The sequence below is a fragment of the Leptotrichia sp. oral taxon 221 genome, from assembly GCF_018128245.1.
Lineage (GTDB): Bacteria > Fusobacteriota > Fusobacteriia > Fusobacteriales > Leptotrichiaceae > JABCPH02.
The window spans coordinates 1-57,671 of record NZ_CP072378.1 but is presented as its reverse complement, the minus strand read 5'-3'; the positions used below and the strand labels follow the sequence as shown (position 1 = coordinate 57,671).

The window sequence follows — 57,671 nt, the reverse complement described above, 5'->3', positions numbered from 1 at the left end:
CCATTCCTGAAGTCACTTTTTCTACATCTTTAACTTCTTTAAAATCTGTTGCTATTAACGAAACTTTTATTGTTCCTTCTAATTCAGGATCTAGGATAACTCCCCAAATTAATGTTGCTCCTGCGCTTCCAGTTTTTTTCGACACTGTTTCAGAAACTTCTCTTATTTCGTGTAATCCTATATCTTGTCCTGCTGTTATATTTAACAATACTTTTTGAGCACCTTCAATTGATTTTTCTAATAACGGACTGTTTAATGCTTGTTCTGTTGCAGTCTTAGCTTTTCCATCTCCGCTACCTTCTCCAAATCCAAGCATTGCTATTCCTGAATCTTGCATAATTGCTTTAACATCTGCAAAATCCAAATTTACAAATCCTTGTTTTGTAATTAAGTCAGAAATCCCTTTAATTCCAACTCTCAATACACTATTTGCTTCTTTGAAAGCTGTCATTAAAGTGATGCTAACATTTGGCAATTCAAATAATTTATCATTTGGTATTGCTATTAATGTATCCACTTGTTCTTTTAAATTTTCTATTCCTGCATCTGCGTTATTCTTTTTTAATGCTCCTTCAAACTCAAATGGTTTTGTTACCACAGCTACTGTTAAAATTCCCATAGATTTAGCTATTTCAGCAACAATTGGAGAGGCTCCAGTTCCTGTTCCTCCACCCATTCCGGCAGTTATAAATAGCATGTCTGTTCCTTCTAATACTTCTTTTATTTTTTCTTCAGACTCTTTTGCTGCAATTCTCCCTTTTTCAGGATCAGCACCAGCTCCCATTCCTTTTCCCAAAAGAACTTTTTTCCCTGCTACCGATCTGTCTAAATCTTGCTGATCAGTGTTTATAGCTATAAATTCTACATCATTTATTTCACTTTGAATCATATCGTTTATCGCATTTCCTCCAGCTCCACCTACTCCTACGACTTTTAGTTTTGCTGCATTGCTAGAATTCTCCATCTTAATCATTTAGCCACTTAAAATATATTTACCTAATTCTATATGTCTTACTGAGATTCAGTTTACTTTTATTTGATTATTTGTAGACATTTATAGTCACAAAATATAATCATTGATATATTTTTTTAAAGTAGCTTCTCCTTTCTCTTAAATTATCTATATTTTTATTGTCTTGTAGTTATGTCTTTATATCTTAGCTCCACCGTTTTAAAATCCGTATGTTGCGCTTTTAATTTTTTGTACAGTCTATACATCTGATTGTACTTTTCCTCATCTACAAACGTGTCTACATAAACTCTAGTATTATCTGTCAAAATTAATTGATAACTTTTGTCAGCTAATCTTATTTCAGATATTAAAGCATATAAGTCTTTATTTTTTATTTTTGAAATAATTGTTTTGAATCCGTTCATAGTTGCACTATCAGAATATATTATTACTGGTATATTTTTTTGAGGTGTTTCAGAAATATCTCCATATAAATTCAAATTTGCATCTGCTAAAAATATATCGGATCCCTTTTTTACGTAAACATAAGGCTGTCTTTCATCTAGCTGTATCTCAATCTTATTCGGATATATTTTTTTTATAGAAATATTACTAACCCTCGCATCACTTTTTATCAAATCTTGTATTTTATTAGTATCCAAATAGATAATATTTTTACCCTTCATATCTTCTAAATGGCTTTTTATATCCTGTCTAAGCAATTCGGTATTCCCTTTTATGTCAACTTTTTCTATCTTAAAATAATCAGTATTCAAAAAAGTAACTGTTGAAAAAATACCTATTGCTAAAACTACTAATAAAACTAATGTTTGGTATACTCTTCTCATATTCAAACTCCACTCGTTAGTATTATACACTTTTTTTTACTATTATTCAATTTTTTTTATAAAACTTTTCATTCAAAATTAATATTTTTTAATATTTCCCTTTTATTTTTCCAATATAATAATTTCTGTTTCCAATTGTATCCCAAATTTTTCTAATACAACTTCTTTTACATGTTGAATAACACCTATTACATCAGAAAATTTTGCATTTCCTAAATTTGTAACGAAATTAGGGTGTTTTGGTGACACCATTGCATCTCCAACTCTGTATCCTTTCAATCCAGCGTCAGAAATTAATTTTGCTGCAAATGTTCCTTCTGGATTTTTAAATGTACTTCCTAAATTTGGTAAATCTAAAGGATGTTTGAAGGCCCTTTGATCTCTTTTATCTTGAGATGCTGCTTTATCAAATCCTCTTCCAAATTTAAATAACGCTGAAACTACAATCCAGTGATTTATTTTAATTTCAGTAGTTCTATACTCAAATTTCAAATCTGATGTTTTCAAAGTTACTATTTCTCCATCATTTTTACAAACTTCTACTTCTTCAATACAGTCAAAGATTTCTGTCCCGTAAGCTCCACCATTCATATTAACAAGTCCACCAACAGATCCAGGAATTCCTGTAATATTTTCCAATCCAGAATAGTCATTTTCTTCCATAAATTTTATCAAATCGTCTAAATCTAGTCCCGCTTCTACTCTTACCAAATCATAATCATCATGTTTTTCCACAACTTCAATTTTTTGTAATTTTTTCAATGAAACAAAACTTATATTTAAATGACCATTATTTATCAAAGTATTTGTTCCATTTCCTAAAAGAAACACTCTTTTTCTAGTTTGTAATACTTCTTTTAACTCATTTTTATCTTCTATAAAAATCAATTCATCGGCAGTTCCTCCGACTTTCATATTTGAATATTCTTTCATCTCAACATTTTTTAATACTTCCATTTGAACACTCCTATTTATTTTTATTTTCGTTCGCATTTAATTTATCAACAATATTATGAGCAACTTTAGAAACGCTTCCAGCTCCCATAAACACAAATGTATTTCCACTATTTTTACTTTCTTCCACTATTTTTTCAATTTCTTCTTCTGTCGTAACTTTTACATGATTTCCTATTTTTTCTGCTAAATCTTCAGATGAAATTCCATAAATGTTATCTTCACTCGCTGCATAAATTGGTAACAACATCAAGTCATCCGCTTTTTTCAAGGCTTCCACAAATCCATCCAAGAAGAATTTTGTTCTTGTATATCTATGTGGTTGAAATATAACTGTAACTTTTCCTTTTTCTGTAGATTTTGCAGCTTCAATTGTTACACTGACTTCAGTCGGATGATGTGCATAGTCATCAATTATTCTCAAATTATTATCGTATATAACTTGGTATCTTCTATTTGCACCTTTAAATTCTTCAATTTTTTCTTTAACTTTATTCATATCACATTTAAATTCATGAGCCAAATAAATCACAGGCAATGAATTAAGAATATTATGTTTTCCAGGAATTGTCAATGTAAATCTTCCTAAGCTTTCTCCATTTTTTACAACTTCATATGAAGTTTTCCCATCTTTTATTTCTACATCTTTCGCATAAATTTGAGCATCTTCTGATTCCAAACTGTACCAAGCTACATTTTTATTCGTAAATTTCAAATGTTCTTTTTCTACAGTATCTTTACACAAAAGAACCAATCTTTCTGTACTATCAATAAATTGCTCAAATGATTTTTTAATATTTTCAAAAGTACCGTGATGTTCTAAGTGATCAGGCTCAACATTTGTTACTACCGCATATTTAGGTTTTATGAACAAGAATGAGTTATCACTTTCATCAGCTTCTGCTACGAAATATTCTGAATTTCCAATTTTACTATTACTGTGAATTTCAGGAATTATCCCTCCAACTACGATAAATGGCTCTTTTTCTAATAAAGCAACACTCATCATTGAACTTGTTGTTGTTTTTCCGTGAGTTCCAGCTACTGCGATTCCATCAAATCTATTCATTATTTCAGCAAGTAACTGTCCTCTTTTTATCATTGTAATATTATTTTCAACTGCATATTTGTACTCTGGATTAGTTTTTCTAATTGCTGTCGAATATACGAATACATCAATATCTTTCCCTTTCATATTTTCTTCCACTTGACCAATGTACACTTTAACACCCATTGCTTCTAATTCATCTGTTATAGGTTTTCTATCAATATCTGATCCGTAAACTTCATACCCATCTTTTGCAAGTATTTTTGCAAGTCCACTCATTCCAATCCCATTTATTCCACTAAAATAAATACTTTTTATTTCTGCTAACATCTTTCCTCCACTTCCCTTATATTTCCATCTCTTTTAATATTATATTTGCTGCATTTCCTTTTTTCAATGTTTTTGCGTTACTGCTCATAAAACCCAATATGCTATCTTGTTTTACAAGTTCCAATGCTTCTTCTAATGCTTTATCCACTTCTTCATTTGAAAATATTTTCGCCGCATCAGCATATTCTAAAACATCTGCATTTTCCTTTTGTCCAACAAAATCATATGGTATCAATATTGCTGGTTTTTCCAACTCAATCAATTCAGAAATCGTTGAAGCTCCAGCACGACAAATTACTAAATCTACAGCTGCCATAAGATCAGCCGCATTATCAAAATACGGTTTTACTACTGTACTTCCAAAATTTCTCATTCTATATGTCGCTTGTTCAAAATTATCTTTCCCAGTCGCCCAGAACAATCTAATATCTTTATCATTTACAATTTTATCCCATTTTTTTGAAATAGCCTCATTTATATTTTTGGCTCCTAAACTTCCACCAATTACCAAAATCCCTTTTTCATTATCTTTTATATCTAATTTTTTTCTCTCTTCATTTTTATTTTTCGTATAAAATTCTTCCCTCAATGGATTTCCAGTCACCACAAATTTACTTCTATATTTTTCTGGTATATTTGGCAATGTATTTTCAAAAGCAATAAAAACTTTTTTTGCCATTTTGTAAAAATATTTATTTGCTTGACCCATTGTACAGTTTTGCTCCTGCAAATAATACGGTATTTTTAGCACAATCGCTGCCAATAACACCGGTATTGTTATATAATTTCCAAATCCGATTATTTCAGTCGGTTTTTCTTTTTTTAATAATTTTATTGTTTGAAATGTTGCTTTTATCATTTTTATTAAAGAAGATGGTGATTTCAACGGAAACACATCTAATCCAATAAATCTAAAATTTTCTTTTGGAACCAAATCTTTTTCCATTCTATGTTTAGTCCCTATAAACAACACTTCTCCACCTTTTTCTCTAACTTTTTTCGCTATAGACAAAGCTGGATAAATATGACCTCCAGTCCCTCCTGTTGTAAAAACTACTTTTTTCATCTAAATATTCTCCATTCAATTTATTTTTTACATCTCATATTCAAACTCTTCAATTGTCTCTTCTTCTTGTTCATATATTGATTTTATTATATTATAAACAATTCCCAAAGAAATCATCAATGCAATCGTTGTACTTCCTCCGTAACTCATAAGAGGTAAAGGAATTCCTGTTGACGGTACCAATCCACTTACAACTCCAATATTTCCTATTATTTGTGTTGAAATCATTACTAATATCCCTGTTAAAATATATTTTGCAAAAAAATCTCTTGCTTTACCGATTGTTATAATAATAACTATAACCAAAGCTAGATACAATGCTATTAAAAGTAATACTCCAATAAATCCCATTTCTTCAGAGTACCCTGAAAAAATATAATCTGTATGAATTTCTGGTAAGAAATAATATTTCTGAATACTACCCCCATAGCCTCTTCCAAGAAATTTTCCACTTCCGATCGCTATCAATGATTGTTTTGTTTGATAAGGTGGTTCTGACTTCAATGTTATATTAGCAATGAAATCTTGAATTCTTTTAGAACGATACCCAGCCTGTATAGCTACATCAAATGCTCCAAAAAAACCTACACCAGTAATCACTGAAAACCATCCTAAATTAAATCCTGAAACAAATAATAATACAAATCCTAAAATTAGTATTTGGAACATTGAACTAAACGATTTTTCAAAAAGTATTAGTATTAAATACAGTCCGGTATATAATCCTACTCCTTTTAATAATGATATATCTCGCATTTTTTTTAATTTTATTTTATTTCTATATTTTTTTTTACTTGATTTTGAAATCCTATCAATACACCCAGCCAAAGCTAAAATCAAAAATATTTTTGCAAATTCTGACGGTTGAACACGTATTGGACCTAATTGAAACCATCTTTTCGCACCATTTACACTTTGTCCAATAACTAGTACAGCACTCAGTAATATCGCTCCAATAGAATACAATCCATTGCTAAACCATTTTTTTCTATATTTCCTATAATCTATTTTAGAAACACCAAAAAATACTATTATCCCTAATCCAAACCACATTCCTTGCAGATTTACAAAATGTAACGCATTTTTCCCATTACTATCTGAAAGTGATCTTGGAGAACTTAAACTAGCTAACGTAATAATACTTAATGCCATAAGCAATAAAATCACTATAATGAAAACTGTTCCTAAATCTTTCCTATTTTTTTTCAACTTTATTATCACACCACCTTAATTCCAAACCCCAAATTTTTTTAATAAATTTAAGTACATTCTTCTAATTTCCTAAAATTTTAACTGTTAATTCCTTAAATACTTTTCCTCTATGTTCAAAACTTCTAAATTGGCAAAAACTTGAAGTTGCTGGTGAAAACAATATTGTTTGATCTTTTTCAAAATCCTCATTTTCTTTTATATAATTCAACACATTTTCCAATGTTTCCAAATTTTTATAATTTTTATAATTTATTTTTTCCATATCATCTATCAACAACGGTGCATTATCTCCTATCAAATACACTCTTTCCACCTTTTCAGCTATTCTTTTTACCAATTCCGTATTATCAATTTTCTTGTCATCTCCGCCTAAAATCATAATAATATCATTATTAAACGAATCAATCGCTTTTAAAGTCGATTCCACATTTGTACCTTTAGAATCATTAATAAATGTCGTATTCCCTTTCACAAAAAAGTTTTCCAATCTGTGTTCTAACGCTTTCGTACTACTTAAAAATTCAACAACTTTTTCATCAGGAACTTTCACAATCGTCGCTACTCCTATTAAAAATAGCATATTTTCCAAATTGTGCACTCCTTTTAATGCTAAATCTTCAACTTTTATTAAAAATCTAGATTTTTCTAAAATTTCGCTCTCACTTAAATTTTCAGCTCTATCTGCCAAATCATTCATAATACGAATTTCATTGTTATACACAAAAATGTTACCTTTTTTCTCTTTACTCAAATACACATTTTTAGCTTTCATCAATGATTTTATTTCTTCTCTTTCCGCCAATCCCAAAAATACTGGATCATCAAGATTAATCAAAGCAAAATCATCTTCAGTCTGTTTACTAAAAATGTTAAATTTTGTAATGTAATAATCTTCAACTGTTTTATATCTAGTCAAATGATCTGGAGTCAAATTAATAATTCCAGCTATATTTGAATGAATTTGAGGATTATTTTCCAATTGATAACTACTTAATTCTAACACTACATACTCTAACGGTTCCTCATCTGCAACCAATTTCGCAAACGAAAACCCTGCATTTCCAGCTAATCTCGCCTTATACCCTGCAAAATCCAATAACTCATAAATTTTAGTAGCTGTTGTTGTTTTACCATTTGTACCTGTTATAGAAAAAACTTTAATATTTTTATCCATATATTTGTAAGCTAAATCAATTTCAGAGATCACTTGCACATTTTTTTCCTTCGCCACTTGTAACAATTCTGCTTTCCAAGGAATTCCTGGACTTTTAACAATAAACTCTATTTTTTTATTGTTTAAAATTTCAATTCCCTCTTTTGAAGTTTTTGCCACTTTGTCATCTATTAAATATACTTCGTAACCTTTCTTTTCTAGTAATTCTTTTGCTCCTAAACCACTCAATCCTGCTCCAAAAACTAAAGCTTTTTCCATTTTTCTTTCCTTTCTACAATTCTGAGTTATTCATTTTTTATTATTTTTTATACAAACTCTTTCTAATATTATACCAACAAAATCCGATTTTCCAAAATTACATTTTAGAATTATCTCAATTTCAATACTACAAATGTCAACAAACAAGTCAATATCGACACAATCCAAAATCTAATTGTAACTTTTGTTTCTGGCAACCCCAACAACTCAAAGTGATGATGAATAGGTGCCATTTTAAATACCCTTTTCCCAAAAGTTTTATAATGCCAAACTTGGATCATTACTGATAATGCCTCCATTATGAAAATAAATCCAGCCACTGGTAACAACAATTCTTGTTTTATAAAAATTACAATAATTCCCAAAATTCCACCTAACGTCAAAGAACCAGTATCTCCCATAAACACTTGTGCTGGATAGAAATTATACCATAAGAACCCTGTCAATGCTCCAATCACTGAAGCAAGATAAACACAAATTTCAGCAGAATCTTTTACATGATACAAATTCAAATATTTCGCATATTCATAATGCCCTGTCAAATATGTAATTATAAATAATGTTATACTAACAACAATTATTGGACCACTTACCAATCCATCCAATCCATCTGTTAAATTCACTGCATTTGAAGACCCAATAATTACAAGTGCCATAAATATGAAGAATAACACTGGTGTTATATAAAAATACGAATTTTTAAACACTGGATTTACTATCGAAAAATCAATTTCTTTATTTATTAATCCAAATTTATATACGAAGAAAAACGTTAATGCTGTTATTATTAATTGTCCTGCAATTTTTTTCTTTCCAGACAACCCATTTTTATTCCGTGTTAACTTCAAATAATCATCATAAAAACCAATTGTTGTAAACAAAATTGTTATAATAAATAAAAATACAATAAACTTATTTGTAAAATTCCCTGCTATCAATGTCGCAAACAATATCGCACCAATAATCAACAAACCACCCATTGTCGGTGTTCCTGATTTATCAAAATGTGATTTAGGTCCTACCTCTCTAGCAGTATCTCCATATTTTTTCACCTTCAACCATTGTATAAACGGTTTTCCTAAAATTAACATAAACAAAAACGCTACTATAAACGCTGTCGACGCTCTAAACATTATCGATTTAAAAACCCTCAACGTTCCAAAATTGTTTATAAACAAACTTTGTATCAAATATAACATTATCTTTTTCTCTCCTTCTCAACTTAATTTCAAAATACTTCGTTTATTCTATTACCTCTTCTAGTTTCATTCCACGTGAACCTTTTATAAGAACTACTTTTTTATCTTTTATCTGATTTATTCTAGCTTTTATCGCTTTTTTATCACTAAAATGTTCTACTTCTTTACCTTTTAAATTCCCATTTTCCATATTTTCTTTTACTTTATCATATAAGCTTCTCATTCTCTCACCATACAAATAAAGTTTATCAAATTTTGTTTTTTCAATTGTATAATAAATATTTTGATGTAATTCTAACTCTCTATCTCCCAATTCAAGCATATCCGCTAAAACTAGAACTTTCACATCTCCATCATTATAGATTTTTGAAAAAGTTTCTAAAGATTTTTCCATAGACATTGGACTTGCATTATATGCATCATTTATATAAGTTGTAGTTCCTTTTTCAATTATTTGGAATCTCATATTAGTTAAAGCTATATTTTTTATAGCCTCTTCAATATACTTATCTTCCATTCCGAATTGTTTAACAACCGCAATCGCCATTGTTAAATTTAATATGTTATGTTCTCCCAAGATGTTTGTTTCATAATTTCTTTCAACAGTTTTTCCACATTTTTGTCCAAAATATTTCAGACTAAATTTCGTTCCACTCTCATTAAATCTAATATCACCGTAATAAAAATCACGAGTTTTATCTTTAAATTGATTTTCTTTTAAACTCAGCGCTTTTACCAAATTTATTCCATCAACAGTTAAATCTTTCAAATAAAAATCATCGCCATTAATAATAATAGCATTTTTCACATAAGGCACCAATTCCGTTTTTGCCTTAAATACATTTTCTTTCGTCTTCAAAAATTCCAAATGCGATTCTCCAATATTTGTAATCACTCCCACATCAGGATTTGAAATTTTCCCTAACAAATCTATTTCTCCAAAACCGCTCATTCCCATTTCAAGAATCATAAACTCATCAGATTCCTCTGCACGCAACAAAGTAAAGGGTAGTCCAATATGGTTATTATAATTCCCTTCTGTCTTTTTACCTTTATATTTAGTTGACATTAATTGATAAATCATATCTTTCACGGTTGTTTTCCCGTTACTTCCCGTTATACCAATTACTTTTAAATCTTTCAAATTTTCACGCCACTTTTTAGCATATTCTTGCAAAAATTCTACACTATCTTGCACCCAAAAAGCTTTTTTCCTATATTTCCCCTCTATCTCTAAATCCTTTTTATCATAAACAACTACAGCACCCTTTTCCAGAGCCTCGTTTACAAAATTATTTCCACCTCTTATCGCAACAAATAAATCATCTTTCTCAACTTCTTGCGAATTCATACAAACTCTTTTTATCTTAATTTCATTTTCATCAAAATCAATATTTTTCTCTAAAAAAATATTGCAAAATACTTTACTTTTATTCATAAATTTTTTCTCCAAATTATACTTAATCATATTGTACGATTATATCACTAGATACATAATTTTTCAATGTTTTTTTATTCTTCGAGAATTATATTATAATACTAAGGATTTTAAAATTTATTTATACAAAGAAATAACTTTTATTATAAAAAATACATTAAATACAAATTCTAAAAAATATTATTTCTAGTCTTGTTTTTCTCCCAAAATCATAATATAATAATTAAAAAATCTTTAAGGAGGAAAAAATGCCAATAGCCCATAAATTTAGCTATTTCAGTGCAATTCACATTGAAACTTTTATTGTCTCGATAGTTCTTTGCACTATTTTATTTTTTATACCAAAAATTTTTAAAAACATCAATTTGAAATACTACAATATTTTTTTAGGAATACTTGCAATTGTTTCTAAAATAGTTGATTCTATTTTTAGAGTAGTTTCTGAACACGAACCTGTTTACAATGTATTTTTAATACATCTATGTAATTTTGCCGTTTTATTCGCAGGACTGTATTTGATTTTTAGAACTGCATATTTATTTAATACAGCATATTTTTTAAGTTTTGGAGCTGTCCTTGCTTTATTACTTCCTGGTGTTACAGTCTATTATCGTCCACTTTACGTTCATATTTTCATGTTCGTACACGCTCTAATAGTTCTCACTCCAATAATAGGCTTCGTATACAACAAAGATAAAATCACAAAAAAAGGCTACATCCAAGCAAGTATAACATTAATCGGCCTTTTTATCTATGCCGCCATTTACAACCTATTTTTCCCTGTAAATGCAATGTTTTTAAGAAGTTATATCGCACCTTTTGTCAGTTTCATTAAACCACTTTGGTTTTATAGAGTTGTATTAATTGTAACAATGTTATTTATTATGTATTTGATGTACTTGCCATTTTCAAGAAAAAAAACTCACTATCCAAACTAGAATAGTGAGAAAAAACAAAAAAATGTGGAACTTAAATTCCACATTTTTATTTATAATTTTTTCCTATTTTTCTGAAATAGCTGCTACACCTGGTAATACTTTACCTTCTAAGTATTCCATTGAAGCTCCTCCACCAGTTGAAATGTGAGAGAATTTATCAGCAAATCCTAATTGAATTGCTGCTGCTGCAGAGTCTCCTCCACCGATAATTGTTTTAGCATCTTTCAATTCAGCGATTGCTTTACAAACACCAATTGTTCCGTTAGCATAGTTAGACATTTCGAATACTCCCATAGGTCCGTTCCATACTACAGTTTTAGCACCTTCTAAAGCTTTTTTGAATAATTCTACAGATTTTTCACCTATATCTAATCCCATCCATCCATCTTCAATGTCATCCACTGAAACTGTTTTAAATGGTACATCGTTACTGAATTCTTGAGCTACAACAGCATCTACTGGTAACAATAATTCAACACCTTTTGTTTTTGCTTTTTCGATTAATGATTTAGCTAAATCTACTTTATCAGCTTCTAATAATGAAGAACCTGTATTTTTTCCTAATGCTTTTAAGAAAGTAAACATCATTCCTCCACCGATAATTACTTTATCAGCTTTTTCTAATAAGTTATCAATAACTCCAATTTTATCAGAAACTTTTGCTCCTCCTAAAATAGCTACTAATGGTCTTTCAGGATTATCAACAGCTCCTCCGATGAATTTAATTTCTTTTTCAATTAAGAATCCAACTGCTGATTCTTTGATATTTGAAGCAATTCCTACATTTGAAGCGTGTGCTCTATGAGCAGTTCCGAATGCATCATTTACGAATACATCTCCTAAAGAAGCCCAATATTTTCCTAATTCAGGATCATTTTTAGATTCTTTTTTACCATCTAAATCTTCAAATCTAGTGTTTTCAAACATTAAAATTTCTCCTGGTTTCAATTCAGCAACTGCTTTTTCCAATTCTGGTCCTCTTGTTACAGGTACAAATTTAACTGGTTTTCCTAATTTTTCAGCTAATACTTTAGCAACTGGTGCCAATGTTTTTGAAACTTTATCTTCTTCAGTTTTAACTTTTCCTAAGTGAGAAAAAGCAATAACTGCTCCACCGTTGTCCAAAATATAGTTTAATGTAGGCAATGCAGCAGTAATTCTGTTATCATTCCCAACAACTCCGTCTTTTATAGGTACATTAAAGTCAACTCTTACTAAAACTTTTTTACCTTTTACATCTAAATCTTTTAATGTTTTTTTAGCCATTTTTCCTCCTAAAATATTTACAATCCCAACTTATTAAAAATCAGAATCTCTTTAAATTCCATGTTAATTATACCACTCTTTAAGTTCATTTTCAAGTTATTTATTTCTCATTTTTGTTAATTCCCATTGAAAAATCTTTATATAAAATTATTTCCAAAAATTATCATATTTAATACTACAATTATTTCTAACTTCTTTATAAAATAAGGAAATTACTGTTTTTTGTATATTTCTTAATGATGTGATATAATCTTAACATCCTTGAAGAAAGGAGGTCATACATCATGAAAGAGTTATGGATAAAAATTATCATTAAAATAATGCTTCAAATCATTATTATTTTAATTAGCGAATTTTGGAAATAACTAAAAAAAGAGAGCTTACTTGGCGGTTAGCTCTCTTTTTGTCATACATCATGATTTTATATGATATATTATATCATGAATCCTATAAAACTACAATCTTTTTAATTACATTTTTTACATGATATTGCACCTTCTCTTTAAAAATGATATAATTTTTTCAATCCTTGAAAAGGAGGTCATATCTTATGAAAGTGTTATGGATAAGAATCATTGTAACAATAATGCTTCAAATCATTATTATCTTAATCAATGAATTCTCAAAATAACTAAAAAAAGAGAGCTTACTTGGCCGTTAGCTCTCTTTTTTGTCATATCTTATGAATATATTTACAAAATAATTATATCATGAATCCTATAAAACTACAATCATAATTTATTTACTTTTAACATCTGCTTTATTGAAATTAATTTTACTTCCAACTGCTCTAAGTGTAACATTTTCTATTTTAGGATCTACCAAATACATTGCCAACTCATAGTACAATCCTGAATACACAAAATCATTAGCTAATATTTTTTCAGCTTTTTCTAAAGTCTGCATTCTTTTTCCATTGTCAGTAATAACTTTTCCTTCTTCAATCAATTTATCATATTCTGGATTTTTATTTTTTGCAATATTCAATCCATTTGAAGCAAAAATTTCCAAATATGTCATCGCATCAGCATAATCAGGCCCCCAAACAGATCTTATAATTTCAAAGTTTCCTTCTTTACCTCTTGATAATCTTTCTTTATAAGTCAATACTTCCACTTGAACATCTATTCCCAATTTCTCTTTCCATTGAGATTGATAAAACTCAGCTTCTCTTTTTCCTGTTCCTTTTTCATCTACAGTTAATGTCAAATGGACTTTATCAGGTGTCAATCCTTCTTCTTTCAAACCTTCATCAAACAATTTTTTTACATCTATATTTTTGTATGCCGCATACAAATCTCCATTTTCTTCTCTAAAGTCTTTAGAAATTCCTCTCATTTGGTCAGCTACAACTCCAGTAGTTTTTACTCCACCACCACTTAAAACTTTTTCTACCAAATCATCTCTGTTAATCGCCAAAGCCAATGCTTCCCTAACTTTTTTACTTTTTAAGGCAGGAATTTTTTGATTAAATGCTAGATAGTAAAGTCTTCCATTTGAAACTTTTCTTAGCTCTGGTTTTCTTTTAAATTCAGCACTTTTTTCTATAGAAGCTCTAGTGACTCCAAGCTCTTTATTTTTAAACAAATTTGTTGCTGTATCAAAATCAGGTACCATTAAAGCTGTTATTTGATTGATTTTTATATTTCCAGCATTCCAGTAATTTGGATTTTTTTCTAGAACCACTTTATTATCATGAACCCATTTTTTTATGATATACGGTCCATTATAAACAGATTTATCAGCTTCTGAAGCATACTTATCCTTATTTGCAGCTAATACCTTTTCATTTACAGGAAAATATATCGGCATTACTAAAGTTTTTCCAAAATATGCTGCCGGTTTCGATAAAGTAAACTCTATCGTATAGTCATCCTTAACTTTTACTCCAACTTGATTAAAATCTTTTATTTTCCCAGTATTATAATCCTCAGCCCCTTTAATATAGTAAGTTATAAATGCATATTCTGAAGATGTTTCAGGATCTATCCCTCTTTTTATAGCATTATAATAATCTTGAGCTTTTATTGGATCTCCATTCGACCATTTCAAATTTTTTCTAAGAGTCAATGTCCAAACTTTTCCATCATCTGAAACCTTCCAGCTTTCCGCACTCGCTGGTACAATTTCATTTTTCTCATTTAATCTAAGCAATCCTTCATAAGCCATATCTGTAATAATAAATCCTCCCATATCACTAGTCAGCTGAGGATCTAAAGAGTTGGGTTCTGCTTCCATATTAAATGATATACTTTTTCCTCCTATACCTGATTTTCCACAAGATAATAAACCTAAAATTAACATCATAGCTAAAAATAGCTTTTTCATAACATCACACCTTTCAATATTTTTTCAATAAATAAGTGTACCTTATTTTTTTCAATTAGTCAAATATATAATATCTAGGTAAAACATTAATAAAAAATATAATAAAAAGAGCAGTGAAACCAAAGTTCCACTACTCTTACTTCTATTTAAGCTATTTCTAAACTCAAACATTTCTCATTAGTAAATCGCTCTAAATCCAATTCCACCTCTGATGTTGCTTCCTTTAGTGTCATATCCTAAGTTTGCTGTTACTCCGAATCTAGTGTTATCTACACCGATGTTCAAGTCAAATTTACCGCTTCCTCTTCTGTCTTCTTTTTCTCCTCTGATTCCGAACCAGTCAGCATCTGTAAATCTTACTCTTGCTACATTTTTACCATCTGCAACTCTTCCTAATTCGTTTTCATAAGCAGCTGTCAATCCAACAGATAATTGCGTTCTTACAGCCATTGGTTGAACGTATTTGAATTCCATTCCAACTTCTGGTTTAACTGAGAAGTAGTCATTTCCTTTTACTTCCAATCTAACTTCTCCGTCATCTTCTTTTATGCTATTAAATCTTCCATATTCCATTTTCAACGCACCATATGGTCTCAAATGAGTTCTTTCAGACATTCTAATATCATATCCTAAATCTGTTTTAAACGCAGCACCATAAGAAGTATAACTTCCTTTAGCACCAAATACATCATCAACAACTAAGAATCTACGTTTCATTTCATTTCTACCTGCAAAAACATCTCCTGCAATTGTCCATCTCAATGAACCATTATGATCCATGTAAGGTGACATTGTTTTAAAGATTCCTGCTTTTACCATAGTTTGATTTTCTCTAGATCCACCGATGTCTTTGAATTTGAATCTGTTATTAACAGCTCCTGCATACCATCCAGAAGAATTTCCTAATTTAAGAGTTTCATCTTCATGAACATAAGCTACTCCATAAGCATTACTTGTATAATCAATGATACCAGCTGTATCTGTGTTGTATTCATTTCTCATACCAAATACTTTAATTTTGTTATTTTGTTTAGAAGGATTTCTCCAATCATTACGTAAGTATTTGAATTCTTTATCCAACAAGCTTCCAGTTTCATTGATTCTTTGTTGAACGTTTCCGTATTGGTGTCCCATCATTTCGTCTGTTGCTTGATAGAATAATGCTTCTTCGTTCTTACCAATTTCATTCAATTTATTGAATAATTGTTTTTCTCTAGCTCCTCTATCTCCGTACCAGTCAACTCCATATCTGTCGTCTAATCCATGTAAGAAGTTGTAAGTATCACTACTATTTACTGGTGTTGTTTCATTTCCAGCAAATTCTGTATAAGGTAATTTAGCTAATACAACTGATCCTAATTGACCATTAGAATATAATGGTGTTGCCATCCAAGTTAATGATCCACCATAAGCGTTCCATGTTACTCCTGGATTTGCATCCATCATTTGAATATATGGATTTAATACTGCTCCTGAAACTACGATATTTTTACTATTTGTAGTTCTAGCAGCTTCTGTACCAATAATCAAGTCTGCTTCATCTGTTATCAATCCTAAGTTACCTGAAATTGGATTAGTTGAACCTAATGTATCAATATAAATTCCTAATGATGTAGGTGAAGGTCCTGCTGGTCCTTGTGGATTATTAATTACCACATGTTCAGGTGATACTATACTTGATATAGTTCCATGATCTATTGTTGTAACTGTAGTTGTTGCTGGTGTTGCTCCTGTTGGTGCATTTATTGAAATTCCACCTGCTGTTTTTGATGTAGGTTTTGAAGTTGGATCAAATGATTCAGTTGCTCCACTTCCTAAAGTAATTGTACCATAGTTTTTAATTACCCCACCAGTTGCTTTAAACATTGCATATCCATCTGGAGAATTAATATTAATTGTACCATTATTTGTCAATTCAGCTTGATGTTGCACAACTACACCAACTGCTCCTGTTGGAGTTCCTACTGTTGTAATTGTACCATTATTTACCCCTTTAGCTCCATGGTCTAAGTAAATACCCATTCCACGATCTCCAGCGATATTAATTGTACCAGCATTTTCAGCTTGTGCATTTGCTCCATCTGCAAATAATCCAATACCATCTGCTCCTACTGTAATTACTCCTGAACCACTATTTACTACTTTTCCTGTAGTTGTAGCCATACCAATAGCATAGTTTTTATTTCCTGTATCTGAATTTCCAACAACTATTGTACCATTATTTGTAGCTACACCATTTCCTGTATTCAAAATACCAACACTTTGATCACCTAAAGTAAAGTTTGCATTATTTACAATTGTACCTGGTGAAGATATTCCATAAATTCCTACTCCTGAAGGATTATTTAATGCAATATTATTCGTAAAGTTTGTTGTAGGATTATTTGAATAGAAGTATGTTGAACCATTTCCTAATGTTACAGTTGCCGCTGCATTATTAGTATAGTTAAATGGACTACTTCCAATTGCAACTATTCCATAAGAGTTATCTCCTACATTTATCGCACCACTATTAAAGTTTAAAGTTCCTCCATCTTCAAGGAAAATACCAGTTGCGTCATTATTTCCTACTGTGATTGTTCCTGTATGATTTACAGTAGATGGTCCTGTAGATAATTTCTTAGAATAAATTCCAATTCCGTTATCTCCAGTTGTGATTTGTCCTGCGTTGTCAATATCAAATCCGTAAATACCTACTGAATTACTTCCTGTTGTTATTTTTCCAGATCCATCATTTGTTACTTTAACACTTTCAACTGGTGTATAAATTCCAACATTAGGATTTGTAGTCAAACTACTTGAATTTCCTAAATTAATTTGACCTTTATTTTCAATTCCATAACTTGCTCCAAGTCCAAATATTCCAACTGAACCTTCTCCAGCTAAATTAATTTGACCATTTGTATCATTCGTAACTCTTACATCTGTATTACCTGCTCCTGTCCCTTTATAAGTAATACCTATAGATTTACCAGTACTTGTAATTGTTCCATCATTTCTTACAGAACCTTTAAAGTTTCCACTTGCATTAGTTACTCCTGCTGCTGTATCTCCTTCAGAGTAAATTCCTGTAGAACCATTTCCTAAGTTAATCACTCCACCATTTATATTTTCAATTTTAGAATCATCTTTTCCATATAATGCAGCTGAACTATCTCCCACTGTAATTGTTCCACCATCATTTGTTAATTCACCAAATTTTGAATACATAGCTGTAGAATTTGCTCCACTCAATGAAATAGTTCCTTTATTTACTAACTGAACTTTATTTCTATTATAACTTGGATCATTTTCTTGAGCCATTGCAACTTGCCCTGCTGTTGTACCTGTCATAGTATTTGTATTTTTATTTTCAATTCTTGAGTTTGCAATTTCAAGCATATTATATGCATCTGTAGGATTATCTAAATCAACATTTTGATTTAAACTTAACTCACTTAAATAAAGCATGAATGTTTTATAGTTAGGACTTCCTGTTATATTAGCTACACCAAGCGAAGTCACTAAACCAGATGGATTTGTATTATTAAGATCCATATGTACATCTTGTGCAATAAATAATCTAGAACCCTCATTCATATTCAATGTTAAATGTCCCATACTGTTATTGAAATTAGTTGCTTTCCAAGCTGAAATTGCTGATGAATCAAAATTCGTATATCCATTACCTTTATACAAGAATGCAGTTCCTCTTGAATTTGCATCTGTTCCACCTGCTATATCAGCTTTTGTCATCCCATTTGTAAATTCAATTTTTCCTGTATTGTCTGTATAAAATGCTAACGATTTTTGCCCAGTTATTACATCAGTTCCATCTAATTTAACTAATCCACCTTTTGAATAAACATTAAATGCTCCATCTTTTGCAGTTATTTTTCCACCTGTTAAATTCAAAGTACTACCTGCTGATTCAGCATAAACACCTGAAGAAGCACTACCTGCTACAGTTATATCTGTTGTTCCAGTTTGATTTAATGTTCCTCCATTCATAGCTACTAATCCTACAGAACCATCAGTAGCGCTTAAAGCTGTTCCATCTACAGTAACTTTACCTGAACTATTAATTGTTGCAGCATCTGTAATTATTGCTTTTACAGATTTTCCTTTTGCATTTATTTCTCCAGTATTTGTTACTGTTCCAGAAGATTTAGCATAAATACCTGTAGAACCATCTGAATTATCTACTATAATTTTAGCCCCTGTATTTAAAGTTTTTCCTGCTGCTTCTGTATATACTCCGGTATTACTACTTCCACTTGTTATAGTAATAACATTATCCTTACCTGCTTGATTTTGTGCTGCAAGGTTTACATATCCATTTTTTATATAAACCATGGCATTTTCACTTCCATCTGTTGACTTCAAAGTATAATTTGAAACTTCAAATGGATTTGTTGAAGCATTTGCATGTTCAAAATAAAGACCTGTATTCTTTTTATTAGTAGCTCCTTCAAATTCAACATTTAAAACAGATTCTCTTGATGTAGCAGGTAATGCTAAAACACTTGAATTTTGTTCATTAACATTTGTACTTGCTGAAGCTCCTGGGCTAATTGCAGTTCCACCATTCAAATCAACAAATGTTTTAAAAGCAACTCCTACAGATTCACTTCCTGTTATTTTTATTGGTTTAGTTAATATTATTTCTGCCCCTGGATAACCTGGATTTGATGAATTCGAAGTATTAAGAAGCTTATCATTTACGACTATACCTTTTTGTTGATTTCCATTAAGATATATATCTCCTGAATTCATAAAACTAAAACCACCCTTAGCTGCATACTCGCTTCCGATTACAGCTATTGTATCTCCTGTTCCTCCAAGAGTTATACTTCCTTTATTATCAAACCACATAACTCTATCAAACCCACCTGTAGCCGCTAATGCTAGCCATAAATAGTTATCAGAACCTGTATTTGATGTTGTTATTTTTCCATTATTTTGAAATCCTATATTATTATTTTCTGTAGGATACGAACTAGGATTCCAACTGTGTGTGTGATATTGCGCTGAGTACATTACTAAATTTTTTCCATCCATATCAACAGTAGTTCCATTATCCAAAACCCATGTAGAATCTCCATGATCATTATGTCCATCTGTATGGAATAACCATCTATCGTAAGCTCCAGAAGAATTACCACTATATTTTATAGCAACTCCATTTATTTTTACTGGATGCCCTCCAACAAGTTTCATTACTGCAAACTGATCTAAAGCAGGAGTCCCAAGTCCTGTCCAGTTAAAAATTTGTTCTCCATTGTCTACTTCTGTATGCGAAGAACCTACTACTCCAACCATTTTCACTTTATTAGCGCTTACATCAAATAATGTACCATTCGCTTTTACTGTTAATGTTCCACCTGTCATATTTTGTTGAGCAAGTGGTGCAACGTCTCCTGATTGATTTACCCATTGGTTATCTCCATTTCCAGTACCAGGTGGTGTTATAGGAGGTATATTTATAGTTGGTAATGGTGGAGGAGTTATTTTAGGTTGCACTGGTTTAAAATCAATTGCCTTCGGTAAAGTAGGTTGTATTGGTTGTGGCTCAGGCACCGTAATAGCTCCCTTACTAACTATTCTAGGTTTAATACTAGCAGATATTTCAAATGATACAGGTGGTTCTGGCACTGTTTTGTTACTTGCCAATCCGTATGAACCATATCCTTTTCTAGAGTTTGTAGAAGCTGATGAAGGATCACTACTTTGTGGTAAATATTGATACATTGAGCTTTCTTTAGAAATATATCTATTGTAAGCATTTGAATCTCTCTTCAACACACCCTCATAAGGATATTTCTCTTTCTTATCTCCACGACCTTTATAGCTTCCATGCCAATCATTCAAAATTGTGTTAGCTCCATATTGCCAAGAGCTCCAAGGCGATTTAACTACATGGTCTCCTTGTTCCATTAATTGGATCAATTCCAAGTTATAGTCTTTCATTAACTTGTCATTTTCAGTTTTAATTTTTCTAAACTGTTGTCTCATATCACCTATAGAAGTTGATATTTCTTGTCTTTGATTTTGGATTGCTTTATCTGTTGTCGATGTTTCTGCAAAAGATGTCAATCCTAATAAAGGAAATGCAAATAAAGCACTCTCTGTGTACTTAAATTCTTTGCATCTCTTCGCAAAAGCTTTTAAATCTTTCGCTAATTGTCTTAGTTCATTAGTCATATTTACACATTCTCCTAAATTTAATTTGTTTCAAATTTACATTAATTATAACTTTTCCAATTTTAGAATTTTTTAAAATAATTTAATTTGTCTGGAATTTAGAAACAAAAAAATAATTTAAGAGAAAAATTATTTTCCTCTTAAACTATTATCTAAATTCTCGTTGTGCAATAACAGACAAAACCACTACTACAAAAGTAAAAGTGGTAGTAGCTATTTAAAATTATTTTTGTGCAAAAAATTCTAATTCTATTCTTCTATTCATTGCCCTACCTTCTTCGGTATCGTTAGAAGCTACAGGTTTTTTAGAACCTTCTCCAATAGTTTTCACTATTCTTTCTGGTGCCAATCCAAGTTCAACTAATTTTTCTTCCACATTTTCAGCCCTTCTCAATGAAAGTTCTGAGTTGTAAGATTCAGTCCCTTTTGAATCTGTATGCCCATATATCGCAACTTTATAATTCTTTTTCTCAATATAATCTTTAAGTTTTTTTAATGTTCCTACATTTTCATCTTTTATAGTTGCGCTATTAAAATCAAATTTTAAACTATCCGTATCTAACACCATTATTTCAGCAGGATTTTGAGCTTTTGCCGTTTGATTTACAGCTAAATCATCACTTTGAGTCGCTCCTTCTACTTCAACTGCATTAGTTTTCATAGTATCGTCTCTCAAGTTTGTTGTCGTAATTTTTTTAGCTGTTGTCGGTGCTGAAACTAACAGCATAGATAACATTGCTGCTACTCTTGACTTTCTTTCCATGCTTCCGCCTCTTTCTCAAGCGATTTATATTTTTTAGTACCTGGATTTGGTTTGTTTTCTCTTAAGTAATCTTCTACATGAGTTACTCTCGCTGTTGAATAATTTATTGCATTAGCATCTGTACATGAAATTGCTCCTAATGTTGCTAACGCCCCTAATAATACTAATTTTTTCATTTAATTCTCCTTTCGTTTTCGAACTTTTTATATTAAATTTTTATTTCATTAACTTTTATAAATAGTCCATAATCATATTATTATAATACCACATGTTTGGATCTATTTCAAATTTCTTATTTCATTTTATCTTGGATTTGATCCAATCTTTGTTCCATTTTTTCTAAAATTTCATTATTTTTATTGAATGTATCAATGTTGTTATTGATTTGAGTTACTCTTTTTTTAATTCTTTGAATTTCTACATCCATTTTTTCGCTTTCAGTCATATTTTTTTCTTTAGCTTTCATTGCTTTAATTTCAGCTTTTTTAGAGTTAACTCTTTTTACTCTAGGTGTAGCACTTGTTGTTGTTCCAGTTACTTCCACTGGAGTTACTTCTACTGCTTGTTCAGCTTGTCTTTGTTTTGCTACTTTTAATAATCTTTGTATAGCCGCATCATTATTTGTTTTTCCAGCTGAATATGACAATTGACATACTGCTAATACTGACAATGCTGCAATTCCAATAATTTTTTTCATTTTTCTTTTCCTTTCATAACCAATTGGCTTTTTATTTTTTACTTTAATTTATTATTTCTTTTTAGTTTTTACTGCTTTTTTTACTACTTTTTTAGCACCTTTTTTGTTAATATCAACTTTTTTAGGATTAGTTCTTCCTAATACATCATTATATCCACTAACTTCAACTTCTTCTCTCTTAACACTTCTTACTACTCTTTCATAAAAATCAACTTTGTCAGCTGCTTTTTCTGAATTGTATTGTAATCTTTCCATCGGAGTTTTTGGTTTTGGTGCTTCTTCTTTTTGATCTAAGTATTCGTCTACTGTCCCATCTGACATTTCTTTTCTAGCTTCATCCATTGCTTTTTGCGCATCTTTAACTACTTTTTCTCTTTTTACTTTCACTGGTTCAGCTTTTTTATTTAAATTTTTGTAATAATCGTTTCTAGCTTCTTTTAATAAATCTTGTGCACTCGCTCCAAACATTTGAACTGAAGCAGCCAAGATTAATCCTAAAAATAAAGTTTTTTTCATTTTTATCTCCTCTTCTTCTTTTTTTATTTTAACCCTATCTTCTCTTAAACATTAACACAAATTATTGCATTACTGATAAAAGAGTTTCCAATTCAGCGATTCTAGTTTGTTTTTGTACGATTGTTTTTTCTAAGTTTTTGTAATATTCATCGTAGTTTTTCAAGATTTTTTTGTATTCATCTCTGTGCCATCTAACTTCTGAATCTTTTTTCAATTTTTCTTGTAATTTTTCTTTTCCAATCAATTTATTTTGCAAGTCTTCAACTTCTTTTTCCAATCTATCTTTTTCATTTTGGAATTCAGCTTTCTTTTGAGCTTCTTTTTGTAATAAATCATTAAATTTATTTTCAATTGCATTCAAACTTGATTCTAAACTGTTTGTGTTTGTATTTTTAACTGGTGCAGAATATGACACTGAAGACAAAAGTGTCATTCCTACTAACATAAATAATGCCTTTTTCATTTTCTTCCTCCTATTAATTATATTAATTTTTAATTTTTTCTCACACCGATCTTCCTAGCCGATGGCAATAGTTGCTTCTCCATTTTGATTAAATTATACCATATCTTTAAGATTTTTCATAGTGTTTCCTAAAAACATTTTTAAAACTTTTTCAAAAAAAAAGTGCTAGATAAAATCTAGCACCAGCAAACATTCATTTAATTATCTTAAAGATTTCAATAATTCAAAGTTTTCTAAAACTTTTTGTTCTTTTTCGATTTCTTTAGAAATTTCTGCTTTTAATGATTTATATTGTGCTTCTTTTTCTTTGAATTCTTTATTGAAAATAGTTGTATCAACGTTAGCATCGATATCAGCTATTCTTTGATCAATTACTGAATCCATTTTTTGCAAGTTGTCCAATCTAGCTTGAGCTGCTTCAGCTTTTGCTTGTTCTTGAGCAAATTTTGCATTTTCCATTTGTTCCAATTTTTGTAATTGAGCTTCTAAGTTATTTAAGCTGCTTTCTACTGATGTAGGTGCTGCGAATGAAAAACTACTTAAAGCTAATACACCTAATAATACTGCTAATCTTTTTTTCATATTATTGTCCACTTCCTTCTTTTAATTGTAATATTGTGTTGTAGTTATCTACAGTTTTGCTTAAAGCGTTGATTTCTTGATCTAATGCTTTAACAACATTGTTGTATTCTTTAACTAAGCTAGAATATTGTTCTTTGAAGTATTTAGCGTTTGCTGCACCTTCAATTTTAGCAATTCTTTCTTCAATTTTAGCTTTCATTTGTTGTTTTTGTTCCAATTGTGCAGATGCTCTTTCTGCTGTTGCTCTTAATTTTGCAAATTCTGCATTTTCAGTTTCAACTAATTTAGCATAAGAAGCTTCTAAAGCATTGAATTTAGCTACTACATCACCAGATGTTTTAACTGGAGCTTTTTCAACTTTTCTAGCTGAGAATGAAACAGCACTTGCAAGAATAAATAATGTTACGATTTTTTTCATGTTCTTCCTCCCTAAATTTCTCTCTATTTTTTACTTCTAATCTTTTGTATATTATATATTATTTAATACTTATTGTCAATTCCTATTTTAGTCACAACAAACCTATACTTTTTTCATTATTTTAATAAACAACTGATTTTTAAAGGCTTTGAATGTATTTTTAAAAATTTTAAATTTGTTCTAATTTTCTCTCTAAAATCCCAAAGACAAATTTTTTTCTATATATTTTTTATGTAAATTATAATTTTTTATTTTCATAATTAACTACTCATAATAAAACTACCTCAAAATTGAACTCTAAAAACTTTGACTATGGTGAACTACTCCCGCTTGTAGAAGTTGGAGACTTCTTGCTATCTTTTGTTAAAAAATACGCCCCAAATTTATGTCCGAAAACACAAATAAGTGACGTATTTCATAAATTAAGTCAATATCTAAATATCAAATTAAATTATTTAATTTTAATGTTGTAGAATGCTTTTTTACCTTCGTAAATAGCTTCATCTGCTAAATCATCTTCAATTCTTAATAATTGGTTATATTTAGCCATTCTATCTGTTCTTGAAGCAGATCCTGTTTTAATTTGTCCTGCATTTGTAGCAACTGCGATATCAGCAATTGTATCATCTTCAGTTTCTCCTGATCTATGAGATACTACTGCAGTGTATCCTGCTTTTTTAGCCATTTCAATAGCGTCTAATGTTTCAGTTAAAGTACCAATTTGGTTAACTTTGATTAAGATAGAGTTTGCGATTCCATTTGCAATTCCTTCAGCTAATCTCTTAGTATTAGTAACAAATAAGTCATCTCCTACTAATTGAACATCTTTACCAATTGCATCAGTTAATTTTTTGAATCCGTCCCAGTCATCTTCAGCTAATCCATCTTCGATTGATACGATTGGATATTTAGAAGTTAATCCTTTATACCATTCGATCATTTCATCAGAATTTCTTACAACTCCACCTTCTCTTTTGAATGTATAAGTGTAAGATCCATCTTCATTTTTAGTTGCAAATTCAGATGAAGCAGCATCCATTGCGAATGTAACGTCTTCTCCTAATTTGTATCCGGCAGCTTCAACAGCTTGAGAAATTACATCTAAAGCTCCTTCAGTACCGTTAATGTTAGATGGTGCGTATCCACCTTCGTTTCCTACGTTAGTAGAATCTCCATTTGCTTTTAAGATTTTTCCTAAGTGGTGGAAAATTTCAGATCCCATTCTTAAAGCTTCTTTGTAAGTTTTAGCTCCTACTGGTTGTACCATGAATTCTTGAACGTCAACAGCTGAATCTGCGTGAGATCCTCCATTTAAGATGTTCATCATAGGTACTGGTAATTCTTTAGCATTTACTCCACCTAAGTATCTGTATAAAGGTATACCTAATTGGTTAGCTGCTGCTTTAGCTACTGCCAATGAAACACCTAAAATAGCGTTTGCTCCTAATCTTCCTTTGTTTGGAGTTCCGTCTAATGCGATCATAGCTTTATCAATAGAAACTTGATCTAAAGCGTCCATTCCAATAATTGCTTCAGCAATTTCAGTGTTTACGTTTTCAACTGCTTGTAAAACACCTTGTCCTAAGTATCTAGATTTGTCTCCGTCTCTTAATTCAACAGCTTCGTGAACTCCAGTAGATGCTCCTGATGGTACAGATGCTCTTCCCATAGCTCCACCTTCTAAGAATACTTCAACTTCTACAGTTGGATTCCCTCTTGAATCTAGTATCTCTCTTGCATAGATATCTTCAATTCTAGTCATTTGTAATTACCTCCATAAATTTTTTAATTTAATATATTTATATATTTACTCAACCAATTATATCACAATGTGAATATATTTTCAAAAGAAAATTTCATTTTTTTTAAAATTTATCAAATATTAATAATTATCAACTTTTTTACTCCCATTATAAAAAAAATACTTCAACTTTTAAAAGTCAAAGTATTTTTTTTATATTCAATAATTCTTATTTTATAATTTTCAAAAAACTAAATACTCCTAATAAATTATGCTCCTGCTTGAGTATTATCATCTTTCAATCCCATTTCTTTATTCGCATACTCAATTCCTAATTCCACTCTTATACGCTCTTTCACATCCTCAAATTTCGCTTCTTTAAATGGAATTTCAGAAGTTTTTGTTAATAAGAAATATCCTTCATTTGAACCATAATCCAATATTTCATTAGTTTTCGCAGCAAATAATTTATTTGACAATTCTGGATTAGCTTTTCCTATTCCTGGAATTGGTTGATCTTTTGTCAAATCACTAAATTGCTCTTTAGTATCAAATTTATATTTATCTTGTTTTTCTATTTTATCCCAAGTTACTTTATTTGCCAACAATTCAGCTTTTAAATCTTGAACTTGTTTAGCAACCGCTTTTTTAGTTTCTTCTGATATTGTCGGAGTTATCAAAATATGACTAACTTTAGCAACATTAGGATTTTGTGCATTTTTACCTTGAACATAAATTATGTGATATCCATATTCTGATTTTACAGGACCCACAATTTCTCCTACTTTAGCATTATTAACAGCTTGTGCAAATTCTGGAACCAATTTACTCAAATCAGTACTTTCTCCCAAACTTCCACCATTTTTAGCCGAACCTGGATCTTTACTAAATTGCTCTGCCTTTGCCGCAAAATTCTCTTTATTTGTAGTTTTCATAATTTCTTCAGCTTGTTTTTTCGCACTTTCAAAATCTTTACTAGATGCCTTGTAATCTTGTCCAACTACATATCCTGAAATAGTATTCTTTTGATTATATTTATCTCTTCTAGAATTAAATCTATCCAATAATGCTTGTTCTGATGGTTTATAACTATCAACTAAATAGTCATAATATTTCTTAGAATAATCACTTAACTCATCAATACCAACAAATTCTTTATCTGCTTTTATTCCAACAGCTTTAGCCTTAGCCGCAATAGCAATAAATTTATCCAAATTTTGTTTAAAACTTTCCCTCAATTTTTGAACTTTTTCTTCTGAATATCCATCTGGTGTAGAAGTATAATCACTTAACAATTGTTCATTCAACGATGCTTTTGTATATTTATAACCATCTTTTTCGGCAACTACAGAATTTATTTGATCATATAATTTCTTAATTTCAGGATCTTTAATATCTATTTTAGCCTTTTCTCTAGCTTTAAAAATATACGAACTCAACATCATTGTACTTTTTTCATTATTTAACGCTTGTTCCAATCTTGGTTTCACTTCTTCATAAGGTCTTCCACCAAAACTTGCATACTTATATCTCTCATAAGCCTTTTTTAATTCACTTTCATCAACTTTAGAAATTGAAGCTATTTTATCTTGAATTTTTTGTATCAATTCTTGTTCTTTAATAGTTTCTTTAAATTTATCAAAACTATATCCTCTACTTCTTATAGCCATCAAAAAGTTATTTTTCCCACCAGCTTGAGCATAATACTCTTGCATTTTCTTATCAACTTCGCTACCACTTATCTTAACATTCAAATCTTTAGCCGAAGAAAGCAACAAGTCTTTATTTATCAATAATTGCAACGTATATTCCTTCAATATTTCCTCAGGTATTTCTTTCAAATTAGAACTATCAGCTCCCATTTGAGCCAACTGCTGTTGTTTTTGCTGCAAACTAGCTCTCAAATTCTCTTTCAAACTTTCAACTTCCAAATTAAATTCATCTCTAGTAATTTTCTCTTTATTAACCGTTACTATCGCCTGCGTTTTATCTCCATGCTTTTTAGCATCCAACACATTATTTTTCAACGAAATAATCCCAGTTATCAACATCGATAATGCAAATCCAACAATCAAAATTATCGAAACAATTCTAATCGTCCCTTTATGATTTCTTATTCCCATTTTTCCTCTTCTCCATTCATTTTATTAAACCACCAATTCCTCAAAACCTAAACCCCATTCACTCTCTAAAAATTCATCATTTACACAACTCCAAAAAGTTTAATGAATAAGGCCTTTATTGAGAATATCAATGTTCTGTTATTGTACCATATGTAACAATTTTTTTCAAACTTTTTATAAAATATGGGATAAAGTAAAAAATATAAAAATAAATAAGTTTAATCATATTTTTAATTAACAAAAAAAGAGGAAACAAATTACAATACGATCACTAAATCCTATTGAAATGTATTCCCCCTTTATGATTAAAATACAAGATTTTTCTTCGATTATAAAAACTTTTTTTTAATATTTTCCCCTTTAAACTTTCATTGAGCAACAATTTAAAATATTTATCACAACGGATTTTGAAATACTGTTTAAAGTATATATGAAAAAAATTGATGATAACTTTATTTTATTGAAAAAATAATAAACTAATCCATAAATTATACTCAAAACTATTTAAAATTATATAAAATTGAGCGTAGAGTAAAAGGGTAAAATAGTCATAGCTTTTGAATATCGTTTTAAAGCAGTTTTACTATATTAATAAAATTTACAAAATTAATAAAATTTACAAAAGCCTAAATATTCTACAAATTATAAATAACTAAAAAAAATCAACTCTTATTCAAAGAATTGATTTACAATAATATTAGTGAACTGCTCCCACTTCTAGAAACGGGAGACTTCTTGCTATCTTTTTGTTAAAGTTTTCTATTTAACATAAATTTTACAAATAAAAAAAGTTTGGCAATTTCCTATTTTCCCTAGATAACTCTAAGTATCTTCGGCGTAAACAGACTTAACTACTGGGTTCGAAATGTAACCAGGTATATCCCTGTCGCTATTGTCACCAAACTTAAAATTTAATAAAGACAATGAGAAATAAATAGTACGGTAAAAAGAATATTAAAAGCTTTCGTATTATTAGTACTGGTCAGCTAAATATATCTCTATACTTACACCTCCAGCCTATCACCACCTGTTCTCGATGGATACTAAAAGAACACTCATCTCAAAGTGGGCTTCTCACTTAGATGCTTTCAGCGATTATCCCTTCCAAACGTGACTACTCAGCCATGCCACTGGCGTGACAACTGATACATCAGAGGTTTGTCCATCCCGGTCCTCTCGTACTAAGGACAGATCTTTTCAATATTCTAGCGCCTGCAGTGGATAGGGACCGAACTGTCTCACGACGTTCTGAACCCAGCTCGCGTGCCTCTTTAATGGGCGAACAGCCCAACCCTTGGGACCTTCTCCAGCCCCAGGATGAGACGAGCCGACATCGAGGTGCCAAACACTTCCGTCGATATGGACTCTTGGGAAGTATCAGCCTGTTATCCCCGGGGTAGCTTTTATCCGTTGAGCGATGGCCCTTCCATACGGAACCACCGGATCACTAACTCCTACTTTCGTACCTGCTCGACCCGTCAGTCTCGCAGTCAAGCTCCCTTATGCGTTTGCACTCTTAGGTTGATTTCCATCCAACCTGAGGGAACCTTTGAACGCCTCCGTTACTCTTTTGGAGGCGACCGCCCCAGTCAAACTGCCCACCTAGCACTGTCTCCGATACCAGATTAGAATTTCAACAACATATGGTTGGTATTCCAACAGCGACTCTGTAACAACTGACGCCATTACTTCACAGTCTCCCAACTATCCTATACACACATTGCCAAAACCCAATGCCAAGCTACAGTAAAGCTCCACGGGGTCTTTCCGTCCTACTGCAGGTAGTCGGTATCTTCACCGACATTACAACTTCACCAGGCCTCCAGCCAAGACAGCTCTCAAATCATTTCACCATTCGTGCAGGTCGGAACTTACCCGACAAGGAATTTCGCTACCTTAGGACCGTTATAGTTACGGCCGCCGTTCACCGGGGCTTCAATTCGGATCTCTCAATCCTCCTCTTAACCTTCCGGCACTGGGCAGGTGTCAGCCCATATACGTCGCCTTTCAGCTTAGCATAGACCTGTGTTTTTGGTAAACAGTTGCTTGAGACTCTTCACTGCGACCTATTTCCCCTTGAAGTGTTTCTCTTCTCAAGTAATATAGGCACCCCTTCTCCCGAAGTTACGGGGCTATTTTGCAGAGTTCCTTAGCTAGAGTTAGCCTGTCGGCCTTAAGTTTCTCACTCTGTCCACCTGTGTCGGTTTACAGTACGGGCACTTAATTTCCTCCTTAGAAGTTTTTCTTGGCAGTGTAGGATTTGTGACTTACACCAAGAGGTGCTTACCCATCAGTTCTCACGTTTAAGCATACGGATTTACCTATATGCTCACGCTACTTCCTTAAAAAGGCTAAACCGTCAGCCTTCTCACATACCTTCCTGCGTCACTCCATCAGTAATAACGTTAATTAAGTGGTATAGGAATATTAACCTATTTTCCATTCGCCTGCGCTACTTAGCCTCGGCTTAGGTCCCGACTTCCCCAGGGCGGACAAACCTTCCCCTGGAAACCTTGGACTTCCGGCCGGCGGGATTCTCACCCGCCTTCTCGCTACTCATTCCTGCATTCTCACTTCTGATACCTCCAGCAGGCCTTACAGCCTGCCTTCATCGGCTTACAGAACGCTCTCCTACCAAGATGCGAAAGCATCTTCCACAGCTTCGGTTTATGTCTTAGCCCCGTTACATCTTCGGCGCAGATACTCTCGACCAGTGAGCTATTACGCACTCTTTTAAGGTATGGCTGCTTCTAAGCCAACCTCCTGGTTGTCTGTGAATATCCACCTCCTTTCCCACTTAGACATAATTAGGGACCTTAGCTGGTGGTCTGGGCTGTTCCCCTTTTGTCCACGGACCTTATCATCCATAGACTCACTCCTAATCATTAATATATGGTATTCGTAGTTTGCTTGATTTCGGTAAGCAATACGCCCCCTAGATCATACAGTGCTCTACCCCCACATATCTTAAAATTAAGGCTGCACCTAAATGCATTTCGGAGAGAACGAGCTATCTCCTAGTTCGATTGGCTTTTCACCCCTAGACCTATCTCATCTCCCAACTTTTCAACGGCGGTGAGTTCGGTCCTCCACTAAGTCTTACCTTAGCTTCAACCTGGACAGGCCTAGATCACTAGGTTTCGCGTCTATGACATACGACTTATCGCCCTATTAAGACTCGGTTTCCCTTCGGCTCCATTCTTTTTAACCTTGCCATATATCATAACTCGCAGGATGATTAACCAAAATCCACGCAGTCACTCTTGCGAGCTCCTACCGTTTGTAAGCACACGGTTTCAAATTCTATTTCACTCCCTTACTCAGGGTTCTTTTCACCTTTCCCTCACGGTACTCTTCTCTATCGGTCAACAAAAGTATTTAGCCTTACGTGATATGGTCCACGCAGATTCACACCAAATTCCTCGTGCTTGATGCTACTCGGGTGCTTTAAGTTTTACTAATAGTTTTATGTTCTACAGGACTATCACCTTCTTTGGTCCAGCTTCCCAGCTGTGTTCCACTTACTCTACTAGTAAAATGACTTTATGGCTATTAGTCTATTAAAGTCCCTCTACCCCATATACACAACGTCGCCAACTTACATGTATATGGTTTAGGCTATTCTCCGTTCGCTCGCCGCTACTTAGAGAATCGTTTTTACTTTCTTTTCCTCCCGTTACTTAGATGTTTCAGTTCACGGACTTACCTCTTTCGTATATGTGATCTACACATATAGGTTTTCCCATTCGGAGATCTTGGTATCAAAGGTTATGTGCACCTCCACCAAGCTTTTCGCAGCTTATCACGTCCTTCATCGGCTTTTGTTGCCTAGGCATCCTCCGTGTGCCCTTAATAGCTTTTTATTCTAACTCTAACAGTTTTCCTGTTTTCATTGTAATCTTTTTACCTACTATTCATTTCCCATTGTCCTTAATTAATATTGGTGGAGATAAGCGGGTTCGAACCGCTGACCTCTGCCTTGCAAGGGCAGCGCTCTCCCAACTGAGCTATATCCCCATACAATAAAATTCTTTGGTGGGCATGGCTGGACTCGAACCAGCGACCCCTGCGTTATCAGCACAGTGCTCTAACCACCTGAGCTACACGCCCTTAAGAATAAACACGAAGAAACATAATCCAAACAGATTTAGTATTTATATACTCCTTAGAAAGGAGGTGATCCATCCGCACCTTCCGGTACGGATACCTTGTTACGACTTCACCCCAATCACTATCCACACCTTAGGTACCTTCCTCCTTACGGTTGAACCAGTAACTTCAGGTGCAAACAACTCTCGTGGTGTGACGGGCGGTGTGTACAAGACCCGAGAACGTATTCACCGCAACATTGCTGATTTGCGATTACTAGCGATTCCAACTTCATGAAGTCGAGTTGCAGACTTCAATCCGAACTTAGATTGGCTTTTTAGTTTTGCTCCACGTCACCGTTTTGCTCCTCTTTGTACCAACCATTGTAGCACGTGTGTAGCCCAGATCATAAGGGGCATGATGACTTGACGTCATCCCCACCTTCCTCCTGCTCTTCGCAGGCAGTCTAGTTAGAGTCCCCAACTTAATGATGGTAACTAACTATAGGGGTTGCGCTCGTTGCGGGACTTAACCCAACATCTCACGACACGAGCTGTCGACAGCCATGCACCACCTGTCTCTACGTTCCCGAAGGCACAGCCTGTTCTCACAGGCCTACGTAGGATGTCAAGATCTGGTAAGGTTCCTCGCGTTGCGTCGAATTAAACCACATGCTCCACCGCTTGTGCGGGTCCCCGTCAATTCCTTTGAGTTTCAACCTTGCGGTCGTACTCCCCAGGCGGATTACTTATCGCATTAGCTTCGGCACAGACACTCTTCATGCCCACACCCAGTAATCATCGTTTACAGCTAGGACTACCAGGGTATCTAATCCTGTTTGCTCCCCTAGCTTTCGCACTTCAGCGTCAGTTGCTGTCCAGTGGACTATCTTCATCATCGGCATTCCTACACATATCTACGAATTTCACCTCTACTCGTGTAGTTCCGTCCACCTCTCCAGCACTCTAGATATACAGTTTCAAAGGCAAGCTTTGAGTTGAGCCCTAAGTTTTCACCCCTGACTTGTATATCCGCCTAGATGCCCTTTATGCCCAATAATTCCGGATAACGCTTGCGACATACGTATTACCGCGGCTGCTGGCACGTATTTAGCCGTCGCTTCTTCTGCAGGTACCGTCACTTTCTTCTTCCCTGCTGAAAGCACTTTACAATCCGAAAACCGTCTTCGTGCACACAGAATTGCTGGATCAGAGTCTCCTCCATTGTCCAATATTCCCCACTGCTGCCTCCCGTAAGAGTAAGGGCCGTATCTCAGTCCCCTTGTGGCCGTTCATCCTCTCAGACCGGCTACCTATCTTCGTCTTGGTGAGCCGTTACCTCACCAACTAACTAATAGGACGCAAAGCTCTCTCTTAGCATCTCTTTTCATTAAAGCTTCATGCGAAACTTTAATAATATCTAGTCTTATCAGTCGTTTCCATCTGTTATCCCAGACTAAGAGGCAAGTTCTTTACGCGTTACTCACCCGTCCGCCATGGTTATCACGGTGCAAGCACCGTTTCCCCATTGACTTGCATGTGTTAAGCATTCTGTCAGCGTTCATCCTGAGCCAGGATCAAACTCTTCATTCAATATTTATTTTCACCTTTTAAAGTCTTATTGACAGGAACTTTTTATTATTAAAAGTCCTTATTTATCACATCTTTCATGGTATATGCTTCTTCTATTTATTTGTTTATTGTACATGATACATTTTCGTATCGACAAGAAGTATTATATCAAACAAAAAAATATTTGTCAACTACTTTTTTTATTTTTTTTGATTTTTTTTAAATAAATCTATTATGTCAGTGAACTACTCCCACTTTTAGAAACGGGAACTTCTTGGGAAGTATCTGCTTTTACTAGCCAAATATATTTACCAAATTCTTCGGGTAGTTCCTACTCTGTTTTTTTTATTTTCCTAATATTTCAATATCAATTTTCCGATGTTTTTTATATTTAAATTCTCAACAACCACAGCATTATATCCTTCAGACAATTTTTTTGATAATTTATGCAAAAAATCTCTTCGACAATTTTTGATACATTCATGTAATTTTGATATTTTCGCTTTTTGTTTATATCAATTTTTAGAAAATTTTACTTTTCTTGATAATAATTCCTGTAATTTTTCAATCCTTCTTCTAATATCCTAAAATATTTTGAATAATCAGCCCTTTGATTTTCAGAACTGATAAATAATTCAGACATTGAAAAGTCAAGTCCAATTACTTTATCATTATTTGGGATTTTTTGAATTTCTTTTTCAAATTCTGTCTTGCCATCCATTCAAATAAATGCTCACCTTTATCATTCACAGGCATATTTCTAAGGCTGTAAATCCAGCTCCAGTGTCCATTGTACTCAGTTTCACCAATTTTTACATTTGGATAAGAGGAAAGTATTGCTCCATATTTTGAAAGAACGTCATAAACTCTTTTACTTGTATTTTCGTAGGAAATAGTCGGATCATTTTGTGCGTGAACCATCCAAAGCGGTTTATTTCTTATTTTCATCAAATCCTGCGCAGTAGTTGCAACTCCGCCAGAAATAGCCGCTTTATCAAGAGCAGCTGCACTTGTACTAAATGCCGCAAAATAATCTGGATACTCGATTATCATTCTAAATGACATATATCCACCAGCAGAAGCTCCAAAAATATAAATTCTATTTTTATCAACATTATTTTCAGAAGCAAATTCATCAATCATAGCCTTTACTGATTTTATGTATCCTTTACTATAATTGTTATACCAAGTGTCATCAGCCTGCGGTGCCACAACATAAGCCCCGCCAAATATCTTTTGTGCTTTATCTCCTGCAAAAGCCACTGCCCCACGATTTGCCAATTTTTGTGAAACATTATTCTGATAATCCTTGTATCCGCCTTCACCATTTCCATGAAACCAGATTATAAGCGGATGTTTCTTCCCATCATCTTTATTAACAGGTTTAAAATATTGATAATTCACTCCACTTTTAGACTTCGTTGCTAAAAATTTATCAGCTTCCTCATCAACAACTTTCCCTTGTCTATAAAATCCTGTTTTATAACCCTTTATCTCCTTTTTTTGCTCCACTCTATACTCCAAGTTCATCAATACATTTCGAGAAACATCCCCTGTAACATAACTCAAAGTATTTGATCCAGCCACATCTTTTCCATATTTCAAGTTAATAACAATTTTTCCCTTGTCATTCACATAAATATTCTCAATTTCCCTCTCAACTTCAAATGTCCCAAGAGATTTAGTTTTTTCGTCAAGCACAATCCCAGTATCTTTTGGTAAAGTTCCCTTAGCAAAAACCTTGAATGTACCTTTAGCAATTTGTTTATTTTGAATATCTTTCCCTTGCCCTTTTGTATCAATTTCAATCGAAACTATATTCTGCCCATAATCGAATATTTTTGCCTTTAATGAATATGAATATGTATTAAAGTCATATCCACTTTTAAAAACTAATTCTCCACCTTTAAAAACTAATTCTGATGCAATTCCTAACATACTTACAAAAAACAAACCTACAAATACCAATACTTTAGTTCTCATAACCATCACTTCCTCTACAATATTTTTTATTTCAAATTTAATTAATAAAATTATTAAACAAAGTAAAAATTTAAAAATAAACTATTTTATTTTCAACTTCCTATATCTATTCACTGCCGCACAAAATTCCTGTTTTCTAGGCAATGCCAAATTTCCTGGATGTCCTACGTACGAAGAAATTGAATCAAGTCCATCCTTTTGAATCTTTTCATAAATCCTATTAGCCGCTTGCGAAAGTGTCAATTTTTCATCTAGTACTTTATTTTTAAAATAGTCAATCATTACGGCAATACAGTTTGTTTGGCTGTCATCCACAAGTTGCTCCAGTCCTGAAATGTCGATTAATTCCTTTCCATATAGAATGCTGTATTTCCCTTTAGCTTTTGTTTTATCTAATTTTCCTGATTGTGAAAAACTTTTTTTGAGTGGAATTCGCTGTGTAATTCCTTGAAATTTATCATTTGGAGAAAATTCTCGCTTATTTTCATCTGATTTTGCAATTTTCTTTGCCTTTTCTGTTACATCTTTTGGTATATATTCATCCATCGTTATAACATGATTTGCCACATCAAAATAATCTCCAGAACCGCCGACAATCAATATCGTAGAAACTCCAAAATTGTCATAAAGTTCTTTTACTCTATCAATAAATGGCGTTATAGGTTCTTTTTCCTTTGCAACAAGTTTTTGCATTCTTCCATCACGAATCATAAAATTTGTGGCTGAAGTGTCTTCATCTATTAAAAGTAAAGAAGTTCCGTATTCTAGTGCTTCCGCTACATTTGCTGCTTGTGAAGTGCTTCCGCTTGCATTTTCAGTTGAAAAGGCTATGGTATCTTTATTTCCTGGTAAATTGTTGATAAATCCGCTGATATTTACTTTTTCTACATTTCTTCCATCTTCTGCACGTATTTTTACTGCATCTGTTTCAGAAATTATGAATTCACGTCCATCTTGAGCAACGTGATTATAAATTCCTCGTTCGAGAGCTGCTAATAAAGTGGATTTCCCGTGATAACCTCCCCCTACAATTAGTGTAATTCCTTTTGGAATCCCCATTCCAGATACTTCTTTTCCACTAGGAAGATTTAACGTAATTTCAAATTTTTCTGGACTTTTGAATTTGACTGCATTTTTCATAGGTTTATCTGAAATTCCGTTTTCACGTGGAAGTATCGAATCGTTAGCTACAAATGTTACTAATCCTTTTTCTTTCAATATTTTTCTTATGTATTCTTGGTCTAATACTAAAACTATTTGCTCTTTTAAGGCTTCTTTCTTCAAATTATCATATATAATAGATTTTTCAACAATTTTAGGTAACTGTTCAAAAATAATTTTTTGTGCAGCTTTTCCCATTATTCGTCTACCTCTTGCTGGCATTCCCATTTCAAATCTAACTTCGATTTTATCTTCCTTTATTAAAACTGACGTTCTTTCCAAAATTTCTTGCCCACATTTATCAATAAAAATCCTTCCGCTTCCTCCAGTTCCTGAACTATCATTTCCATTTTTTTGAATTTCCTTGTAAAAATTTCTTGTAAGAAAATCTGAAACTGCAATATTTTTCTCCTTTGTATCTGTTAATTCATAAGGAATTCCTGAAATTTTTCTATCCATTATAATTCGCATTCTTGAAGGCGGAGCGTAAGGATCTGATTGGACATGGTCAATTGCAAGAACATACTTTGGAAATTTATATTCTCCCTTTAGAGATTTATACGCTGAATAACTTTTTCCATCCATTGAAAATAATATTTTTTCTAACTCTTTATAATTTTTCATTTTTTACAATCCTCCTAATAATTTTTTATATTATTATTTATACCAATTTATTGAAAAGTCCATTATTTACAAATATTTATTTCTACCATAATTTTACCACATTTATCTTTATTTCCCAATTTTTTCCCTTATATAAAAAAACAGCACTAACTTGTGAGGCTGAAATATTCAAGGAGGAATTAACAGCTTCTATTTAGTTCTATTAAACCAGAAAGTTAAAATTACAACTAGAATAATAAATACTAGAAAGTCCCTGTTAATCATAATTTGGTGTCTTCCTTTCATATTTTAAATTGTGAGGCGGTAAAATCTCACAGTATTATAACAAAAAAATACCCCTATCAATTAAGATTAGAGTATTTTTTATTATATCCAAATTTATAGAATTAATTATTTTAAGATATTTTTTACAAAAAATTAAATCATTCTCTAAATTTTTCATGATATACGACATATCCACCTATAATCCCTATTAAAGAACCTATTATCGTATTAAAAAGTCTCCCTTCGGCAAATAAAAAAGGACTTTTTGTAAATAATGTACCTGCTTCTGACAAAAAAATTGTAAGTGGCGTTATAAAAATCATTGCTATTCCATAATTTCTTGGAACTAAATATTCAACAATAAATTGAAGGATTATTATTAGCATACATATTTCCCATGGATTTTTTTCAAATAAAAGTATTCCCCAGCAAAAAACGACTCCTATTAAAGTCCCAACTATTCTTTGAACACTTCTTTGGAAAACATGTTGAGTTGAATTTCCTTGCATTACGGCGATACAAGCTACTGCTACCCAATACGGATTTGTCAAATTTAAAAAATATCCCACTCCTAAAGCTATACTCAAAAATATTCCAAATATGATTGCTTCAATAATACTTTTTCTTATTTCTTGCGGAGTATGAGGAATATTCAATGTTTTTTCTAGATTTAATTTCTTCTTCACTATGAAACAATACAAAAATACTACTAAACATGTTGACAATGTTCCAAAAGTCATATAACCTATATTTTCTGCAATTTTGTGAATCGGTTGATGTGGAATTGAAATAGCATTTGAGCATATCATTACAAAAAAGAAATCTTTTGGAGGTTTTAATTTAAAATGTGAAACCATCCAGTGAATAATTCCTGCTGTTATTCCAAATACTATAACCGAAACTACCGTGTTAAAGCTAAAAACTAATCCAATCGTATAAACTGATATGAATCCAAATGAACACCCCATTAGCATTAAGATTTTTTCAGAAAATGAACCTTTTAACGGAAAATATACAACTAAAATTGCTGCTAATGAAGCTGTCATTCCTAATTTTAAATTATTTGACAATAATCCAATTAATATCGGTACTGCCATTGATAAACTTGCTAATAATGGTAAATCTTTTGGAGCATTTACTTTTTTTAATTTTAAATTTTCAATCATAATTTACTTTCCTCCCTTTTTAAATAATTATAATTTTTAATCTGTTATTTTTTTACAACTTTACATGGAACACCAGCTGCCATAACTCCAGAAGGAATATCTTTAGTAACGATGCTTCCTGCGGCAATTACAACATCATTTCCAATTGTAACTCCTGTTCCTTTTTTTAAGTTTTCTTTTAACTAATAACTAAAATAATTTCAAATTATAAAAAGAAAAATCGACTATTTCTAGCCGATTCTCTATAATAATTCTAAAAACTTTTTAAAGTCAATTATTTAGCAATTTTGCTTGCGAAATATCCTAAAGTTCTGATTAATTGAGAAGTATAAGACATTTCATTGTCGTACCAAGATACTGTTTTAACTAATTGAGTATCTCCGTTTTGAACAATTTTAGTTTGAGTTGCATCAAATAATGATCCATAGTGAATTCCAACGATGTCAGAAGAAACTAATTGTTCTTCAGTGTATCCGAATGATTCGTTAGATGCTGCTTTCATAGCTGCATTTACTTCTTCAACAGTTACTTTTTTGTTTAAAATAGATACTAATTCAGTTAATGAACCAGTTGGAACAGGTACTCTTTGAGCAGCTCCATCTAATTTTCCGTTTAATTCAGGTACTACTAATCCAATTGCTTTTGCAGCTCCAGTTGAGTTAGGTACGATATTTACAGCCGCAGCTCTAGCTCTTCTTAAGTCACCTTTTCTGTGTGGTGCATCTAATGTATTTTGATCTCCTGTGTAAGCGTGAATAGTTGTCATTGTTCCAGTTACAACTCCGAAGTTATCATTTAATGCTTTAGCCATTGGTGCTAAACAGTTAGTTGTACAAGAAGCTCCTGAAATAACTGTTTCTGAACCATCTAAGATTTCGTGGTTTACGTTGTAAACTACTGTTTTAACGTCGTTTCCACCAGGTGCAGTAATAACTACTTTTTTAGCTCCTGCTTTAACGTGTAATTCAGCTTTTTCTTTAGTTGCAAAGAATCCTGTAGCTTCTAATACTACGTCTACGTTTAATTCTCCCCAAGGTAATTCTTCAGGGTTAGCTTTTGCGAAAGTTTTAATTTCTTGTCCGTTTACTACGAAAGCTCCTTCTTTAACTTCGATTGTTCCATTGAATCTTCCTTGAGAAGAGTCGTATTTGAATAAGTGAGCTAACATTTTAGCATCTGTTAAATCATTAATTGCTACTACTTCAAATTTATCAGTTTGTTCAGCCATTAATCTTAATGCTAATCTCCCTATTCTTCCAAATCCATTAATTGCTACTCTAGTTTTTGCCATTGTAACATACCTCCTAAAAATTTTATATATTTGTTAATATATTAATTATTTCGCACTAAAAGTATAACACAAATTAGTTCACTTTTCAATAGATTAAATATATTAATTTTCTTTTTATAAGTTATGTTGAAAACTCGATAAATCCTTATAAAATTAGTTTTAGTTCTATATTTTTTATAGTAATTTTATGATTTTTTTATCTTTTTGCAATATTGAAAATTTATTTCTATAAAGTTTTTTTACAAATTTTTTTATAAAATTTGAAAATTATTTTTGTTCTATTGTACCTTTTCTTATGTACTCATTCCCATAAAACGCCCAAGCCAACTGCCCAGTCATCACAATCCAAATCAGTGGTTCGCAAATCATTACACCGAAATATCCTAATTTGTCATAATTATGTTTTAAATATAAAGTTTTTGTGTTTTTTCCCCTTTTTTTCTATTTTTCAAAATCAAATAAACAATTTCTAAAAATAACATTCCACTCCAAAATGTCAAATAAAATACCTTATCTTTCTTATACTTTGTTTCTAATTTTTTATTTAATTCCAAATTTAAAGAAATATTTTCATCTAAATCTCCTGTTTTATCTAATTGATATTGATACAGAATTTCTTTTTTACTCCCAAATTTATCAACAAAGTACTCAGCATCCTGTAATTTTATTTCTTTTAGATTTAATTTTTTTTCTAAAGTTTTCTCATCTAAGTTATACTCAATCTTATTACCATTAATCAAAAAATATGTTTCTGGTTTGATACCGTATTTTCCTTCATAAGAATCTGTTTCCTCAATATAGCCAATCCAATTATTATTAATTTTAGATAATCCATCTAAATACAAAATTAAATCCTCAGGTTTTGTCTTATCTACAAGTTTATAAACTTCATGTTCCGAATCCGAGCTTAAAGTTCTCTTTATCAAAAAATTTTTTGATATTTCAAGTTCACTGTTACGATTAACTGTGTCATAAGGGAAACGGAGATATATAACAAATAATAATGATAAAATTGTAAATGCAATAAGAAAATTAAACTTTCGTTTTGAAACAAAAAACCAGAAAGTTAATAAAATTAATATTGGAATTATAAAAGGGGATAACAAGACAAATCCCCAAGTTATATTTGTATCTGTAAGCATATTTTCTCCTTAATTTCTATATATTTATGACCTTTTTATTTTTCAAAAATACTTTTTAAATAATTTTCATAAATCTCAAGTTTATCATCAAGATTTTGTAAATGTTTTTGCCACTTTTCAATTTCTATGTTTATATATTTTTTATGATTTGTCAAAATTTTCATTCTTTCTTTTATCGTTCCGTTCCCTTCATATCGTAAATCTGAATATTTCTTAATTTCACTCAATTTCATTCCCATGTCTTTTAATCTTTTTAACATTTTTATCCATTCAATATCAGTTTCATCATATATTCTTCTATTCTTTTCGTCCCTTTTTACACGAAACAGATCCTTTTTTTCATAAAACCTTATTGTATATGGAGTTAAGCCTGTTTTTTCTGAAAATTCCTTTATTTGCATTGTTCTATTTTTTCTCCTTCTCTTTATTATAACTAAAAATAATAGTTGAATATTAATTATAAATATTTTGGTTATTTTATATTATACTAAATATATGAAATGAAAACAACTCAAATAAAAAATTTTGGAGGTAAAATGGAAACTTTGTTAGAAAAAATTAATTTGGGAAAATTTTTTAAAAAACGCTTGACTTATACTATACTCTAACTGTTATCCTTTATTTATCAAATTTATGGAGGTAATAACTATGAAAACAAAATATACTGTTATAACAGGATCAAGTTCGGGAATAGGAAAGGCTGTGGCTCTAAAATTTGCAGAAAGAAATAAAAATCTTATTCTGATTGCACGAAGAAAGAATTTACTAGAAGACCTAAAAAACGAAATTTTGAAGAAAAATCCTAATTTAGACATTATTGTAATAGATTTTGACTTAACTGATGTCGGTAAAATCCCTGAACTATATTCAAAATTTAACAATTATCACATTGAAACTTTAATAAATAATGCAGGTTTTGGAATGTATGGCGATGTAAAAAAGCAGCCTTTAAATAAAATTTCAGATATGCTTCATCTCAATGTAGAAGCATTAACTTTGTTATCTTCCTTATATGTCAAAGATTACCACAACGAAAAAGGCTCTCAATTAATCAATATCTCCTCAGCAGGAGGCTACACAATCGTTCCGAACGGAATTGTCTACTGTGCCACAAAATTTTACGTAAACGCCTTCACAGAAGGACTTGCACTAGAATTAAAGCAAAATAACGCACAATTAAAAGCAAAAGTCCTAGCACCCGCTGCAACCAAAACTAACTTTGGAAATGTCGCAACTGGTAAAACTGATTTTGATTATGATAAATCTTATCCAAACTATCATACATCCGAAGAAATGGCAGATTTTCTCATTCAACTTTACAAAAGCGACAAAACTGTCGGTTATATCAGCCGTGAAACTTTTGAATTTAACTTATCCGATGAATTTTTTCAAAATGCGTTTAGTTCTAAAAATAATGTAAAATTTTAAATATTAGTTTTTATCGTTGATTTTCCTAAAAAAATATTATAAAATATACGAAAATTGTTATTTAGGAGTGATTTTATGAAAAAAATTATATTTGCGTTGTTTTTACTGACTTTTAGTTTAAGTTTTTCTAATTCTGATATTGATATAATATCCAAAGAACTGTGGAGATGTCCTTATTCTGTTGACAAAATTTTTAAAGGTCTTACTTATGTAAAATTCTTAAATGAAAATGGTAAACCTTCTATTTCAGTTAGCATATTGGATAATCGTGCAGCATTAAAAACAGGAAAAGTTTCGCTTGAACTTTCACAATTAGATTACGAAGTAAAAGAAAATGAAAATTCTATCTATTTTACAAACTTAAATGATAAAACACAAGTTTTTTCAGATTACAAATTATCTTATTCGTTTGATAAAAAAAATAGACCTAAAATGGATCTATATCGTATTTCAGATACCAAGAAACTTTGCAGTCTTATAACAAATTAATTTTTCATAAATTATAAAAACAGGACATCATTTTAACAATGCCCTGTTTTTTTATTATTCCAGTTTTTTTCCCTAATATACTCATTCCCATAAAACGCCCAAGCCAACTGCCCAGTCATCACAATCCAAATCAGCGGCTCACAAATCATTACACCAAAATACCCCAACTTTGGCACAATAAAAATTACAAAGATTATTTTCCCGAAAAATTCAATTATACTGGAAACTAGGGGGATCACTTTTTCTCCTAAAGCTTGCAGAGCGTATCTTAAGTTGAATAAAACGCCTAATATTGTGAAAAATGGCGAGGCGATTTTTAGGTAGGTTGAACCGTTATAGAGGACTACTTCGGAGTTTGAGCCAGACATTAGGTGAATCATATTTTTTGAAAATAGGTAAACGAAAATTGTGATTCCGATTGCAAAAAAGATGTCCATTAGGTTTGCGTAAAATACACCTTTTCGTATTCTGTCAACTCTGTCGGCTCCTTTATTTTGAGAAACGAAGGTTGCTAGTGCAAGTGCCATTGTTGTTAGTGGAATGTTGCAAAATCCCATTAATTTCCTTGCCGAAGTGTGTCCAGCGATAATTAAATAGCCAAATCCGTTTATTGCGTATTGTAAAATTAGTGATCCTGTTAATACAATTGCAATCATTAATCCCATTGAGATTCCTTGTCCGAGCAATTCTCTGTATAATTTTGCGTCGAATCGGAAATGTTTTTTTCTTGGGATTAAAATTGGTTCTTTTATGTAAATATAAATTACGCTTAAAATTACAGATATTGCTTGTGCGATAACAGTTGCGACTGCAGCACCACCAATTCCCATTTTTAAGGAAGTTATGAAATAAATATCAAGAAAAATATTCAAAATTGAGGCAATTACTAAAAATACAAGCGACATAAAACTGTTTCCGATTGCTCTCAAAAGTCCTGATGACAAGTTATAGGAAAAAGTTACTCCTATGAACATTGTTATAATATTTATGTATTCAAATGCTTCATTTATGATATTTTCAGGTGTGTGTAAAATTTTTAGCAACGGCATTAAAATAAATCTTGATAAAATCATCACGGCAATTGTTACCATAAGTCCAATAACAATCGAACCTGCAACCGATTTTTTCAAAAGATTTTTATTATTCGCTCCGTAACTTCTAGCTGCAACCATACTAAGCCCATTCCCAATTCCAAGCGCAAAACCAAAAATTAGCTCAAAAATTGCTGCTGAGGCCCCAATTGCTGCAAGTGAATTGTCTCCTAAAGTATGTCCAACAATAGCAATGTCCGCCATATTGTAAAGTTGCTGAAAAATATTTGACACTAAAATTGGTATTGAAAAAATCAATAGTGATTTCAAAATGCTGTCGTTTATTAAATCAACAGAAAAATTAAATTTTTTCATTTTTCTCCTTTCTTTAATTTTAATTATTCTTTATCTATCGTTATTCTGTAAAATTATTTATCTCAACTAATAAAAATTATTTTTCTAAAAAGTCTTTCATATCAGTAAAAATAGGTATTTCCAATTCAACTTCCTCTTTACTCGCAGGATGTGTAAATTTTACCTTGTAAGCATGTAAAAATTGTCTATTTATCCCAAGCTCTTTATTTAAGCCATTTCCATAAAGCTCATCCCCAACAATTGTATGCCCAATTGATTTCAAATGCACACGAATTTGATGTGTTCTTCCCGTAAAAAGCTCACATTCCACAAGCGTCACATTTTTTTCAGGATAAGTTTTCAACACTTTTACAGCCGTTTTCGCATACTGACCTCTCTCGTCAATAATTCTCTCCAAATTATCGCCATCTCGAAAAATCCGTCTTTCGATAATTATTTTATTTGTTCCATTTTTTTCCAAAATTTCATTATTAAAATCATTTTTATCTTTCAAATTTAAATTATATTTTGTATTTTTGCTGTCAAAATCTATATTTTTATTTATTTTAAAATTTATATTTTCAAAATTGCTTTTACTTTCCAGATTTAAATTATTATTTTCTTTTTTACTGTCAAAATTTATATTTTCTCCAATTTTGTTATCTTTATTTTCAAAATTTGAATTATTTTCAATTTTCTCAATTTCATCATACTTTTTCATTTTTCCAAAATTAACTTTTTCAACTTCAGCTTTCAAATTTTCTTTCTCAAAATCCTGAATTTTATGATTTTCCCCATCTTTTACCAATTCATCTTTAATTCTAGAAATTTCTTCATCATCAATAATTCCATTCACAATCGCCAAATATTTTTTCTCAAAAATCGAAAAGTTTTGCAAAAACGCCTGTGCAAAACTGTTTTTAGCAATAATAATCAATCCAGATGTATTCATATCGAGTCTGTTATAAAATCGTGGCACTCTTACTTCACCATATTTTTCCAAAAAATGATTCACAATCCCATTTGCCAAAGTAAAATCAACCTTTTTCTGTGTCGGATGTGTCAACAAAAACGGCTCCTTATTCACAACCAAAATATCTTCATCTTCAAACACAATATCAATCGGCAATTTAATCGGCTTAATATCAGTCCCTTTCTTCTTCTCCACAACCTTCAAATTTCCATGTGACGGCAATTTTTTCGTAAGCCTAACTTGCTTCCCATTCAAAAAAACTTCCACATTTCTCAAACTTCTCCCCGAATAATTCTGCACTTCTCGCAAATACTGGGAAATTTTCATTCTCTGATGTTCCTTCTCAATCCTAAATTTTTTCAATATTTATGCACTTCCTTTTTTATTACTTCCAATTTTTGTTGTTTTCAAAATTACCAAAATTTTTTAATAAATAAATTTTTTATTTTTCAAAATTACAATCAATTTCCCACTTTCAAATTCAACACTTGCCTCATTTTCACAAATCACATTACTCACAAGCCTAGAACTCTCCCTTTTCACATCAATCCCATCAGTCTCAAACTTAAATCCCTTAAGCGTCAACTTTTCCACATTTTCACTTATTGGAACAATCGAAAATTCAAAGTTCTTTTTATTTTTCAAGGCAAATGGTTTTTCTACATAAAAAATTTCTTCATCTTCCAATAAAAACACAATATTTTTATACTTTTCCATCAAAAATAAATTACTCAAAGTCATATCAAGCCTATTTCCAAGCCCTCCAACGATAAATATTTTTTCTACAAAATCCTCATTTCCTGAAATTTTATTAATTTCTTCTAAAATCAACTCAAAATCAGTAAAATCCTTATCTCGTGGAAATTTTTTTATCAAAACATTTTTACTTTTATAATATTCCAAAACTTTTTTCTCAATCGAATCCAAATCTCCAATAATCATTTCAGGAACCTTCCCATACCGAAACGCAAAATTCGCTCCACCATCAGCACAAAAGCAAATCGTCTCTTCTGAAACCAATCTATCCATAAATTCCTGCGAATATTTATACTCTCCATTCAAAAAAATCACAAATTTTTTCCTCATCTTTTCCCTCCAAACTTCAGATTTTCTGTTTTAATATTATACTGGTTTATTTGATTATTTACAAGACAAAAGTTAAGTCTAAAATATTAAAAACTTTTATTTTTCTATAGAAAATAATTTATAATAAAAAAGAGCTGCAAATAACACTAGCCATCTACAACTCCTCTAATTATTTAATCCAAAACTTTTTGTATGAAATCTCTTCCATCGTATATTACGTATTTTTTATCTTGCAATGCTCCTGGATTAACGTAAACAGTTCCATCTTTTTCTACTAAATACTCTCTGTGAGTATGCCCGAAAATACAAATATCAGCATTTTCTTCTCTTGCTTTTTTTTCAAGCTCATTTAAATTCGTTTTTACTCCATAAAGATGTCCATGAGTTAAAAATACTTTTCTACCCATCAAATCAAAAATTCTAACATCTTTAGCATCATCATCATCATAGTCTGTATTTCCACGAACATATGCAAATGGAATTTTATGATGCATCAATGATATATTCAATGCATCTACACTGTGATCTCCAGCAAATATAACAATTTCTGGCTGCTCTAATTCCATTACATCTTGGAAATAATCCAATTTCCCGTGGCTATCTGAACAAATTAAAACTTTCATTTATGCTCTCTCTCCTTCTAATTTTTTATTTTCTCATTTTTTACATTATACTAGTTTCATCTTAATTTTATCTTAAAAATCATATGATAAAATACATAATTTTCTATTAAAAATAATATAACTTCTTTTATCTAGATTTTTTTATTATTTTTCTAAATAATTATCTGTAATAAAAACAAACAATTAATATTTAGTATCTATTATTATTTCAATAATTTTAAGGTTTTAAATGCATACTAGAGAGAGTCTAAAAACTTTCATTCAATATTAAAACAAAATAATTAATCAATAAAAATCGGTTTTTTCATATTTTCTAAAATTCTTACACCTAACTTTCCAGTAATTCTTTCAACCATTATTGTGTATCTCAAATCTCCCATCAAAATCATATCATAATCTTTCGATGTTTCCATGATTGTTTTAAAGGGATCTCCTTTTTTGTGAATCAAATTGTAATTTTCTCCAAATCTTTCTGACAAATTATCTTCTGAATCCACATTTACCCGCAAAACATCAACCTTTTGTTCATGAAATATGTTATAAAATGTAAACAATGTCTTATTCGCGTTGTAAGCTCCATCATCTAATAATAATAAGTTATCTAACTTAAATTCTAGTTGATTAGGCAATATTATCAACGGTTTGTAAACACTTCTCATAATATCCTTCAAAATAGAAGTTACCTTATCATTTTTTACAACAACTAACATATCATATTTTTTTAACTCTTCTAAAGCAATTTCAACAGTTTCTCCTTCTCTACTATAAACATTTGAAAAATCTGGTGCTGTTAGCTCTCTTATGTGTCTAAAAGTTTTTTCTTCTAATTCTTTGTATTCCTTGAATGCGTAGTTTGCCCCCACATTAATTCCAATTCCCTCTACTGCGATTGGAAATATTTCATATTTCAAGATATCCTTAACATAAAGACCTTCTGCCTCTATTCCGTATTTCTTTTTAAACACTTTAGCAAATTCCACCAAAGCTTCAACTTCATTTTCTGCAGTAATTAAAAATAATGCTTTTTTCGATAACATTTAGATCACTTCCTTTTTACTTATTTACTCTTGTTCATCTTCATCTAATTTTGGTTCTTCAGTAATTTTTACAACTGAGGCAATTTTCTCATTGTTTCTAACTTTCATTATTCTCACTCCAGTTGCTGTACGACCAATTACAGATATATTATTTACGCTAGTTCTAATCAAAGTTCCTTCTGAAGTTATAAGCATGATTTCATCGTTCTCATTAACTACTTTAACATCTACGATTTTTCCTGTTTTTTCATTTAATTTAGCATTAATAATACCTTTTCCACCACGAGAAGTTAATCTGTATTCCAATAATTTAGTTCGTTTTCCATAACCTTCTTCTGTAATTGTCAATATTCTTACTTCAGCATTATCCATTTGAGAATTTATGATAGCAGCACCTACAACTTTATCTTCATCACGAAGAGTTATTCCTTTAACTCCAGCAGCAGCAGTTCCCATGCTTCTAACTTCTTTTTCAGAAAATCTCATAGCAATTCCATTTCTAGTTGCAGCAAAAATTTCATCTTCTCCTGTACCACTTGTAAGTCCAATATACATAACTTCATCATCATCATTTAATCGTATAGCACGTTTTCCATTTTTATTAATATTTCCAAACAATGTTAATTCAGATTTTTTAACAACTCCGTTTCGTGTTACAAAGAATAAATTTCTATCTTTTTCAAATTCACGAACTTTTATTACCGTACTAACACTTTCATCTTCAGATAATTTGATAATATTTCCAATTAATTTACCACGAGCTTGTTTTCCAGTTTCTGGAATTTCGTAAACTTTTATGCTAAATACTTTTCCTTTTGTCGTAAATATAAGCAATGTATCCAAGTTTTTGGCAATATACATATCTTTTACAACGTCATCTTCAATCGTATTTGTCGCATTAACTCCTACGCCACCTCTTCTTTGCGAACGGTACGAATCAATAGGTATTCTCTTAACATAACCTTTTTCAGTCAAAGTCACTACAACTTCTTCATCTTTAATCAAATCTTCAATCGTAATTTCGGCTCTCGTATTTCTAATTTCAGTTTTTCTATCATCACCAAAATCTTCTTTTAACTTAATAGCCTCCTCTTTAATTATACCATATATTTTCGAATCATCAGCTAAAATTGCATTTAATTCTTCAATTAATAACATCAATTCGTTGTATTCTTCATTAATTTTATCTCTTTCCAATCCAGTCAATCTTTGCAATCTCATATCTAAAATTGCTTTTGCTTGAATTTCTGAGAATGAAAAAGCCTCTATTAAATTAGCTTTCGCAATATTCGCATCTTTTGCAGCTCTAATAATTCTAATAACTTCTTCAATATTATCAAGTGCTATTTTAAATCCTTCCAAAATATGAGCCCTATTTTTAGCCTTATTAAGCTCAAATTTTACTCTTCTCGTAATAACCTCATATCTATGCTCTAAATATTTTTCCAAAATCTGTTTTAAATTCAAGACTTTTGGTGCATTGTTTACCAACGCCAACATTATCACTCCAAAAGTATTTTGCAAATCAGTGAATTTATACAAATTATTTAATACTAACTCACTTTCTTCACCTTTTTTCAACTCGATAACAATTCTAATTCCGTCTCTGTCAGTTTCATCTCTTAAATCTGAAATTCCAGTCAATCTTTTTTGTTTTACTAAATTTGCAATTCTTTCGATAAATCTAGATTTATTCACTTGATATGGCAATTCAGTTACAATTATTGACTCTTTCCCATTTTTTGCTTTTTCAATTTCTACACGACCCGCAACGATTAACCTACCACGTCCTGTTCTGTACGCATCATAAATTCCTTGTCTACCATTTATAATTCCACCTGTCGGAAAATCAGGACCTTTTATGTAACCGATTAACTCATCTATCGAAATTTCTGGATTATCAATCAATGCTACAATTCCATCAACTACTTCTCCTAAATTATGTGGCGGAATATTTGTTGCCATCCCTACAGCAATCCCATTCGCTCCATTTAACAATAAATTAGGCAATTTTGCTGGTAAAACCACTGGTTCATCTAAACTTTCATCAAAGTTTTTTCTATAATCAATCGTATCTTTTCCGATATCTGCCAATAATTCTTCAGTAATTTTAGCCATTCTCGCCTCAGTATATCTCATCGCCGCAGCTTCATCACCATCAATCGATCCAAAGTTTCCGTGACCATCGATTAATTCATATCTCATATTAAAATCTTGTGCCATTCTTACCATCGCACCATATACAGACGAATCTCCGTGAGGGTGAAATTTCCCTAAAACGTCCCCAACAATTCTCGCTGATTTTTTAAATGGCGTTTTGTGGCTCATTCCCATTTCATTCATTGCAAAAAGAATTCTTCTGTGAACAGGTTTTAATCCATCCCTTACATCTGGCAACGCACGACTTACAATAACACTCATCGAGTAATCTAAGTACGCAGATTTTATCTCGTCTTCTATATACACATTTTGTTCATTCGATAAATCAGTAGTTTTTGGTAATCCATCTACAATTATTTCTTTATCGTCATTTTCATTTATCTCTTCGTTTTCTTTTTTATCTTCATCTCTGAAATCATCAGACATTTATTTTCTCCTCCTCGTTTTTAGTTCATCACTAACCTCATCATTTCACAACTAAATATCCAAATTCTTAACATAACTTGCATTATCTTCAATGAATTTTCTTCTTGGCTCTACTTTATCTCCCATTAAAATATTAAACATTTTATCAGCATAAGATGCATCTTCCATCGATACTTTCAACAATGTTCTCACTTCTGGATCCAACGTAGTTTCCCACAATTGCTCAGGATTCATTTCTCCCAATCCTTTATATCTTTGAACTGTATATTTTCTATTCTCATTTTCAAGAACTTTTGTCACTTGTTTTAATTGGTCATCAGAATACGCGTATCTAACCGCTCTACCAGCCTGTATTTTGTATAAAGGCGGTTGCGCTATATAAATATACCCTTCATCAATTAACTCTCTCAAATGTCTGTAAAAGAACGTTAGCATCAATGTTCTAATATGTGCTCCATCAACATCCGCATCTGTCATTATTACAATTTTATGATATCTCAATTTTTCAAGATTTATATCATCACCAAATCCAGCTCCAAATGCTGTTATCATATCTCTAATTTCTGCATTTTCAAGCGCTTTGTGAATCCCCGATTTTTCTACATTCAAAATTTTTCCTCTCAAAGGCAAAATCGCTTGGAATCTTCTATCTCTACCTTGTTTTGCAGAACCTCCAGCTGAATTCCCCTCAACTATGAAAATTTCTGATTCTGACGGATCTTTTGACGAACAATCAGCTAATTTCCCTGGCAATGAACCAACTTCAAGATTACTTTTTCTCAAAACTAACTCTCTAGCTTTTTTAGCCGCTTCTCTAGCTTTTTTCGACATCAACATTTTTTCAATAATTTTTTCTGTTGCTTTCGGATGATCTTCCAAATAGAATTTCAATTTATTTCCAACAATATTCGAAACAATTCCTGAAACTTCACTATTTCCTAATTTAGTTTTTGTTTGCCCTTCAAATTGTGGCTCAGGTATTTTCACACTAATTACGCAAACTAACCCTTCTCTAACATCTGTCCCTTGGAATGATCCACCTTTTTCCTTAATCAATTTCATTTCTTTTGCAATATCATTCACTGTTCTTGTTAAAGCTGTTCTAAACCCACTTACATGCGTTCCACCTTCATGAGTATTTATATTATTTACAAATGAATAAACAATTTCTCTTTGAGCAGTAGTATAACTCATAGCAATTTCCACTTCAACAATTTTAGCTCCAACTTTTTTTATAAAAACATTTCCGTCTTCATCTACAGCTTCTACTTCTTTTGCTGGTTGCGTTTCATAAGAATCTGCCATGTAAATTACATCTTCCACGATTTTTTCTTCATTAGTAATCTCTCTCAAAAAGTCTTTTATTCCACCTTCAAAATGAAAATCTTCTTCTCTAATCTCATCAGGTTTTCTTGCATCAACCAACTTGATTTTCAAACCTTTATTCAAATAAGCCAACTCTTTTAATCTCGATTCTAAAACCGAAAAATCATAAACCGTTGTTTCAAATATTTCATCATCTGCTTTAAATTTAATAATTGTACCATGTGCATCTTCTGGTGCGTCCCCAATTTTTTCAGGTGCTGATGTAGGAACTCCTCTTTTGTAAGTCTGTCTCACAATTTGTCCATCTCTAGTTACAGTTGCTTCAACCCATTCAGACAACGCATTTACAACGGAAATACCTACTCCGTGAAGTCCCCCAGACACTTTATAGTTATCGTTATCAAATTTACCTCCAGCATGAAGCACTGTCATTACAACTTCCAATGTAGATTTCCCAGTTTTATGCATTGCTACTGGTATTCCACGACCATTGTCTGTTACTTCGATAATATTTCCTTCTAAAATTTTCACTGTTATATTATCACAAATCCCAGCCAAAGCCTCATCCACACTATTATCAACAATTTCCCACACCAAATGGTGCAATCCTTTTGAAGAAGTCGATCCTATATACATTCCAGGTCTCTTTCTTACCGCTTCCAACCCTTCTAAAACCGTAATACTCTCGGCTCCATAATTATTAGCCATTTTTACAAATTCCTCCCTTTTCACTATTATTTACTTTTCCAATTACTTTAACTTGTCATTTTGAATAAATTATTTTTTACGCTACTTCTATTATACACTTCTTAAGTTTATTTATTGTTTTAATTCACTTAATTTTTTTATTTTTCTCAAATTTATTTTCCAACACAGAAATTTCCAAAGACATGATCTAAAATATCCTCTGAAGAAATTTCTCCAGTAATTTCAGACAATGAATCTAGCGCCTCTTTTAAGTCCACAGAAATCAAATCCATCGGAAGTCCCATATCTATTGTTTCAAAAATATTTCTTATCGCATCCTTCGTCTTTTCAAGTGCCGTTTTATGCCGAACATTAGTAATTATCAATTTTTCAGACGAATCTTCCACCTTTTCATCTACAATGAACGAATAAATTTTTTCTTCCATATCCTCAATTCCAACATTTTTTTGTGCTGAAATTTCCACAATATTTTCAAAATTATATTCATCCAAATCGATTTTTCTTTCCAAATCAATTTTATTCAATAAAACAATTACTTTTTTATGATTTTCATTAATCTGATTAATTACTTCACGGTCTTCATCTTCCAATTCTCTCGAGGCATCCAAAACCAATAACACTAAATCAGCTTTTTCAATAAATTCCTTCGATTTTTCAACACCAATATTTTCAACAATATCATCTGTCTGTCTAATTCCAGCCGTATCTACTAATACTAACGGAATCCCTTTTATGTTAATAACTTCCTCAATCACATCTCTCGTAGTTCCCGCAACATGAGTTACTATCGCTCTCTCTTCCCTCAACAACGAATTTAAAAGCGTAGACTTCCCAACATTTGGTTTTCCAACAATAACTGTTTTTATCCCCTCTTTTATTTTTTTACCTTTATCATAAGATTCTATAAGTCGAGTAGCCTCTTCATAAACCGCCTCTAAGTTATCTCTTAACTCAACTGGCAACGGATCATCAATCCCTTCCTCAGGATAATCCAAAACAACATTAACATGCGCCGTAATATCCAGCAACGCCTTTTTAAAGCTATTAATCTTATCCCTCAAATCTCCTCTCAATTGATCTAAAGAAAGCGAGATACTCTTCTCAGTTTTCCCTTGTATCAAGTCCATTACCGCCTCTGCTTGCGACAAATCAATTCTCCCATTCATAAATGCTCTTTTTGTAAATTCCCCTTGCTCAGCATGTCTAGCACCATTTTTAAGAACCAATTCCAACACCTTTTGAGTAACAAATTGTCCACCATGACAATTAATCTCAACAACATCCTCACAAGTATATGTTTTCGGTGCCTTCATTCTCACAACCATCGATTCATCTATTACTTTTTCTCCATCGTGAATAAATCCATAATTAAACTGATAAAAACCCAAATCTCTATTTGGGTTTTTAGGCTTAAATATTTTATCTAAAATTTCAAATGATTTATCTCCCGATATTCTTATTATACCAATTCCACCTTCACCTTTAGGCGTTGAAATTGCTGCAATTGTATCAAATAACATCGTCATACCTCATTCTATTTATTTTTTGTTTTTTTAATTACCAAATATCTTTTAGGATCTTCTCCTACACTTTCAGTTTCTAACCCTTTGATAAATGATATTTCTTCATGTATTATCTTTCTTTCTCTAGCTGACATAGGATTCAATTTTACAGTTTTTCCTGAATCCAACACTTTTTTACCTTTTTTTCTAGCTAATTCTCTCAAAGAAGCTTCTCTTTTTTGTTTGTAATTATTTGAATCAATAACAACTTTCAAATGTTTTAAAGATTTAACTGAACTTAACAAATACTCAATACTATTCAATGAACTTCCTTTTTCACCAATTAAATATCTCATATCTTTTCCATCCACATTAACAATATATTTGTCACCTTCTTTAGCGATATCAACTATTACTATTTCCAATTTAGAATTAACCAAAAACTCTTTTATAAAACTTCTAATTTTGCTAACATTTGCATCATTAGCATCAATTTGTTTTTCTAATACAGTTTCTTTGTTTTCTTCTTTTCTTTTTACAATTTTATTTTTTTGAAAATCTTTTGAACTAGAATTTCTTCTTTCAGAATTTTTTTTGTCATTTTCTTTATTTTCATTTTTAGTTTGTAATCTAGGTTTTAAAGTAATATTTTCATTTTTACTTTCTCTTTTTTTCAAGTGCTCATTTTTCAAATCCTCAACTTGAGATTTTTTCACTATTTCTACTTCATATTCACCTTTTATACTAACAAACAATATCTTTTTAGGATATTTTAAGACCTTTACTTTATAAGTTTCGTCCTCTCCTAAAGTAAGCGATCTTTTTATCATACTGTTTAATTCTTCTTCATTTTGTGCTTTTAAGATTATTTTATCCATTACCTAATTTCTTCCTTTCATAATGAAATATTGTTGAATAACAGAAAAAATCGTTGAGAATAAGTAGTATAAAGTTACTCCCGAAGGCATTCTATAGAAAATAAATAACATCATCAATGGCATTGTATAAAGCATTGATTGCATTGGATTATTTTCTTGCTTATCACCTGTGCTACCAGTCATAATTTTTTGTTGTACAAAAGTTGCTGCTGTATTTAAAATTGGCAACAAATTAAACGACAATGTATTTGTAATTTGAAATAACGCATCTGGTTTTTTCAAATTAAACCATAAAAAAGTTGCATCATTAGGGATTGCATTTCCAATAAGCGCATAATATAAAGCCACAAATATTGGCATTTGAATTAACAATGGCAAACATCCACCTAATGGATTTACCCCATTTTCCTTATAAACTTCCGCTGTTCTTTTTTGAAATTCTTGCGGATTATCTTTATATTTCTCTTTCAATTTATCCAATTCTGGTTGAATTTCTCTCATTTTTTTCATCGACTTCTCTTGCTTTAAAGTCAATGGAAATATTAATATTCTCATCATTATAGTTAAAATAATTATCGCAACACCATAATTTCCAACTATATTAGTAATTCCTTTTAATAAATTTACTGCTAAATCTACCAAAAACGGTATTTTAAACATGAATTAGTTCCTCCATATTATTTTATTTTAAGGGATCGTATCCACCTTTATGAAATGGATGACACTTCAGTATTCTTTTTACACTCAAAAAAGTTCCTTTAATCGCTCCATATTTTGTAATTGCTTGTCTTGAATATTCAGAACAGGTTGGGTAAAACCTACATCTTCTACCAAAAGCTCCTGAAAAAAAATTCTGATAAATTTTAATTAAAAACAATAGAATTTGTTTCATTTTCTCGTCACCTTCAATAAATCTTTTTCAATATCTTTATATTTTATATTTTTTATATTTTCTTTCAAAATTGATTTGCCTACAAACACATAATCCGAATTCTTTTTTAAATTCTGCCCATTTTCTTTTACAAATTCTCTAAAAAGTCTTTTTATTCTATTTCTTTGAACAGCATTTCCAGTCTTCTTACTTGCAACAAATCCGAATCTTTGTTCCTCATTTTCATTATTCCTTACGAAAACAATCGCATATTTTGTATAAATTTTTTTTGAATTATTGTAAACTAAAGAAAACTCTTTTGAATTTTTTATTTTTTTTATAGACATTTTCTCTTAACTCTTTTCTGTTTTAAAAAGCCCGGTGCTGCTTTTTATTCACCGGGTTATGCTGATAATTTAGCTCTTCCTTTTGCTCTTCTTCTTTTTAATACATTTCTTCCACTTTTAGTTTTCATTCTTAATCTAAATCCGTGGTCTTTTTTTCTTTTTCTTTTATTTGGTTGATATGTTCTTTTTGTCATCTCTCTTCCTTTCTAAAATTAATTTTATTTTTACTAGTTTATTTATTTACATTTTTAAATAACATTTTTTAATAAACTGTTTACGATATATAATAAACAAATTTTCAAAAAAAGTCAAGAAGTATTTGATACTTTTTCAATATTTTAAATTAAAAAAATAAAATTTGTAAAAGGATTTTTACTTTTTATTATTTTAGAAAAATTTTTTTAAACAAAATTGTAAATTATATTTTTGAAAATAAAAATTAATAAAAATATTTTGTAGAAAGATTTAATTTAAAAATATATTTTTTATATTTTTGAGAATTGATTTATTTTCTAAAAATTTTTTAAATTTGAAATTTTAAAAATATGTTTTATATAAAAATGTATTTCATAAAATTTGTAAAATATTTTTAATAAGTAAATTTATTTTTTGAGTAAAAATTTTTAAATTAAAAATTACAAAAA

General features: G+C 31.2%; 45 protein-coding genes, 2 tRNA genes, 3 rRNA genes and 2 pseudogenes (1 of these 52 running past the window's edge). 4 read left to right on the top strand and 48 right to left on the bottom strand.

Annotated features, from left to right (window positions below):
* The 9 genes from ftsZ to murF form a co-directional block, all read right to left on the bottom strand.
* Nucleotides 1-964: the 5' portion of a cell division protein FtsZ gene (gene ftsZ, locus J4863_RS00245; protein WP_211619260.1), read on the bottom strand. Its footprint begins 215 nt before the window's first position; 964 of the gene's 1,179 nt are visible here — the first part of the coding sequence; the start codon lies at nt 962-964; its stop codon lies beyond the left edge, outside the window.
* A gap of 164 nt (nt 965-1,128) precedes the next feature.
* Nucleotides 1,129-1,800: a cell division protein FtsQ/DivIB gene (locus J4863_RS00240; RefSeq protein WP_211618465.1), complete on the bottom strand. Its 672-nt coding sequence runs from the start codon at nt 1,798-1,800 to the stop codon at nt 1,129-1,131.
* Between the two features lie 102 nt (nt 1,801-1,902).
* The gene (gene murB, locus J4863_RS00235; RefSeq protein ID WP_249111530.1) at nt 1,903-2,757 is read right to left on the bottom strand and encodes a UDP-N-acetylmuramate dehydrogenase; all 855 of its coding nucleotides are present in this window, start codon (nt 2,755-2,757) and stop codon (nt 1,903-1,905) included.
* 10 nt (nt 2,758-2,767) lie between these two features.
* Entirely contained in the window at nt 2,768-4,132 is a 1,365-nt protein-coding gene (gene murC, locus J4863_RS00230; RefSeq protein WP_211618463.1) for a UDP-N-acetylmuramate--L-alanine ligase, read from the bottom strand.
* 16 nt (nt 4,133-4,148) lie between these two features.
* Nucleotides 4,149-5,198, bottom strand: coding sequence for an undecaprenyldiphospho-muramoylpentapeptide beta-N-acetylglucosaminyltransferase (murG, locus tag J4863_RS00225; RefSeq protein ID WP_211618462.1), 1,050 nt, complete (start codon nt 5,196-5,198; stop codon nt 4,149-4,151).
* Nucleotides 5,199-5,225: 27 nt separating this feature from the next.
* Nucleotides 5,226-6,407: an FtsW/RodA/SpoVE family cell cycle protein gene (locus J4863_RS00220; RefSeq protein WP_249111529.1), complete on the bottom strand. Its 1,182-nt coding sequence runs from the start codon at nt 6,405-6,407 to the stop codon at nt 5,226-5,228.
* 64 nt (nt 6,408-6,471) lie between these two features.
* Nucleotides 6,472-7,842, bottom strand: coding sequence for a UDP-N-acetylmuramoyl-L-alanine--D-glutamate ligase (gene murD / locus J4863_RS00215; RefSeq protein ID WP_211618461.1), 1,371 nt, complete (start codon nt 7,840-7,842; stop codon nt 6,472-6,474).
* A 110-nt stretch (nt 7,843-7,952) separates the two neighbouring features.
* Nucleotides 7,953-9,041 (bottom strand): phospho-N-acetylmuramoyl-pentapeptide-transferase, encoded by a 1,089-nt coding sequence (gene mraY, locus J4863_RS00210; protein WP_211618460.1) that lies wholly within the window; start codon nt 9,039-9,041, stop codon nt 7,953-7,955.
* A 43-nt stretch (nt 9,042-9,084) separates the two neighbouring features.
* Complete coding sequence (gene murF, locus J4863_RS00205) at nt 9,085-10,479, bottom strand: UDP-N-acetylmuramoyl-tripeptide--D-alanyl-D-alanine ligase (protein ID WP_211618459.1); 1,395 nt, start codon at nt 10,477-10,479, stop codon at nt 9,085-9,087.
* Nucleotides 10,480-10,727: 248 nt separating this feature from the next.
* On the opposite strand from murF, the gene J4863_RS00200 reads away from it, so the two are divergent.
* A complete protein-coding gene (locus J4863_RS00200) occupies nt 10,728-11,417 on the top strand; it encodes a TIGR02206 family membrane protein (protein WP_211618458.1) in 690 nt (229 codons plus the stop codon).
* Nucleotides 11,418-11,480: 63 nt separating this feature from the next.
* Here the strand turns inward: J4863_RS00200 and pgk are convergent, their stop codons facing one another.
* From pgk to J4863_RS00140, 12 genes are all read right to left on the bottom strand, one after another.
* Nucleotides 11,481-12,683 (bottom strand): phosphoglycerate kinase, encoded by a 1,203-nt coding sequence (gene pgk / locus J4863_RS00195; RefSeq protein ID WP_211614928.1) that lies wholly within the window; start codon nt 12,681-12,683, stop codon nt 11,481-11,483.
* Nucleotides 12,684-13,421: 738 nt separating this feature from the next.
* Nucleotides 13,422-15,011: a peptide ABC transporter substrate-binding protein gene (locus J4863_RS00190; RefSeq protein WP_211618457.1), complete on the bottom strand. Its 1,590-nt coding sequence runs from the start codon at nt 15,009-15,011 to the stop codon at nt 13,422-13,424.
* Nucleotides 15,012-15,188: 177 nt separating this feature from the next.
* Nucleotides 15,189-21,194: an autotransporter-associated N-terminal domain-containing protein gene (locus J4863_RS00185; protein WP_211618456.1), complete on the bottom strand. Its 6,006-nt coding sequence runs from the start codon at nt 21,192-21,194 to the stop codon at nt 15,189-15,191.
* Between the two features lie 223 nt (nt 21,195-21,417).
* Nucleotides 21,418-21,957, bottom strand: coding sequence for an OmpA family protein (locus J4863_RS00180; RefSeq protein ID WP_211618455.1), 540 nt, complete (start codon nt 21,955-21,957; stop codon nt 21,418-21,420).
* Nucleotides 21,936-22,133, bottom strand: coding sequence for a hypothetical protein (locus tag J4863_RS00175; RefSeq protein WP_211618454.1), 198 nt, complete (start codon nt 22,131-22,133; stop codon nt 21,936-21,938). The genes J4863_RS00180 and J4863_RS00175 overlap by 22 nt, the downstream gene beginning before the upstream one ends.
* 116 nt (nt 22,134-22,249) lie before the next feature.
* Complete coding sequence (locus tag J4863_RS00170; RefSeq protein ID WP_211618453.1) at nt 22,250-22,654, bottom strand: FAD-I family protein; 405 nt, start codon at nt 22,652-22,654, stop codon at nt 22,250-22,252.
* 51 nt (nt 22,655-22,705) lie between these two features.
* Nucleotides 22,706-23,170: a hypothetical protein gene (locus J4863_RS00165; protein ID WP_211618452.1), complete on the bottom strand. Its 465-nt coding sequence runs from the start codon at nt 23,168-23,170 to the stop codon at nt 22,706-22,708.
* A 61-nt stretch (nt 23,171-23,231) separates the two neighbouring features.
* Complete coding sequence (locus J4863_RS00160) at nt 23,232-23,633, bottom strand: adhesion protein FadA (protein WP_211618451.1); 402 nt, start codon at nt 23,631-23,633, stop codon at nt 23,232-23,234.
* Nucleotides 23,634-23,834: 201 nt separating this feature from the next.
* Nucleotides 23,835-24,215: an adhesion protein FadA gene (locus tag J4863_RS00155; protein WP_211618450.1), complete on the bottom strand. Its 381-nt coding sequence runs from the start codon at nt 24,213-24,215 to the stop codon at nt 23,835-23,837.
* A gap of 1 nt (nt 24,216) precedes the next feature.
* Nucleotides 24,217-24,633, bottom strand: a complete 417-nt coding sequence (locus tag J4863_RS00150; protein ID WP_211618449.1) for an adhesion protein FadA — start codon at nt 24,631-24,633, stop codon at nt 24,217-24,219.
* 451 nt (nt 24,634-25,084) lie between these two features.
* Entirely contained in the window at nt 25,085-26,395 is a 1,311-nt protein-coding gene (gene eno, locus J4863_RS00145) for a phosphopyruvate hydratase (RefSeq protein ID WP_211618448.1), read from the bottom strand.
* A gap of 248 nt (nt 26,396-26,643) precedes the next feature.
* The gene (locus J4863_RS00140; protein WP_211618447.1) at nt 26,644-28,497 is read right to left on the bottom strand and encodes a peptidylprolyl isomerase; all 1,854 of its coding nucleotides are present in this window, start codon (nt 28,495-28,497) and stop codon (nt 26,644-26,646) included.
* Nucleotides 28,498-28,798: 301 nt separating this feature from the next.
* Between J4863_RS00140 and J4863_RS09510 the strand changes: the two are divergent.
* Nucleotides 28,799-28,951 (top strand): annotated as a pseudogene (locus J4863_RS09510) (ISLre2 family transposase); the annotation flags it as partial.
* A gap of 336 nt (nt 28,952-29,287) precedes the next feature.
* On the opposite strand, the gene rrf reads toward J4863_RS09510, so the two are convergent.
* The 14 genes and pseudogenes from rrf to J4863_RS00080 form a co-directional block, all read right to left on the bottom strand.
* A 5S ribosomal RNA gene (gene rrf / locus J4863_RS00135) occupies nt 29,288-29,400 on the bottom strand.
* 49 nt (nt 29,401-29,449) lie between these two features.
* Nucleotides 29,450-32,360 (bottom strand): 23S ribosomal RNA (locus J4863_RS00130).
* 78 nt (nt 32,361-32,438) lie between these two features.
* Nucleotides 32,439-32,514, bottom strand: a tRNA-Ala gene (locus J4863_RS00125).
* 16 nt (nt 32,515-32,530) lie between these two features.
* A tRNA-Ile gene (locus J4863_RS00120) sits at nt 32,531-32,607 on the bottom strand.
* A 59-nt stretch (nt 32,608-32,666) separates the two neighbouring features.
* Nucleotides 32,667-34,178: ribosomal RNA gene (locus J4863_RS00115) — 16S ribosomal RNA — on the bottom strand.
* The 16S, 23S and 5S rRNA genes sit together here with 2 tRNA genes alongside, the layout of an rRNA operon.
* A 332-nt stretch (nt 34,179-34,510) precedes the next feature.
* A complete protein-coding gene (locus J4863_RS09380; protein WP_249111528.1) occupies nt 34,511-34,609 on the bottom strand; it encodes a hypothetical protein in 99 nt (32 codons plus the stop codon).
* A gap of 80 nt (nt 34,610-34,689) precedes the next feature.
* Nucleotides 34,690-34,878 carry a hypothetical protein gene (locus J4863_RS09375; RefSeq protein WP_249111527.1) on the bottom strand — a complete coding sequence of 63 codons (189 nt, stop codon included), beginning with the start codon at nt 34,876-34,878 and terminating at the stop codon, nt 34,690-34,692.
* Complete coding sequence (locus J4863_RS00105; protein ID WP_249111526.1) at nt 34,818-36,140, bottom strand: prolyl oligopeptidase family serine peptidase; 1,323 nt, start codon at nt 36,138-36,140, stop codon at nt 34,818-34,820. Before J4863_RS00105 ends, J4863_RS09375 begins: the two co-directional genes overlap by 61 nt.
* 81 nt (nt 36,141-36,221) lie before the next feature.
* Complete coding sequence (locus J4863_RS00100) at nt 36,222-37,925, bottom strand: ABC-ATPase domain-containing protein (protein ID WP_211618445.1); 1,704 nt, start codon at nt 37,923-37,925, stop codon at nt 36,222-36,224.
* Between the two features lie 422 nt (nt 37,926-38,347).
* On the bottom strand, nt 38,348-39,355 hold the full coding sequence (locus tag J4863_RS00095; RefSeq protein WP_211618444.1) for an FUSC family protein: 1,008 nt from the start codon (nt 39,353-39,355) through the stop codon (nt 38,348-38,350).
* A 44-nt stretch (nt 39,356-39,399) separates the two neighbouring features.
* Nucleotides 39,400-39,510, bottom strand: a pseudogene (locus tag J4863_RS09370) (sugar O-acetyltransferase); the annotation flags it as partial.
* A gap of 119 nt (nt 39,511-39,629) precedes the next feature.
* On the bottom strand, nt 39,630-40,646 hold the full coding sequence (gap, locus tag J4863_RS00090) for a type I glyceraldehyde-3-phosphate dehydrogenase (RefSeq protein WP_211618443.1): 1,017 nt from the start codon (nt 40,644-40,646) through the stop codon (nt 39,630-39,632).
* Between the two features lie 404 nt (nt 40,647-41,050).
* On the bottom strand, nt 41,051-41,788 hold the full coding sequence (locus J4863_RS00085; protein ID WP_211618442.1) for an endonuclease: 738 nt from the start codon (nt 41,786-41,788) through the stop codon (nt 41,051-41,053).
* 35 nt (nt 41,789-41,823) lie between these two features.
* Nucleotides 41,824-42,189: a MerR family transcriptional regulator gene (locus J4863_RS00080; RefSeq protein WP_211618441.1), complete on the bottom strand. Its 366-nt coding sequence runs from the start codon at nt 42,187-42,189 to the stop codon at nt 41,824-41,826.
* A 247-nt stretch (nt 42,190-42,436) separates the two neighbouring features.
* Here J4863_RS00080 and J4863_RS00075 point away from each other — a divergent pair, with 247 nt between their 5' ends.
* Complete coding sequence (locus J4863_RS00075; protein ID WP_211618440.1) at nt 42,437-43,216, top strand: SDR family oxidoreductase; 780 nt, start codon at nt 42,437-42,439, stop codon at nt 43,214-43,216.
* A 75-nt stretch (nt 43,217-43,291) separates the two neighbouring features.
* On the top strand, nt 43,292-43,705 hold the full coding sequence (locus J4863_RS00070) for a hypothetical protein (RefSeq protein ID WP_211618439.1): 414 nt from the start codon (nt 43,292-43,294) through the stop codon (nt 43,703-43,705).
* Nucleotides 43,706-43,737: 32 nt separating this feature from the next.
* Here the strand turns inward: J4863_RS00070 and J4863_RS00065 are convergent, their stop codons facing one another.
* From J4863_RS00065 to rpmH, 13 genes are all read right to left on the bottom strand, one after another.
* The gene (locus J4863_RS00065; RefSeq protein ID WP_211618438.1) at nt 43,738-45,111 is read right to left on the bottom strand and encodes an MATE family efflux transporter; all 1,374 of its coding nucleotides are present in this window, start codon (nt 45,109-45,111) and stop codon (nt 43,738-43,740) included.
* Between the two features lie 76 nt (nt 45,112-45,187).
* Nucleotides 45,188-46,426: an RluA family pseudouridine synthase gene (locus J4863_RS00060; RefSeq protein ID WP_211618437.1), complete on the bottom strand. Its 1,239-nt coding sequence runs from the start codon at nt 46,424-46,426 to the stop codon at nt 45,188-45,190.
* A 63-nt stretch (nt 46,427-46,489) separates the two neighbouring features.
* Entirely contained in the window at nt 46,490-47,149 is a 660-nt protein-coding gene (locus J4863_RS00055) for a thiamine diphosphokinase (RefSeq protein WP_211618436.1), read from the bottom strand.
* A gap of 173 nt (nt 47,150-47,322) precedes the next feature.
* Complete coding sequence (locus J4863_RS00050) at nt 47,323-47,772, bottom strand: YfcE family phosphodiesterase (RefSeq protein ID WP_211618435.1); 450 nt, start codon at nt 47,770-47,772, stop codon at nt 47,323-47,325.
* A gap of 281 nt (nt 47,773-48,053) precedes the next feature.
* Nucleotides 48,054-48,809 (bottom strand): GntR family transcriptional regulator, encoded by a 756-nt coding sequence (locus J4863_RS00045; protein WP_211618434.1) that lies wholly within the window; start codon nt 48,807-48,809, stop codon nt 48,054-48,056.
* Between the two features lie 24 nt (nt 48,810-48,833).
* Complete coding sequence (gyrA, locus tag J4863_RS00040; protein ID WP_211618433.1) at nt 48,834-51,395, bottom strand: DNA gyrase subunit A; 2,562 nt, start codon at nt 51,393-51,395, stop codon at nt 48,834-48,836.
* Between the two features lie 51 nt (nt 51,396-51,446).
* Nucleotides 51,447-53,429, bottom strand: coding sequence for a DNA topoisomerase (ATP-hydrolyzing) subunit B (gene gyrB, locus J4863_RS00035; RefSeq protein ID WP_211618432.1), 1,983 nt, complete (start codon nt 53,427-53,429; stop codon nt 51,447-51,449).
* A gap of 152 nt (nt 53,430-53,581) precedes the next feature.
* On the bottom strand, nt 53,582-54,949 hold the full coding sequence (mnmE, locus tag J4863_RS00030) for a tRNA uridine-5-carboxymethylaminomethyl(34) synthesis GTPase MnmE (RefSeq protein ID WP_211618431.1): 1,368 nt from the start codon (nt 54,947-54,949) through the stop codon (nt 53,582-53,584).
* Nucleotides 54,950-54,963: 14 nt separating this feature from the next.
* Entirely contained in the window at nt 54,964-55,809 is an 846-nt protein-coding gene (locus J4863_RS00025) for a R3H domain-containing nucleic acid-binding protein (RefSeq protein WP_211618430.1), read from the bottom strand.
* A gap of 3 nt (nt 55,810-55,812) precedes the next feature.
* A complete protein-coding gene (locus J4863_RS00020; protein WP_211618429.1) occupies nt 55,813-56,469 on the bottom strand; it encodes a YidC/Oxa1 family membrane protein insertase in 657 nt (218 codons plus the stop codon).
* A 22-nt stretch (nt 56,470-56,491) separates the two neighbouring features.
* Nucleotides 56,492-56,701, bottom strand: a complete 210-nt coding sequence (yidD, locus tag J4863_RS00015) for a membrane protein insertion efficiency factor YidD (protein WP_211618428.1) — start codon at nt 56,699-56,701, stop codon at nt 56,492-56,494.
* On the bottom strand, nt 56,698-57,027 hold the full coding sequence (gene rnpA / locus J4863_RS00010) for a ribonuclease P protein component (protein WP_211618427.1): 330 nt from the start codon (nt 57,025-57,027) through the stop codon (nt 56,698-56,700). The genes yidD and rnpA overlap by 4 nt, the downstream gene beginning before the upstream one ends.
* Before the next feature lie 56 nt (nt 57,028-57,083).
* Complete coding sequence (rpmH, locus tag J4863_RS00005) at nt 57,084-57,221, bottom strand: 50S ribosomal protein L34 (RefSeq protein ID WP_211618426.1); 138 nt, start codon at nt 57,219-57,221, stop codon at nt 57,084-57,086.
* Nucleotides 57,222-57,671 lie beyond the last annotated feature (450 nt).

Bases quoted from the DNA above. Each gene is read 5' to 3' on its own strand.
- J4863_RS00240 (WP_211618465.1), bottom strand. From the start codon at position 1,800: ATGAGAAGAGTATACCAAACATTAGTTTTATTAGTAGTTTTAGCAATA.
- murB (WP_249111530.1), bottom strand. From the start codon at position 2,757: ATGGAAGTATTAAAAAATGTTGAGATGAAAGAATATTCAAATATGAAA.
- murC (WP_211618463.1), bottom strand. From the start codon at position 4,132: ATGTTAGCAGAAATAAAAAGTATTTATTTTAGTGGAATAAATGGGATT.
- murG (WP_211618462.1), bottom strand. From the start codon at position 5,198: ATGAAAAAAGTAGTTTTTACAACAGGAGGGACTGGAGGTCATATTTAT.
- murD (WP_211618461.1), bottom strand. From the start codon at position 7,842: ATGGAAAAAGCTTTAGTTTTTGGAGCAGGATTGAGTGGTTTAGGAGCA.
- mraY (WP_211618460.1), bottom strand. From the start codon at position 9,041: ATGTTATATTTGATACAAAGTTTGTTTATAAACAATTTTGGAACGTTG.
- murF (WP_211618459.1), bottom strand. From the start codon at position 10,479: ATGAATAAAAGTAAAGTATTTTGCAATATTTTTTTAGAGAAAAATATT.
- J4863_RS00200 (WP_211618458.1), top strand. From the start codon at position 10,728: ATGCCAATAGCCCATAAATTTAGCTATTTCAGTGCAATTCACATTGAA.
- pgk (WP_211614928.1), bottom strand. From the start codon at position 12,683: ATGGCTAAAAAAACATTAAAAGATTTAGATGTAAAAGGTAAAAAAGTT.
- J4863_RS00190 (WP_211618457.1), bottom strand. From the start codon at position 15,011: ATGAAAAAGCTATTTTTAGCTATGATGTTAATTTTAGGTTTATTATCT.
- J4863_RS00185 (WP_211618456.1), bottom strand. From the start codon at position 21,194: ATGACTAATGAACTAAGACAATTAGCGAAAGATTTAAAAGCTTTTGCG.
- J4863_RS00180 (WP_211618455.1), bottom strand. From the start codon at position 21,957: ATGGAAAGAAAGTCAAGAGTAGCAGCAATGTTATCTATGCTGTTAGTT.
- J4863_RS00175 (WP_211618454.1), bottom strand. From the start codon at position 22,133: ATGAAAAAATTAGTATTATTAGGGGCGTTAGCAACATTAGGAGCAATT.
- J4863_RS00170 (WP_211618453.1), bottom strand. From the start codon at position 22,654: ATGAAAAAAATTATTGGAATTGCAGCATTGTCAGTATTAGCAGTATGT.
- J4863_RS00165 (WP_211618452.1), bottom strand. From the start codon at position 23,170: ATGAAAAAAACTTTATTTTTAGGATTAATCTTGGCTGCTTCAGTTCAA.
- J4863_RS00160 (WP_211618451.1), bottom strand. From the start codon at position 23,633: ATGAAAAAGGCATTATTTATGTTAGTAGGAATGACACTTTTGTCTTCA.
- J4863_RS00155 (WP_211618450.1), bottom strand. From the start codon at position 24,215: ATGAAAAAAAGATTAGCAGTATTATTAGGTGTATTAGCTTTAAGTAGT.
- J4863_RS00150 (WP_211618449.1), bottom strand. From the start codon at position 24,633: ATGAAAAAAATCGTAACATTATTTATTCTTGCAAGTGCTGTTTCATTC.
- eno (WP_211618448.1), bottom strand. From the start codon at position 26,395: ATGACTAGAATTGAAGATATCTATGCAAGAGAGATACTAGATTCAAGA.
- J4863_RS00140 (WP_211618447.1), bottom strand. From the start codon at position 28,497: ATGGGAATAAGAAATCATAAAGGGACGATTAGAATTGTTTCGATAATT.
- J4863_RS09375 (WP_249111527.1), bottom strand. From the start codon at position 34,878: ATGGATGGCAAGACAGAATTTGAAAAAGAAATTCAAAAAATCCCAAAT.
- J4863_RS00105 (WP_249111526.1), bottom strand. From the start codon at position 36,140: ATGAGAACTAAAGTATTGGTATTTGTAGGTTTGTTTTTTGTAAGTATG.
- J4863_RS00100 (WP_211618445.1), bottom strand. From the start codon at position 37,925: ATGAAAAATTATAAAGAGTTAGAAAAAATATTATTTTCAATGGATGGA.
- J4863_RS00095 (WP_211618444.1), bottom strand. From the start codon at position 39,355: ATGATTGAAAATTTAAAATTAAAAAAAGTAAATGCTCCAAAAGATTTA.
- gap (WP_211618443.1), bottom strand. From the start codon at position 40,646: ATGGCAAAAACTAGAGTAGCAATTAATGGATTTGGAAGAATAGGGAGA.
- J4863_RS00085 (WP_211618442.1), bottom strand. From the start codon at position 41,788: ATGCTTACAGATACAAATATAACTTGGGGATTTGTCTTGTTATCCCCT.
- J4863_RS00080 (WP_211618441.1), bottom strand. From the start codon at position 42,189: ATGCAAATAAAGGAATTTTCAGAAAAAACAGGCTTAACTCCATATACA.
- J4863_RS00075 (WP_211618440.1), top strand. From the start codon at position 42,437: ATGAAAACAAAATATACTGTTATAACAGGATCAAGTTCGGGAATAGGA.
- J4863_RS00070 (WP_211618439.1), top strand. From the start codon at position 43,292: ATGAAAAAAATTATATTTGCGTTGTTTTTACTGACTTTTAGTTTAAGT.
- J4863_RS00065 (WP_211618438.1), bottom strand. From the start codon at position 45,111: ATGAAAAAATTTAATTTTTCTGTTGATTTAATAAACGACAGCATTTTG.
- J4863_RS00055 (WP_211618436.1), bottom strand. From the start codon at position 47,149: ATGAGGAAAAAATTTGTGATTTTTTTGAATGGAGAGTATAAATATTCG.
- J4863_RS00050 (WP_211618435.1), bottom strand. From the start codon at position 47,772: ATGAAAGTTTTAATTTGTTCAGATAGCCACGGGAAATTGGATTATTTC.
- J4863_RS00045 (WP_211618434.1), bottom strand. From the start codon at position 48,809: ATGTTATCGAAAAAAGCATTATTTTTAATTACTGCAGAAAATGAAGTT.
- gyrA (WP_211618433.1), bottom strand. From the start codon at position 51,395: ATGTCTGATGATTTCAGAGATGAAGATAAAAAAGAAAACGAAGAGATA.
- gyrB (WP_211618432.1), bottom strand. From the start codon at position 53,429: ATGGCTAATAATTATGGAGCCGAGAGTATTACGGTTTTAGAAGGGTTG.
- mnmE (WP_211618431.1), bottom strand. From the start codon at position 54,949: ATGTTATTTGATACAATTGCAGCAATTTCAACGCCTAAAGGTGAAGGT.
- J4863_RS00025 (WP_211618430.1), bottom strand. From the start codon at position 55,809: ATGGATAAAATAATCTTAAAAGCACAAAATGAAGAAGAATTAAACAGT.
- J4863_RS00020 (WP_211618429.1), bottom strand. From the start codon at position 56,469: ATGTTTAAAATACCGTTTTTGGTAGATTTAGCAGTAAATTTATTAAAA.
- yidD (WP_211618428.1), bottom strand. From the start codon at position 56,701: ATGAAACAAATTCTATTGTTTTTAATTAAAATTTATCAGAATTTTTTT.
- rnpA (WP_211618427.1), bottom strand. From the start codon at position 57,027: ATGTCTATAAAAAAAATAAAAAATTCAAAAGAGTTTTCTTTAGTTTAC.
- rpmH (WP_211618426.1), bottom strand. From the start codon at position 57,221: ATGACAAAAAGAACATATCAACCAAATAAAAGAAAAAGAAAAAAAGAC.